Source organism: Acidisphaera sp. S103 (genome assembly GCF_009765975.1).
GTDB lineage: Bacteria > Pseudomonadota > Alphaproteobacteria > Acetobacterales > Acetobacteraceae > Rhodopila.
The window spans coordinates 79,283-136,606 of record NZ_LMUJ01000092.1; the positions used below are offsets into that span (position 1 = coordinate 79,283).

A 57,324-nucleotide genomic window follows, 5' to 3' on the forward strand; every position below is an offset into this window, starting at 1 on the left:
TCTGCCAGATCGCCAGCATGGTTTCCTGGGCCAGTTCCTCGGCCGCGGTGGGGTTGGATCCCGCCCGCAGCATCCAAGCCTTCACCCGTGGGCCGAACCAGGCGAACAGGTCGGCGAAGGCCGCCCGATCGCGATGCAGGGCAATGGCCTGGATCAGGGCGGCATGGTCGGGTCCGGCGGATGTTGAGGGAGTCTCGGTCATTCCTCCCATTGCCGTTCGGCGACGAAATGGCAGCACCCGCCCCCAGTCTCCGGTTCGATCACGGCTCTGACGGCTGCGGGGCCTGGTGGCTGTTGCATTCATGGACCCTCTTACGGGAGACAGGCGCGACTGGATCACATCGGTGGTGGGCGATCCAGACGCCGGACTGCCGCGTGTCAGGACGAGAGTGTAACCAAGAATCGCGGCGAAATAACCGGGTCGCTTGGTGCGCACCGCCATCAGCCTTTCACCGTCATGTCGGATGCGGCGTCCAGCGGTGAGCATGGTTGGGACGGAGACGGTCTCGGTGATTGGCGGAACGGTCAAAGCACAGCATTTTACGCCACGGGACGATGCCGATCTGGACACCTTCCATGAGCTGACGCCAAGGTGGATCGGATCGCGATTCACCACCAAAGATGGGTCCGAGATTCGCTGCTTCCGGGCCTGAGCCCGACTTGGGGGACACTATGAAGACCGAACAGATGCCAGAGGGCTGGCCGAAGGGCCGGCCGCTGGCTGTTTCCGTCAGCGTGATGCTGGAAGGGTGGGCCGCGCCCGATGCACCAGGCATGGGGCCGATGGGCAATCTGTTGAAACCCGGCACGATCGATCTACAAGGCCGGTCATGGGCCGATTACGGCGCCAAGGTCGGTGCGTGGCGGTTGCTCGATCTGCTGGACCAGGAGGATACGAAGGCGGTCTTCTATACCTCCGGCGTGGTGGCCGAGCAGTTTCCGGCGCTGCCGGGGGCGATTGCCGGACGGGGACACACTGTCGCGGCGCATGGCTGGAGCCAGGGCACCCTGCCCCCGTATCTGACGCCGGAGCAGGAAGCGGCCGATATCGCCCGGTGTGTTGCAATTCTGACGGCGACTGTTGGAGCGGCTCCGGCGGGCTGGCTGAGTCCGCGATGCACCCCGAGCGCTGCGACGTCGGGTCTGTTGGCGGCGCAGGGGTTCGCGTTCCATGCAGAGATGTTCGATTCCGATCTGCCGTATCGGATCGAGACTGCATCCGGTTCTTTGATCGGCGTGCCGTTCACGATGGAGGTGAACGACATGCCGCTTTATGTGCGTTACGGCAATGAGCCGGACGCGTTTACCCGGACGCTGACCCGGATCGTGGAAGGCTGGTCTCGGCTGGGCAGCCCGCATGCGTGTCTGGATATCACGGTGCATGCCCATGTGTTCGGGCGTCCCTATGGGGCGCTGGCATTGCTGGATTCACTGGCAGTGGTGAAGCAAAGCCCGCATTGCTGGCTGACGAACCATGCCGAACTGGCCCGGCTGTGGGCGAGCAATATTCAGAGCATGATAGCTTCAGATTGAAGCTATCATGCTCTGATCTGTATGTTTGAGAGGGCGATTCAGGTTTGAGGTTGAAGTCAACCTCAAACGATCGCGCTCTAATCGTCTCCATCGTCGGGGTCTTGTTTCGCGAGCCATATCGCGGCCGCGCGCTCCGCACCGGATGGCAGTGCCACCTGGGGATCGCGGATCCATGCCAGTATGTCGCCCATCGGTGTCGCCCGGTCCTTGTCACGCAACATCAGGTGATAGCCGTTGGGGTAGAACGCCTGGATTGGGCCGGGCGGCAACGCTTGCCATATCGCGGCCGTGGCCTGGGGCGGGACGAGTTCATCGTGTCCGCCATACAGGAACAACGCGGGCGCGTGGAAATTCGGGGCGGCCGCCGATGCCTTGTCCATCAGGTCGACAAGGCCCTTGATGGCGTCCACGCGGGTTTCGTAGATCGTCAACGGATCGGTCGACAGGCGGATCAGTGCCTGGCGATTGTCGGTGGCGGTCACCTTGACGATCCCGCCGCCGGCCACGTGCAGTCCGGGCACAATCCTGTTCGCCAGCCACAGGACGGCGCGCGTCGGCAGGTTCATCTCCTCCCGGCTCCACACCGCCGGCGCCACCAGCACGTAGCCGCTCACTTGCGGCGGATCTGGCTGGGTGGCCAGGACTATCAGGGCTGCCGCACCCATGCTTTCGCCCATCAGGAAAAGTTTGATGTGCGGGTAGCGTTGCCGGACCAATCGGATCATGACCCGAATATCGGACGTCAGGCCATCGGTTCCCGGCCACAGGCCGCGGGTTCGGGTTGCACCAAAGCCTCGGAGATCGGGCGCGATGACCGCGATCCCCGCCGCGGTGAAGTACGGCGCGGGATATTCCCAGGCGTCGCGGCTGTCGTTCATGCCATGCAGGGCCAGGACCACGGCGGTGGGGACACCATCCGGCAACCACTCCCGATACGGCAGTGCGGTGCCGTCCGGCATGACGAACACATCGGACGTGACTGTCGGCTGCTCCACCCTGGGGCCGGGCGGCGCGATGTGGGCGACGCATCCGGCGACCAAGTTCACGGCCAGCATGGCGCCGATCAGGCGCCGGTTCACACGCGGCAGGCGCATTCCAATGTCCCGAATGTTCGGCGCGTTGGTGCGTAGCAGACGGGGCGCGTCCAGGACAGCAGGTGGCGATAGTTGACCATCGCAGGGTTGCTTGGTCCTTCGCTGACCGGACAGATCATAATACGATTAAGAAATAACAAAACATCGAGAAAGACGAACCCGCCCGCGTAGCCCGCACAATCCTGTTCAATCCATCGCCGCGTGCGCTTCGATGGGCGCCGAAGTCAGCTTCGGGCGGCGCAGCAGAAGCAACAGCAGCAACGACGGCAGGGTCGAGATGATCATCATCCAGTAATCATCGATATAGGCGATGATCTGCGCCTGCTGGTTGACGATCTGATCTATTACCGCGGCGCCATGCACATGCATCGGGTTCCACGCGCGACTCACCGCTCCGCCGCCCTGAAGTGCCCGGTTGAACGGCGTCACCGAGGCGCCGATCGATTCGTGCAGCACCTGTGTGTTATGCGCGAGCATGGCGGAGGTCACCGAGACACCGACCGCCGCACCGATATTGCGGAACAGGCTGAACAGCGAGGCGCCGTCGGTGCGGTACTGCGGCGGCAGGGTGGCGAAGGCCAGGACCTGAAGCGGCAGGAAGACGAACCCGAGGCCGGCACCCTGCACGATGATCGTCATCACGATCGTCCACTGAGCAATGTCGGGGGTCCAGGTCGTCATCTCCCACATCGACCAGGACAGCATCAGGATGCCTGCGGCCATCAGCTTGCGCGGGTCCATCTTGTTCGACAGCCGGCCGCCGGTCATCATCGCCGTCATTGTGCCGATGCCGCGCGGCGCCATGATCAGGCCGGCCATCTCCACCGGGTAGTTGGCCAGGTTCTGCAGCCACGGCGCCATCAGGGACGAACTGGACACCAGGATGGTCCCCGTCGCGGCCATCAGCACCAACCCGGCGGTGAAATTACGGTCTTTGAACAGAAGAACCGGAATGAATGGTTTCTTCGCCGTGATCATGTGGACGACGAACAGGTAAACGCCGAGCCCGCCCAACACGGCCTCGGCGATCACTTCGGTGGAGGTAAACCAGTCCTGGTCCTGTCCACGGTCCAGCATCATCTGCAGGCCGCCGATTCCCAGCGACAGCACGCCGAAGCCGATCCAGTCGAAGCGCAGATTGAAGTTGCCGAACGACCGCGGCATGAAGAACGCCAATCCCAGCGTCGCCAGGATGCCGAACGGCAGGTTGATGTAGAAGACATAGCGCCAGTTGTACATCTCGGTCAGGTAGCCGCCGAGAGTCGGCCCGAGGATCGGCCCGACCATCACGCCGACGCCCCAGATCGCCATCGCCTTGCCGCGCTGTTCGGGCGGATAGATGTCCATCATCGTCGATTGCGACAACGGCACCAGTGCGGCGCCGAACATGCCCTGCAACAGGCGGAACGCCACCATCTGCGACAGTGACTGCGCGGCACCGCACATCATCGACGTGCCGGTGAAGCCGATCAGGCAGGTGATGAACAGGTATTTCCGGCCGAACCGCGACGCCAGCCAGCCGACGGGGGCCGTCATGATCGCCGCGGCGGTGATGTAGGAGGTCAGGACCCAGGTGATCTCATCATACGTCGCCGACAGGCTGCCCTGCATGTAAGGCAGCGCCACGTTGGCGATCGTCTGATCCAGCGCCTGCATCAGCGTCGCACCGACGGTACAGAGCGTGATGATCAGGCGATGCGGCACGCGTTCCTGCGGCGCGGATATCATCCTTTAGAACAGGTCGCGCCAGCTTCGGACATGACCAGTGTCGATGTCGGTCACGACACTCATGCCCGCCCGCAATTCCGGGTCGCCGTCCTGATGCTCGACCTTGATGCGGACCGGGATGCGCTGGACTACCTTGACCCAGTTGCCGGAGGTGTTCTGCGCCGGGAGCACGGAGAATTCCGATCCACTGTTCGGCGCGATCGCCTCCACTTCGCCCTTCCAGGTGCGGCCGGGATAGGTGTCGACCGTTACGTCGACCGAATCGCCCGGTTTCACATAGGTCAGCTCAGTTTCCTTCGGATTGGCCTCGATCCAGACGTTGTCGGTCGAGACCAGCCCGAACGCCGCCGTCGCGGCGGACAGATACATGCCAGGCTGCACCGTTTCCACCTGGGTGACGATGCCGCTGAACGGCGCGTAGATCACGGTGTGGTCCAATTCACGCTTCGCCTCATCCACTTTGGCCTGCGCCTGCAGGTAGTCATTCATGGTTTTGACATCGACTTCGGGGTCGCCACCCAAACGGGCCAGTTGCACGGAGGCTGCAACCTTGAGGGCCGCCACCGCCTGCTTGTCCGCCATCAGCTTGAAGCGGGCGTTGTCGTAATCGGCCCGCGTCACGCCGCCGTTTTTGACCAGTCCGGCATAGCGATCGTAATTGGCCTGGTCGGAATCCACCTCCGCCTGCCGCACATCGACATCGCGCAGCATCCGCTTGTAGTCGAGCTTCATGGCATTCAGGGTGGAGACCATGCCATCGCGATTGGCGGTCGCGCCGGCCAGCGCGATTTCGAACGGGCGGGGGTCGAGGCGCAGCAGCACATCGCCCTTTTTCACGCGCTGCCCTTCACGCACCGGCACCGACTGGACGATACCGGAGACGTCTGTGGCGATCGTCTCCTTCGCGGCGCGGACATAGGCGTCGTCGATCGACACCACGCGTCCGCCGGTCAGCCAATAGAAGCCCACACCGACGATCACCACGGCGATGCCGCCCAGCATCAGGATCGGCCGTATGATCGATCCGGCGATCCGCCGCCGGACAGGTGCCTCGGTGACGCGATCGGACACACGGGGCGCCGATCCGGGGATCGCTCCTTGGGTCATCGCCCCTTGAGAAGGCAGCGTGGCCTCGGACATCAGACGGCCTCCCGAGCGTCGGTTTCGACGGGGTCGGTGCCCCGCCGGGACGCGTGACTGTCGTGGGTCAGGATCGCTTTCATCCGAATTAATGCCTCAGTCATGATTTCTATGGACGCTTCGTCAATTCCCACCGTCACGATTCGAGTCATGTCGGCACGTTGGCGGTCGATCTCATGCAAGACGTCCCGCGCCGGTTCCAGCAGATGCAGCCGCCATATCCGCCGATCCCGTGGGTCCGGACGCCGTTCGACCATGCCGCGTGCTTCAAGACGGTCGATCAGACGGGCCACCGAGATGGGCTCGACTTCCAGTATTTCGGACAATTCTTTCTGGGAAATGCCCGGCTGGCGTTCCAGCCAGATCAGGATAGCCCATTGCGCCCGGGTCATGCCATGCTGGCGCGCACGCTTATCCGCGTCCACGCGGAGAAGACGGGCGACGTCGTTCATCAGAAACAGCAGATCGCGATGAAATTCATCCAATGACGCATCCTTTGGTTGCGCTGATCATAAGTGGCGTTATCATATATATGCCAGTTTTGTTGCCATGCGTCGAGCGCAAGGCCGCTATCCACCGGCAGAGCAACGTTAAGGTTTGAGTATGGGCGCATGGATCGCGGTCGCTGTCGGCGGCGCAATGGGCAGTGTGGCGCGGTTTTGGCTGACTGGCGCGATGACCGCGTTGACCGGGCCTCGGTTCCCCTGGGGCACGCTGCTAATCAACGTGCTGGGGTCGTTGGTCATCGGATTGGTCGCCGGGCTTACACTGACTCCGGCGCGCGTTGCGATGCATCCGGACATCCGCATCTTCCTGATGACCGGCGTATGCGGCGGATTCACCACGTTTTCCGCATTCAGTCTGCAAACGCTGGACCTGCTGCAAACCGGCGATGTCGGCCCGGCCTTTGGCTATGCCATCAGTTCCGTCGTGCTGTGTGTCATCGCCACCTATTGCGGCTGGATGCTTGGACGCCTCTGACGCTTTACAGCCGCGACGCGCTGCTGGCACCGTGGCGGTGCAACATAGGGGGACGGCATGGACCTGATCATACGCGATGCGCGCCTGTTCGATGGGTCCGCGGTCGATATCGGCGTCGCTGGCGGAAAAATCGTGGCCATCGAGGCGGGATTGGCCGCTTCCGCACCGGCGTATGATGCAGCCGGTCACCTGGCCTGTGCCGGGCTCGTCGAGACCCATATCCACCTCGACAAAAGCCGCATCATCGACCGCTGTCCGCCGGAAGACGGGCGCAATGCCAACGCCGTCCCGCGCGTCGCCGCCGTCAAGCAAAGCTTCACCGAGGAAGACGTCTATCGGCGCGCCAGCACCACGCTGGAGAACTGTATCAAGTTCGGCACGACGCGGATGCGGACGCATGTCGAACTCGACGGCGGTGTTGAAATGCGCAGTTTCGATGCTTTGGAGAAACTGCGTCATGACTATGCCTGGGCGATCGATCTCGAGTTGTGCGTGTTCCCGCAGGAGGGGCTGACCAACAACAAGCGGTCTGACGAATTGCTGGTGGAGGCGTTGAAGCGTGGTGCGCGCGTCATCGGCGCGGCGCCCAACTACGATCCCGACAAAAGCGGGCAGATCCATCGGATATTTGAGTTGGCCCGGGAATATGACGCCGACATCGACATGCATCTGGACTCGGGCAACAGTTCGGCGGACATGGATATCCATCTGGTTTGCGAACTGACCAAGAAATACGGCCTGGGCGGGCGGGTCGCCGTCGGGCATGGGTGCAAGTATTCGACTTTGCCGCCGCGCGATTTGCGGGTGTTAGCCGCGGAGATCGCTGACGCGGGCGTGGCCGTCACCGTGCTGCCGGCCACCGATCTTTACATGATGGGGCGCGACCAGGACCACAGTGTCCGTCGAGGTGTCGCCGATGCCAATGTGCTGGTGGAGAATGGCGTCAACTGCTCGATCTCATCGAATAACATTTTGAATCCGTTCACGCCGTTGGGTGACGGAAACCTGATCCGCATCGCCAACATGCAGGCCAATGTCTGCCAGATCGGCGAGGCGGCCCGGTTGCGCGAATGTTTCGCCATGTTGACGGAGCGGTCGGCCAGGTTGATGCGGCTGAAGGATTACGGCATCGCCGTCGGCAATCCAGCCGACATCGTGGTGTTTGATGCGGCGACTCCGGAGCAAGCGATCGCCGAAATCCGCGGTCCGCTGGTCGCGTTCAAGCGTGGCGTGCGGACGGTAACGCGGCCGCGGGCGGAGCTGCACCGGCCATGAAACTCTCCGACATCGCGCAGGTGATCCGCAGCAAGAACGCGGGGCCTCGGCGGCTGACGCTGGATATCATGTTCGGTTCGGACGCGGATTATCAGCGAGTCGTGCAGTCGCCGGCGCTGGGGGCCGCCAATATCGGGCGGCTGTATCGGGTGCCGGCGGAGGCGGTGAAGATCATTCCCTATCCGGTCGGACGGGCGATCAAGATCGTGATGGCGCGCAGCATCATGGCGGGCGATCCGGGAGATTATGACGTTTACGGTGCGCAACAGCACGCACCGCTGCTGGGGATCGAGATATGAGTGCCTCGGGCCGGGTAATCGCCGAATTCCGGCGGGCTGGGCGGCCGATGCGGCTGCTGGGGGCGTCCGGGCAGCTTGGGTACGGCATCCCTGCCGCGTCGTTCAAAGCCGGGATCGAGCGCAAGCCCGACCTGATCGGCTGCGACATGGGATCGATCGATATCGGACCGACCTATCTGGGCAAGGGGGAGATGGCGACGTCGCCGGCGTCCACGCGGCGTGATCTGCGCCGGGTGCTGAACGCCGCCCGCGGGCTGGATGTGCCGCTGGTGATCGGGACCGCCGGGTCGGCGGGTGCCGGACCGCACCTGGACGCGACACTGGCGATGCTGCGTGACATCGCTCGGGCAGATGGGCTGCGGTTTCGGATGGCGGTGATGCGGGCGGATGTGCCTCGGCCGGCGTTGCTGGAAGCGGTTCGTTCCGGTCGGGTTTCCAGCTTTGATGGAATGCCCGCCCTGACCGAGGAAGACGTCACCGAAGCCGCCCATATCGTTGGGCAGATGGGGATGGGGCCATTTCGAAAAGCGCTCGAGGCCGATGTCGATGTCATCGTGGCGGGACGCGCCTGCGATACGGCGATTTTCGCGTCGCTGCCGGCGTTGCTGGGATTTCCGGTTGGGCTGGCCATGCACATGGCCAAGATCATCGAGTGCGGGTCGTTGTGCTGCGTGCCGGGCGGGCGTGATCCGATCCTGGCGGAACTGGACCATGACGGGTTCGTGTTGGAAAGCATGAATCCGGAGCGACGGGCGACCCCGACCTCGGTTGCGGCGCATAGTCTGTATGAACAGTCCGATCCGTTCATGATGCAAGAGCCGGACGGCACGCTGGACCTGACGCATGCGCGTTATGAGGCTGTGGACGACCGCCGAGCTCGGGTCGGCGGCGCGACATGGCAGGATACGACGCGGCCGACGATCAAGCTGGAAGGGGCTCGCAAGATCGGGGAACGGGCGATGCTGCTGTGCGGGTCGGCCGATCCTCGGTTCATCGAACAGTGTAAGGCGCTGCTGCCGAAGGTCGCCGACCTGGTGCAAAGCCTGGTCTGCGAGGAACAGCCGATGGACTACACGCTGCGGTTCCGCGTGTACGGCATCGACGGCGTGCGCATGGTGGTGCCGGAGAATGAGCCGCCGCCGGGCGAGGTGTTCATCATGGGCGAATGCATCGCCCCCACCGCCGAACGCGCCGCCGAGGTGGTGCGCACCTGCAAGCAGTTCCTGCTGCATTTTGGCTATCCCGGCCGGTTGTCCACCGCCGGCAACGTGGCGTTTCCGTTCACGCCCCCTGAGGTTTCCCTAGGTCCTGCCTACCGGTTCAACGTGTATCACCTGCTGCACGTGGACGACGCGGACGCGTTGTTCCCGGTGGAGATCGAAACGGTCTGAACCGACCTTACGGCCCGACGAACGCCCCGCCGTTCACATCCAGGATGGCACCGGACAGGTAGCTCGCGGCCGAGGTGCAGAGGAAGGCGATTGGCCAGGCCAGTTCCTCGGGCCGTCCAAGCCGCCCCATCGGCAGGGTGGGACCGAGGTTGAATCCGCGGGTCATCGGCGTTTCCACCGGCCCGGGGGCGACCGCGTTCACCAGCACGCCGCGCCCCACCGCGTTGCGCGACAGCCATTTCACCAGCGCATGCACGGCACCCTTGGACGCGACGTAATCCGGCGGCGTGGTGGGCGACGTGCCGCCAGTCTTGCCGGCCACCGATCCGACCAGCGCGATATTCCCGCCGCCATGCGCCGCCATGTGGTCGATCGCCACGGTGGCGAGTTGCAGCGGCACCCGCACGTTCACGTCCATCAGTTGATGAAACCGTTCGTTCCAGGCTGCATCTTCCCGCCATGGCCGGCCATTCAGGATGCCGGCGCAATGGGCCACCGCATGCACCCGGTCACCGGCGAACAGCGAGGCGAGGAACGCGTCGTCGGTCAGATCCCCCTGCGCCAGCGAACACGCGCCGCCGGCGGCCTGGATTTCATCGCGCGTAGCGTCCACCGGCGCTCGGTCGTTGATCACGACATGGCCGCCAAGTTGGGCAAGCACCAGGGCAGTTGCCTTGCCGATTCCGCTGGCGGCGCCGGTCACCACGACACGCTTGCCTTGCATGGACAGGGGCGTGGGCAAAGGAAATGCGGTCATCAAGGCGTCCCTCCGGTCTGTTTTACCGGATCATCCCGCCCTGATGCGCATCTGTCCAATGCGGCTGGGTCAGCGCGTGTCGGTATGGAACGTTTTCGAGACGATCTTCCAGCCGTCCGCCAGCTTCACGAATGTCAGATAGTCGGTGAAATACCGGGGCGGAATCTGGCATTGCACCTTGACGAAGGCCGTCGTCGGGCTCGATCGGTCGATGTGCACGATGAAGTCGTTGCGTGGCAGATCCTGGCTTTGGGCGGATTTGCGAGACCGCACGAACGCGAACCATTTTTCGCGCGGTAGGTCCGCCAGAGTCCCGTCCGTAACGCTGAACAGATGGGACACGTCGTGGAACACCACCCCGAGCTTGGCCGTGTCGCCTTCATAGAGTCCATCGAAATAGGTCTGGACTGCATGTTCCAGGTCGTTCAGATCGGATGCCATTGCTTCCTCCGTAAATGCCTCAGCCTTCCAGCCGGGACAGCACCACCGCCGCCCGCCTCGCGGCTGCTTCATCGGCCGACCGCAGGGGCGGCCGCACCCGATGCCAGATGGGTTCGTCGGTCATTTCCGCAAGCGCCGCCTTCATAATGGGAATCCCATCAATGCAATCACAGGCTTCTTGCATGTCCGGTTCGGCTTCGGTGCCGTCGAACATCCGGCGCACCAGGCTGGGCACTAAATTCGCCATGCCACAAATCGTCCCCGCGCCGCCTTGTGCCAATGCCCTGGCGATCAGCACTTCCGCACCGACCAGCACCGCCGTATCGGGTGCCTCCCGCCGGAACGCCAGGAAGCTTTCGAAATCGCCTGTGCTGTCCTTGACCCCTGCCACGACCGAACCGTACCGAGTGCGTAACCGTCCCAGGACGGCAGCCGGCACGGCGACGCCGCTGACCTGCGGGATGTGGTACAGGCAGGCGGACAGACGGTCATCGGCGACGCCGTCGATCACCTCGGCGAAGGCGTCCTCGATCCCAGCTTCCGGCGCGCCGGCAAAGTAGAACGGCGGCAGGATCATCGCCTGCGTAATGCCCAGGCTCAGCGATGCCTTTGTCATGGCGATCGTATCTATGACCGCCGGGCAGCCGGTTCCCAGCGCCAGCTTCGCCGCGGGTACGCCGGCGCGCAGCACCGCCTCACTGGCCACCAGCCGTTGGGTGATGGAGAACGACGGTCCCTCACCCGAGGTTCCGAACAGCACCAGCCCGTCGCAGCCGCGTTGGATCAGCCGATTCGCATGATCCGCCAAGGCTGTGTGATCGACGGACCCATCCGGTGCGACCGGAGTCGCCGAGGCAGCCCACAATCCAGAAATCATCAGCGCCTCACTTCATCCGGATGAACCGGTAGGGAAAGAAATTGTCCGCCAGTTGCGCCACATCGACATTCGTCTTCGCCGCCCACACGATCACCTGCTGGTGCAGCGGAACTGTCGCCACATCCTTCTGCACGATCTCGGTCGCCTGGTTGATCATCGCCATCCGCTTCGCTTGATCGGTCTCGACACCGATCTTCTCGATCAGGTCGTCCAGCGCGGGATTGGAATAGCCGCCGTCGTTGACTTCACCGCGCTTGCCGTTACGCGTTCCCAACAGCGTGTAGAGCGGATTGTGTGCGTCGTAGGTCGCCGGCGTCCAACCCAGCATGTAGAAGTCGGTGTTGTAGTCGGGCTCACCGATCTTGGTGAAGAACTTCGATTTCGTTTGGGCGTTCAGGTCGACCTTGATGCCGATGCGGGCCAGCATCGGCACGATCGCGGTGCAAATCTGCTCATCCATCACGTAGCGATCATTCGGGCAGTCCAGCCCCACGCGAAAGCCGTTCGGATAGCCGGCCTCGGTCAACAGTTCCTTCGATTTCGCCGGATCGACCTTCGGCCGCACGTCCAAGGCCGCGTTGTAGCCGTTGATGCCCGGCCCCCACATCTCCCATGTCGGGTGGCCCAGGCCCAGCATGACCTTGCTGGCGATGGCTTTCTCATCGATCGCCAATGCCACCGCTTCGCGCACCCTGACATCCTTGAACGGGTTCTTGCCTTTCACGTCGGAGCTTGGCAGTTCGGGGCGGCTCTGATCGAAGCCCAGGTAGATCGTCCGCAGTTCGGGGGTCTGCAATATCTTCAATCCCTCGCTCTGCTTGATGCGGGCGATGTCCTGCGGCGGCACGGAGTAGATCATGTCCACCTCACCCGACAGCAGCGCGGCGACCCGGGTCGGCGCGGAGGAGATCACATTGAACTCCACCCGGTCCGGGGCGTCCCCGAACTTGTCCCACCACAGCGGGTTCTTCTCCACCACCGTCTTACGGTCCGGCTCACGTGAAACCAGCTTGTAGGGTCCTGTCCCCATCGCGTTATGCAGTGCGTAATTGTCGGCCTTGCCGATCGTCACCGGCTCTGTCGAATTATGGGCCTCGCACCAGGCTTTCGACATGATCAGCAGGTTGGTCTGTTCCTGCAGGAAGATCGGATCGGGCTGGAACGTCTCGAAATCCACCGTCAGGTCGTCGATCTTGCGCGCTTCCTTCACCACCGACATCGGTGCCCGCATCTGCGAATCCTGGGCCAGGACCCGCTTCAGCGTGAACACCACATCGTCGGCGGTAAACGGGGACCCATCCTGCCATTTTACGCCCGGCCGCAGATGGAAGCGCCAGACGGTGGGCGATGTCTGCTCCCACGACGTCGCCAGCGCCGGTTCCAACGCGAGATCGCGATTGCGCCTGACCAAAGGCTCGTAAATATTCGCCAGGAAGCTGAGCTGAACGGTTTCCTGCCGCGTCGCCGGGTCCATCGCATTGACGTCGCCGTCATTCGCCCAGCGGAAGGTGGCAGCTTCCGCGATTACGGGGGTCACCGTCAATGCGGCCAGGAGGAGCGTCGCGGATAGCGGAATGCGCAGCATCAATTTTGTCCCCAGAGTTCTTGTTTGCTCAGCCTTACCGAACGAAACTAAACCGAATACGGCGTTCGTGAACAGAGAAAGTGCCGATGCGAACCGATATCCTTGGACTGATTGATATCCAGCCGACGTTCATGCCCGGCGGCGAACTGCCGGTCGCGGACGGCGACGCGATCGTTCCGATCGTCAACCAACTGCTGGCGCGCTTCGACCACGCGTTCGCAACCCAGGATTGGCACCCGGCCGGCCACGCGTCCTTCGCCAGTGCGCATCCGGGCCGGCAGCCATACGATGCGATCGACATGCCGTATGGCACCCAGGTGCTGTGGCCCGACCACGGAATCGCCGGCACGCCGAACGCCGCGATCCATCCGGCCATCGACCAGACGCGGATCGAGGCGGTCATCCGCAAGGGATTCCGGCCGGCCCTCGACAGCTACTCGGCGTTTTTCGAGAATGACCGCCGGACACCGACCGGCCTGGAGGGGTGGCTGCGCCAACGCGGGTTTTCGCGATTGTTCCTGTGCGGCCTTGCCACCGATTTCTGCGTGGCGTGGTCGGCGGAGGATGCGGTTCGGCTGGGTTTCACCGTGACCATCATCGAGAATGCATGCCGCGGGATCGGGTTGCCCACCCCGGACGGAAGAACAACAATGCACGCCGCGCGTGACAGATTGACCGAATTGGGCGTGTGTTTTGTCGGAAGCGACGCCATTTAGCGTTTCATGCTCCGATTTCTTGCCCTCGTCAGCGCACTGCTGTTGTCCGCCATCTCCGCCCGAGCCGCCCCGGGATTGACCGGTTTGTGGCTCACGCAGGATCGCAATGGCGTCATTGAGGTCTCGCACTGCGGCGACAGGCTATGCGCCCGCATCGTCGGGGTTGTGCTGGACCACCGGGACGACAAGATGCCGGTCGACTATCAGGGCACGTCGCAGTGCGGCCTGCCGCTGATCAGCGATGCCGCGGAAATCCGGCCGAATTTTTGGAAAGGCCATCTGACCGATCCGCGCAACGGCAGCGTCTACGGGGCGGAGATCCATCTCGATCCGGATGGCAACCTGGCCCTGCGCGGTTACCTGGGATTCACCTTGTTGGGGCGCACCCAGACCTGGACCCGGTATCCCGGGACGCTGCCGGCCGATTGCCGCCTGGAAGCCGGTGCCGGATCGAATGAGGCCAGCCGCTGAAGCGGGTCAGGCCAGTGCCATGAGCAGCCCCGCCATCAGCTTGCCGCGATAGGCCAGGCTGTCGACCTGGATGTGTTCGTCCAGCGTGTGCGCTCCGGCGCCGGCCACGCCCAACCCATCCAGGGTCGGTATGCCCATCGCCCCGGTGAAATTGCCATCCGACCCGCCGCCCGAACTTTGCGGGTTGATCGTGTAGCCGAGGCCTTGGGCGATGCCGTTCGCCGTCTCATACAGCGCCATCCCCCGAACGTCCGGTTCCCAGACCGGCCGGGTGACGCCGCGGGTCACCTTGAACTGAACCTCGTTCGACGACCCGCGCAGGCCCAGCATCGCGGCGACGCCGCGGTCGAGGTCCTCCTGCCGCTTCGCCATCGACAGCGCTTCGCCCGTGCACGTGGTGGTGACGCAGTTGACCCACGCGCCGCCGTGGATCACGCCGACGCTGAAGGTGCAGCTTTCGGTGGTCATGTCCTCGATTTCGATCAGTTTGCGGGCCATTTCCCGGATCGCCGACCGGCCCTCACCCAGGCGGGCACCGGCGTGGCTCGGCCGACCGGTGGCCTCCAGGTTGAAGCGGGCGATGGCGTAGCGGCCGGTGACGACGCCGCCGTCGGGACGCGCTGGTTCGGGGACTAGGACGTATTTGTGGCGGGACGCTTCGGCCTCGATCAGGTCGCGGGTGGAGGGGCTGCCGATTTCCTCGTCGCTGGTGAACAGCACGGTGATCGGCAGTTTCGTGCGCTGGCCAGCGCGTTGCAACTGGCGGATGGCCTCCAGCGACAGGTAATTGCCGCCCTTCATGTCCAGGATGCCCGGTCCCCAGGCTCGGTTGCCCTCGCGCCGGAACGGCAGTTTTTCCAGGGTTCCGATCGGATGCACGGTGTCGAGGTGGCCCATCACCAGGATGCCCGGAACATCAGGGGCGGCGTGCGGAAAGGTGGCGCGAACGCAGTCGCCGCAGCCCATGCGGCCGGCGACCCGCTCGATGCGGGCACCCGCCAGGACAAGGGCACGAGAGGCGAGGTCCATCATGCGGTTGACCGAGGCGGCGTCGAAGGTCGGGCTTTCGCATTCGACCCACTCACGCAGGCCGGTCAGCATGGTGTCGGCATCGAAAGGCAGGGCATCGGGGTTCATGGGTAGACCTTTGTCATGCGGAACGGCGTGGCATCAGCCGGGAGTGTCGAAGCCATCCGGCGTCTCGGTCAACCGGTCGTCCTGGGTGTAGTCGGTGATCGATACCGTCTCGACCACGCTTGCGTGGATGCCGGCGACCCGCAGCATGTCCCATTGCGTGATCCAGCCGCGGATGTGGTGGCGCATCGTCCGGTTCGCCTGCCGGGCGGCGATTTCCGCCGGGGGCGCCGGCCAGCCATAGGCTTCGGTATAGGCGGCCCGGAGTGCTGCTTCGTGCCGGCGCAAATCCTCGTCGTCCGGTGTCGGCAGTTTCATCGCCGCCTGGATCGCACGCATCGCGAGGCCAGCCAGTTCGGCATGCCGCGGCACGTTGCGCAACCGCAGCCGTTCGGTCAGTTTCTCGGCGTCCTGCTTCGCATTGATCACGGCATCGGCGAAGTCGTCGGTGATCGCGCAGACGGCGAAGATGCCCGGGATGCGGCTGGTTTCATCCAAGCCGATCCATTGCCCGAGTTCGGCATAGGCAAGCGCACGCTGCAGCGGCCCATAGCGACCGATCAGTTCCACCTCATCCAACAGCACCACCCACCCGGCGAACCCGGCGGCACAGAACAGTTGCGGCATGAAGCGCATCCGCTGGCGAACCAGTTCGGCGGGTGCGACGGGCCCAATGTCGAACAACGACCGGACGTGCTTGTCTTTCAGCGCTCGGCGCACCGACGGTCCCGGCGGCCTGCCGTCGGTCAGAAAAGCCTCGATGCCATGGCGCAATTCCGCATCCATGCCGCGGCCGATAATGTGGAGCACGGCGCTGAACATCGGCGACATCGCGGCCTGCGGCGTGCTGGCCCACAGTTCGAGGCTCTGCATCGCGCCTTCCAGGCGCTCGACGTTGGCCAGCGCCCGGGTGACCGCATCGTCGTTGACGCCACGCATCGTGGCGTTGCGCATGGCCGCCGCGTAGGTCACGCCCGGCATCGACAGCGGGGTTTCCTTGCTGACCGTGACGGTGCTGACGACGAAGTTGCGCTGCAACGCCGCCTCGCGCAGGTAACCGAGGAGGTGGGATTTGCCGGTGCCGAAGCCGCCGGCAACGGCGAACCCCGATGTTGGCGCATCGGCGGCATCGTCGAGCGCGGCCTCGAAGCGTGCCTCGATCTGGTCGTCGGGACAACCGAGCCGCTTGATCGCCTCGCTGTTGGGCACGCCGGCACGGAGTGCCTCGATCGCTTGCCTCGCCGGCACTCGGTCGCGCAGCATCATAGCACCTGCACCAACGGTGCCAGCGGGTTGTCGCCGTGCTGCGGCCGCACATCGTCCCAAACGCGCATCTTCAAGGCGGTGTACTGGTTCAGCGAGCGGCGCAGATCATCGGCCAGCAGCAGAGGATCGGCGAGGACAGCCAGAAAAAAGCCCTCCAGATGACCGGCGTCGTCGATCATCTGCCGCAGCACCTCATAGCAATCCATCACCGCCGCCGGGGAGTAGGCGTGGCCGTCCTGCACGTCTCGCCGATCCCGCAGCAGGCGGCGAACGTCGATCATCAGCAGGATGCCGGTTCCGCCGCACAGGCGCAGCCAGTGGCACAGTGATTTCAGCATGGCGCGGGCATTGTTGCGGCCGATTTTGGCACCGATCTGTGCGGTCCTCGCTGCCCCGAGGCGTCCGGGCGCGCCTTGCAGCCAGTCCAGGATCGCGTCGCGTAGGGCGTCCCGATCGTCGGCCAACCGCGTCGCGAGCAGAGCGATCATGGCATTGCGGAAATCCTGCGCGAGATTGGCATCCTGCCACACCGTGCGGGTGATTTCCTGGTTGATCTGCATGCGCATCAGCGCCGGAGCGACCTCATTCGCCTCGGCGAGGACGGCGAGCGTCGTACGCCGGCCGGGATCTGGCCAGCGATATCCGCTGTCGATCACCACACGCTCCAACTGGGTTTGGGTCAGCGCGTCCCAGTCGATCGACCTGGCGATGGCGAAGAACAGATTCTGCAACAAATGCAGTTTGGTCGTCGCGGTGTCGATGGCGATCACCGTCAAACGGCACGCCCGTCCCAGGTGGGTCAGGCGCATCGATACGTTGTCGGTCTGGTCGGCGTTCGCGGCGATCACGAAGCGAACGGCGCTGCCGCCGTCCGGGATGAAGGACGCGAGGTACTCCTCACGCATCAGATCCAGCCAGGCCTCAAGCGGGATCGCCATGCGAAATCCCTCCCATTCACGCCGGCGGCAGGAAGCGAATGCCGACGAAAATATGCTCGCCGCCGCGTTCGTCGTACACGGTCAGCCGATCCGCCCCCTTGCTGCCGGTGGAGGCTGGCAGGGTAAAGCCAAGGCCGGCTCTCGTCCGCGTGTCGGGCTCGCGGTTGAGCCGCAACAGATCGCAGACGAAGGCCTCGCGCGGATAGTCCGCCGCGGCGGCCGGCAAGAGGGTGAGCAAGCCATGGATGCGGGATAGCGACACGATCGGGCCGTCCGAACCGTCCTGCGGCTTCCAGCCGGGCGGCACCAGATGCTGATAGGCGCGCCATAGCTGTTCGAGGAAGCCCGCCGCGTTGAAACGGCCGGCCTGCTGGGCGGCCTTCAACGATTTTACCAACGCAGAGGGGCGGATCGCACGCACCATTTTCCGTCCGACGCGCACGCCCGGGGTTTTCGCGTCAAGTTTGAGCACCAGGGGAAAGGCGCTCAGTCGGCCGTCGCGCTCGATGATGGTGACACCCTGGCGGGCGGCTTCGGCCATCAGTTCGGCTAAATACGTCCCGCCGGCGAAGGCGTCCTCGGCATCATATATGAACGATCCATCCAGGGATTTGAACGCCATGACAAGACGGTCCACCGCGTCCGGTGCCGGCTCAAGTTGCGTGGTCACGCCGTTGATGTCGCCGGTCGCCGCCATGCGGCGGGCGCGCTTGAGGCGGCCAAGCAAGCCGTTGGCCTGACGCTCCGCTTCCGCCAGCCTCGTTTCAAGTTCAGATAGCGCTGATTCCAGCTCAATTGTCATTCGTTGGTGCCCCGGATGAACGTTTAGCCTAGATTCGCGCGTTGGCCATCCCGAACATGACGCATGGATCGCGTCTTCCTGGCGGCGTTGCAATGTTGCGGGCGGATCCGGACGGCCGATCGTATCGAGCATGTCGTGACGACACGCGATCACGGCAGCAGCGTGAGCCTTTCGCCCAGCAGCGCGAACAAACCGTCCGCATCGACAGTTTCAAGCACCTTGGCATTCACTGGATCGCCCGTGCGCCCCCAGCGATCGATCACCGTCCGGCCGCGGCTGGGTCCTGGCCCCAAATCCATCCGTACCGCGCAATCCCGCGCAGTGAACAGGTCCGGACGGATCAGCCATGCAACGGCGCAGGGATCGTGCAGCGGCGCCCCGATCCCCCCCAGCCGGCGCGACGGCGACACCGTTGCCTGGATATCACACGCGGCATTGAGGCTTCGACCGTTGCCGAGGCGACGCCATGCCGCGAGCCTGGCCGGTGTGGCTAGTGCCTGCGCCGTCAATTCCAAAGTCGTGAACACCACCGGGCGGCCGCTTGCCAGCAGGATGGCCAGTGCCTCCGGGTCGCTCCAGGCGTTGAATTCCGCGGCAGGCGTGACGTTGCCCTCGGCCCAGGCGCCGCTCATCAGCACGATCTGCCGCACGCGGGCGGCCAGCGCCGGTTCGGTGGCCAGGGCAAGGGCCAGGTTGGTGGCCGGCCCGATGCCGATCAGTGTCACCGGTTCGGCGCTGTCGCGTAAAATGCCCCGAATAACATCGGCCGCCAGTCCGGGGGCGGCGGTTCCGCCGCGCGGCAGGACGACACCACCCAGCCCATCCTCGCCGTGGACACCGGTCTCACTGACAAACGCTCCCAGCAGTGGGCGGTCGGCCCCGGCATGGACCGGCACCTCGGACCCTGCCAGGGCGGTCAAAGCGAGCGCGTTGGGCAGCGTATGTACCAGCCCGACATTGCCACCCGCCACCGTGACGGCGAGTACTGACAGTTCGGGCGAGGCCAGCGCCAGCAACAGCGCGATCGCATCATCGGTGCCGGGGTCACAATCGAGAATCACGGGGATCGCCACGTTTTGTCTCCCTTGTTGAATTACGGTTCGGAGGCAAACCGCCGCATCGCCTCTACCGTGGTGTGGTCGGCCGGAAAGAAGCACTCCAGCGCCAGTTCGGACAGGGTGATGTCGACCGGCGTGCCGAACACCGTCGTGGTGCTGAAGAAGGACAGCACTCCGGCATCGGTGGCCAAACGGAACGGCACCGCCACGTTGCCGAACGACCGACCCGCCGCCGGTGGGGCCTCGCCGTGCGGTACCGGATAGGACCGCAGTTCCGCCAGCAGGTCGACCAGTACCGGGTCGCCGGAGGCATCGATCTGCTGGCGCAGTCGGACCAGCAGGTGCGCCCGCCATTCCGGCAGGTTGACGGTGCGCGGTGCCAGCCCGGACGGATGCAACCCCAGCCGCAGCACGTTCACCGGTGGCCGCAGCAGCGCCGGATCGACGCCCACGATCAGTGGTGCGATCGCCCGGTTGGCCGCCACCATGCACCAGTGACGATCGATCGCGAGCGCCGGATGCGGCTCATGCCCCCTCAGCACCAGATCGACCGCCTGCCGCACCGCACCCAGTGTCGCGTCGTCGAGCGGCCGTTCCGGAAACACCGGGGCGTAGCCCGCGGCGTGCAGCAGCACATTCCTGGCGCGCAACGGGACATTCAGGCGCTCTGCCAGGTGCAGCACCATGTCGCGGCTCGGCACCGACCGCCCGGTTTCCAGAAAGCTGAGATGTTTGGTCGAGATGTCGGCTTCACAGGCGAGGTCGAGTTGGCTCAGGCGCCGCCGCTGCCGCCACTCGCGCAGCAGGGCGCCGACGGGACGGGACGACGGGGCAGTCACGGTGATCAACGTCATATGCAACGCTACCGCGGGCCGTGGCGCAATTCCATTACCTGGCGGTTAATGGGTGAGCAGATCAGACCGTGGCATACTTAGGTGGGAACAAGGGAGCACATCATGGACGACCTTCAGCGCCTGCGCCAATCGCCGCTGCCCTTCGCCGCCCTGCTCGGTATCCAGTTCACCAGCGCGGCGCCGGACCGGGTGACCGCCGAACTTGTGGTCCGCGATGATCTGTGCACAGGGCCGGCTATCCTGCATGGCGGTGCGATCATGGCCTTTGCCGACACGCTGGGGGCCGCTGCGACCGTCATCAACCTGCCCGCCGGCACCGGCACCACGACCATCGAATCGAAAACCAATTTCCTCGCGCCGGCACCGGTCGGTACCAAGGTCCTTGCCGAGACCACACCCGTCCATCGCGGCCGGCGCACCATGGTCTGGCAGACACGCATCACGACTGAGGCCGGCCGCACCATCGCGCTGGTCACGCAGACGCAACTGGTGATCGAGCCGCGGGCGCCGTAACGCGACCAGCGGGGTTGGCGTCCGATCCGGCCGCGGCATTTCCCTTACTGGCCAGCAACGTGATATCCATTCGGCGGGCCGGAACCGCCGGTCAGCGCAGGAGTCGCCTCATGCCGGGTTTGTCAGGTCTTGCCGCGTTTTCACTGATTACGGTCGGACTGGTGCTGACGCCGGGTCCGAACATGATGTATCTGATTTCGCGATCGATCTCCCAGGGACGCATGGCCGGGCTGGTTTCCCTGGGCGGGGTCGCGCTGGGGTTCGTGTTCTATATGCTGAGCGCGGCCTTCGGCATTACCGCCCTGCTGCTGGCGGTGCCGTATGGCTACGACGCGCTGCGTTTCGGTGGTGCGGTGTATCTGCTGTATCTCGCATGGCAGGTGCTGAAGCCGGGCGGCCGGTCGCCATTCCAGGTCCGGACGCTCCCCAAGGATAGCCGGGGACGGCTGTTCATCATGGGGCTGGTGACGAACCTGCTGAACCCGAAAGTCGCCATGCTGTTCCTGTCGCTGCTGCCGCAATTCGTCGATCCGGCGCGCGGCAGCATCCTGGCGCAGTCGCTAGTGCTGGGAACCGCCTATATCGTCATCAGCGTCAGCGTGAACGCCTTGATCGCGATGACCGCCGGGTCCATCGCGGCGTTCCTCGCCGACCGGCCGCTCTGGCTGGTGGTCCAACGCTGGGTGATGGGCACGGTTCTCGCCGGGATGGCGCTGCGATTGGCGACGGACTCGCGTCGCTGACGCCCCGGAATGGCCGGTTCTAAGTGATGGCGCGGATGTTCTTCGGCTGGAAAGTGGTTTCGGCGGCGTTCATCGTCGCCATTTTCACCTGGGGGATTGGCTTCTATGGGCCGCCGATCTTCCTCAACGCGATCCATCAGAACCGAGGCTGGTCCATCCCGCTGATCTCGGCCGCATTCACCTGCAACCTGCTGATCGGCGCCGTCGTCATGACCAACCTCGCGTGGCTGCACGCGCGGTTCGGCGTCGCCGCAGTGACCCGAGCGGGGGCGGTGCTGACGGCGTTGGGGCTGGTTGGCTGGGCGCTCGCCGCCGAACCGTGGCAGCTTTTCGCCATCACGCCGATCAGTGCCTCGGGCTGGGCGATGACCAGCGGCCCGGCGCTTAACGCGATGGTCGCGCCTTGGTTCGATCGGCGCCGGCCCGCCGCGCTGTCGATGGCCTATAATGGCGCCAGTTTCGGCGGCATCGTCTTTTCACCGCTGTGGGTCGCGCTGATCGGTCATTTCGGTTTCCTGGAGGCGATGGCGCTGGTCGGCGGCGCGATGGTCGCCATCGTATGGTGGCTAGCCGGGCATTATTTCGTGCCGACGCCGGAGGAGATGGGTCTGCGGGTTGACGACGGCCCTTCGGTGGCCACGCCCGTGCGACGTGTATCGGCGGCGAGTCAGCCGATCGGACCCGCCGGTCCGTGGCGAGACCGCCGGTTGCTTACCCAGGCGGCGGCCGCTGCCCTGTCGCTGTTCGCCCAGGTCGGGCTGATGATGCAGTTGTTCTCCCTGCTGGTCCCGGCACTCGGCCAGGGCGCCGCCGGTGTCGTCCTGGGGTTCGCGCCTGCCGCGGCTCTGGCTGGCCGTTCCATTACGGCTCGACTTATGCGCCCCGGGATCAACCGCCGCCTGGTCGGGATGGCGAATAGCATCGTGCAGATCGTTGGATCGGTCGCATTGTTGCTCGCCGCGGGGCGGAATGTGCCGCTTCTGGTGACCGGATCGCTGCTGTTCGGTCTGGGGATCGGCACCACCGCGTCCATGCCGCCGCTGATCGCCCAGGGTGAGTTTACGCCATCCGACCTGCCGCGCGCCGTGGCACTGGTGATGGGTATCAGCCAGGGATGCTTCGCCTTCGCCCCGCTGGCCTTCGGCACTTTGCGCATAACAGGCAGCGACGGTCACGCTCCCCTGGTCTTTGCCGCCTCGGCGGCCTTGCAGATGGCCGCGGTAGTCGCCCTGTGGCTGGGTATGCCCCGGGCGGCCGTCGGCTTGGCGGAAGACCTGTCGTAACCACGTGATCCATGATGGTTTGACCTTTGCATGTTCCACGGAAGCGGTCAGACTGCCCCGGTCTGGAGCAACAAAAAGGGGAGGTTCCGATGGCACGCATCGCACTGGTTACAGGCGGAACTCGGGGTATCGGCGCGGCGATCAGCCTGACGCTGAAGGCCCAGGGCCGTACCGTCGTCGCTAACTACGGATCGAACGATGCGGCCGCCGAAGCGTTTCAAGCGGAAACCGGCATCGCCATCGTCAAATTCAACGTTTGCGAGTTTGAGGCATGCGAGGCCGGCATCGCCAAAGTCACCGCGGAGCACGGTCCGATCGATATCCTGGTGAACAACGCCGGCATCACGCGCGACGGTACCCTGCTGCGCATGCGGCGGGACATGTGGGACGCGGTTCTGGATACCAACCTTGGCTCCTGCTTCAACATGTGCAAGCTGACGTTCGAGGGCATGCGCGAGCGCAAGTTTGGCCGTGTCGTGAACATCGGCAGCATCAACGGGCAGGCCGGACAATATGGCCAGGTGAACTATGCCGCCGCCAAATCAGGCATTCACGGTTTCACCAAGGCGCTGGCACAGGAAGGCGCGCGCTATGGTATCACCGTCAATGCGATCGCCCCTGGTTATGTCGATACAGAGATGGTGCGCGCGGTCCCCGGCGAGGTGCTGCGCAAGATCGTCGCGAAAATTCCCGTCGGACGCCTGGGCCATGCCGAAGATATCGCTCGCGGCGTGGCGTTCCTGACCGCCGAGGATGCAGATTTCGTTACTGGATCGACGCTGTCGATCAACGGCGGGATGCACATGTATTGAGCGGCGTGGGCGGGCTCTGACCCGCCTGCCGGCTTGCCATCGGTTGGAAAGCGGAGTCATCATTCCGGCAAGGAAGGAGGGCTTCAGCCCATGAACGCGCCACGCAACACGCAATACCGTCATCTGGACGTCCAGAAGATCGCCGGATCACTCGGTGCCGAGGTTCGCGGGGTCGATCTGTCGCAAGATGTGTCCGAGGAAGTGCTGGCGGAAATCCGAGCCGCGCTGCTGGACAATCTGGTGATCGCGATCCGCGGCCAGAACATCACACCGGACCAGCAACTGGCCTTCGCACGCCGCTGGGGCGAGATCCATCTGCATCCGTTCATGCAAGGGATGGAGGACTATCCGGAGATCCTGAAGATCGTCAAACGACCCACCGACAAGAAGAATTTCGGCGGGTCGTGGCACACCGACCAGATGTTCTCACCCAGCCCTGCCATGGGTACGATGCTGTATGCGCTGGAGGTGCCCTCCGCCGGCGGTGACACGCTGTTCACCAATCAATATCTTGCCTACGAAAGCCTGTCAGATGCGATGAAGGACATCGCCGGGCAGCTTCGCACCGTCTGCGTCGGCGACAACTTCAAGGCGGCCAACGGCCTGTCGCGCAAGGAACGCTACGACCGGCAAATGAGCGAGATGAAGGTCAAGGACCCTGGCGACGTCATCACCACCAGCATCCATCCGCTGGTGCGGACCCACCCGGAGACCGGCCGCAAATCCATTTACATCGGTGGCCACGTGCAGAACTTCGATGGCATGACCGACGAGGAAAGCCAGCCGCTGATGGACTTCTTCATGAAACAGTCCACCAGGCCGGAACATACCTGCCGGGTCCGCTGGGAAGCCGGCACGCTGACCTTCTGGGACAACCGCTGCACCCAGCATTTCGCGATCAACGACTACCCGTCCGAAACACGCCTCATGCACCGCATCACGATCCGCGGAGATCAGCCGTTTTAGGGGATGAGGAGCGGGGTGCCGCCGCGCACCCCGCCAAGGGCCGTTGATCCTGAGTCTTGGTTGCGTGCCGGCGTCGCGAGGCCGCTGGCATCGCGGGAATTCGCCGCAACGCACTGCCAGGCCAAACCAAGCCTCGACCGGGAACGGCGAAACACTTACCCGGCGGTCAATCTATTACAGCGCCAACGGGCGCAATGGATGACAAAACCAAAACGAAGATGACGATTGTTTTGCGGGCTCCGGTGAAACCCACTCTCCAAAAAAACGGCGTCCGAAGACGCCGCTTAAGTTTGGGGGGGAAACGTCACGCGGATGAGGCCTAGCCGTCATCCGCACTACCGAAATTGGGTGGCACATCGTCATGTCAAGTTCACGGTCGCGCGCGTTTTCCGATACATCGCCATAACCCTCCTTAATATCGGTATCATCGAGTGGCCAGGGGCTGGCCGGGCGCCTGGGTTCCATCCTATATCGCGGCCTTCCGTCCATTTTATCCTCCCCATCAGAAGGTAATCCGCATGGATTATGTCGAGTCAGCTGGTATCCGCATCGCCAAGCCGCTTTACGACTTTGTTGACAGTGAGGCCCTGCCGGGAACCGCCATCGGCAGCGATGCTTTCTGGAGCGGGTTCGCCGGGCTGCTCGCCGAACTGGCGCCACGTTGCAAGGCGTTGCTCGATAAGCGCGACAACATTCAGCAGCAACTGGACACATGGCATCAGGCCAACAAGGGCAAGCCGGCGGACATCGATGGCTATCTAATTTTCCTGCGCAGCATCGGCTACCTCGTGGGGGAACCGGCCAACGTTGCAGTCAGTACCTCGAATGTTGATGCGGAGATCGCCACGCTCGCGGGTCCGCAATTGGTCGTTCCGGTCACCAACGCCCGGTACGCATTGAATGCCGCCAACGCCCGCTGGGGCAGTCTGTACGACGCGCTGTATGGCACCGACGCGATTCCGGAAGACGACGGCGCGACCCGCGGGCCGGGATTCAACAAGGTCCGCGGCGGCAAAGTCGTGGCGAAGGCGCGTGAAATCCTGGACGGCGCGGCGCCGCTCACGACCGGCGGCCACGCCGACGCGGTCCTCTACACGGTGAAGGACGGGGCACTCTCGGTCAGCCTGAGGAGTGGCGGCACCACCGGGTTGAAGGACCCATCGCAGTTCGCCGGTTACCGGGGCGAGGCTTCGGCGCCGTCGATCGTGTTGCTCAAACATAACGGCATTCATCTCGAAATTGTGATCGATCGGACGAACATGATCGGCAAGGACGACCCTGCTGGTGTCGCCGACGTGGTGATGGAAGCTGCCCTGACGACCATCCAGGATTGCGAGGATTCCATCGCCGCCGTCGACGCCGATGACAAGGTTGTTGCCTACCGCAACTGGCTGGGTCTGATGAACGGCTCGCTGGAGGACACGTTCGAGAAAGCCAGCCAGACGATGACCCGCCGGCTGAACCCAGACCGGCAATACACCAAACCGGCGGGCGGCACGCTGTGGCTGTCAGGCCGCAGCCTGATGCTGATCCGCAATGTTGGCCATCACATGTACACCGACGCGGTTCTGGATGCCTCGAGCGCGGAAATCCCGGAAGGCTTCCTGGATGCGGCGGTGACCTCGCTGATCGCGGTGCATGACCTGACCAGCAAAGGATCGATCAAAAACAGCCGGGCCGGATCGATCTACATCGTCAAGCCGAAGATGCATGGGCCGGAGGAAGTGGCGCTGACCGCCGACCTATTCGGGCGTGTTGAAACCATCCTCGGACTGGTCGCGAACACGTTGAAGATGGGCATCATGGATGAGGAACGGCGGACCTCCGCCAACCTCAAGGCCTGCATCGCGGCGGCGGCGCACCGGGTTGTGTTCATCAATACCGGCTTCCTGGACCGGACGGGTGACGAGATCCACACCTCCATCGAAGCCGGGCCGATGATCCGCAAGAACGATATGCGCGGCACCGCCTGGATCAAGGCGTATGAAGACCAGAACGTCGAGATCGGCCTGGAATGCGGGCTGCGGGGCAAGGCGCAGATCGGCAAAGGCATGTGGGCCGCACCCGACCGGATGGCGGACATGCTGGTGCAGAAGATCGGCCACCCGATGGCGGGTGCCAACACCGCCTGGGTGCCCTCACCCACTGCCGCGACGCTGCACGCGCTGCATTATCATCAGGTCGATGTCGCCGCGCGGCAGACCGAACTGGCGTCTCGCCCCCGGGCGCCCCTGAAGAACCTGCTGACCATCCCGCTGGCCGAGGGCCAGAACTGGTCCCAGGACGATCTGCGGCAGGAATTGGATAACAACTGCCAGGGCATCCTCGGCTACGTGGTTCGCTGGATCGACCAGGGGATCGGCTGCTCCAAGGTGCCGGACATCCACGATGTCGGCCTGATGGAGGACCGGGCGACGCTGCGGATTTCCTCGCAACACATCGCCAACTGGCTGCTGCATGGCGTGGTGACCAAAACGCAGGTGACCGAGGCGCTGCAGCGCATGGCGGTGGTGGTCGATCGGCAGAACGCGGGCGATCCCCTGTATAAGCCGATGGCGCCCGCGTTTGACGGGGTGGCTTACAAGGCTGCCTCCGACCTGATCTTCGATGGGCGCACGCAGCCGAACGGCTATACCGAGTTCATCCTGCATCGCCGCCGGCGGGAGGCGAAGGGTGGGGCCTAAGACCGATAGGCGAGAGCGGATTAGATTCACGCGATGAAAGGATGAAAATTAGACAAAATTGGTCTTGATATCCCAACGATCACGCCTTAAACCGGTCGTACCGTATCGTTAATTGATGAAAGTCGCTTAATCGGCGGCGGGTTGGTCAAACGGTGCGGGACGTGACTCATCGCGGGCAACGGGCGCGCTCTGACGGACAGGCCAAGAAGACCATGAACCAAAATACGAAAACGGGCGGTTTCATTGCACTGGCGATGCTTGGCGGGGCCGCCTTACTGCCGGCACCGGCATTCGCCAACCTCGTGCTGGATGTGACCTACGACTTTTCCTACGATCCGGGTATCACCCTGGCGCAGGAAAACCAGGTCGAAACCGCCTTCAACGGCGTTGCCCAGCAGTTCGAGGCCGCGATCACCAATCCCATCACGGTCAATGTGCAAGTCTCGGTTGGGACCATCAACGGAACAACGCAGACATTGCCCAGCGGCAACGATAGCGGAAATGAGGTCCACCTCATCCAGATGGGGCCGACCGCGGCAACATCGTTGGCCGCCACCGAGGCCGCCCTGGCAAGCACCGGGGCAACGCTTCCCGCCGCCCCTGCGACTGGTGGGGCCACTTTCTATATGCCACAGGCGGAATTCAAGGCCTTGGGATTGTCTCCGGCCAACTTTTCGCCGTTGAACCCCATCGACGGCTATATCGGCTTCAGCAGCAATTTGGCCCTGTTCAGCTTCTTGGGCACGCCCAGCGGCGGCGCGGTTTCGTTTCAAGCGGTGGCGGAACATGAAATAGAGGAGGTGCTCGGGCGACTATCTAGCCTGAACGACGGAGGCGTCACCTCCAGTTATGAGGCCCTTCCATTTGACTTGTTCCGCTACAGCAGCCCCGGCGTGTCCAGCTATAGTGAGAATGCCGCTGCCTATGCTTCCACCGATGGCGGGGTAACGGACCTGGGTACATTCGAGTATGTCGACCCCAACGCCGATCGCAGCGATTGGTTGAATTTGCCCAATCCAACCTCGACCGACGCACAGAATTCCGGGTTCACTCAGAACGTGAACGAAGGCCTTTCAATCTCCGACGAAGACGTGCTGAAGGGCCTCGGTTATACGATCGCTGCCAACAACGGAGGCAACTTGTTCGACGGCAGCAATGCCCCGGTCGGGGCCACACCCAGCGTGAACAACCCGCGGCCCGTGCCGGAACCGGGAACCTTGTCATTGCTCGCGGTGGGGGCTGGCTTTGCCGGGCTGATGCGTCGCCGCGGGCGGCGATCCGTTCTCGCCTGACCTGACAAAGAGATCCGTCGCGTATTTTCCCGGGGCGACACATTGCCGAACGAGTGTATGAACGACCGCATGTGGATCGCCATGCAGGCCACCCGATGTTCGTAGTGACGACAGCCAAACTGGCCGGAGCGCGTTAGGCCATGTCGTGGGGCGGTAGCGGCGGCTTTTTTGGCCCCCCGGCCAACACGCGGCCACGGGTGGGTTCGGCCATCATGGCTGATCCGCGGCGTGACGGCTCTTCCGCCACATCGCCGCCCGCCAAACTCGACGATCTGCGTGCCGTCGCCCGCGATGCGTATGCGAAAGGACGTTTAGCGGATGCGGCCGAAGCCCAATCCGCCGTTCTGGCCATGGCCCGAGCAACCGGCACCCAAGTGGCCGACGACTTCCTGTTCGCGGGCCTGATCCACCACGCCGATCATCGTATCGCCGATAGTGTCGAGGTACTGCGGGATGCAATCCGCCTATATCCGGACAACGCCTCATTACATGAGAATCTGGCTGTCCTTCTGTTGGCCGGGTTCGATATCGCCGGCTCGATCGCGGCTTGCGAGGCCGCCCTTGCCTTGGGATCCGACAGCGCCAACGTGCATGACTGCCTGTGCGAAGCCCATCAGCGCACCGGGCGCACGGACCTTGCGGTGGCGGCCGGACGCCTGGCGCTGGAGAACAAGGACCGCCGCTTCGGCGTCGCGACGCCCTTGGTGGCGATACCGACCGGCCTGCCGCCAGCGTTCAATCCCGGCCGTCCGGAGCAAAACATCATCGCCTACACGCTATGGGGCAACCTGCCGCGCTATCAGGTGCCGTTGCTGGAGAACGCCCGTATCCGGCCGCATCTGTTTCCCGAATGGACCATCCGGGTTTACCATGACCTTTCAGTCGATTCCGGTTACCTTGCGCAATTGTCTGCTCACGGTGTGCAGCTCCGACCGATGCGGCTGCCGTCCGGCGTTCCCACACATCGCGGCCTGCTGTGGCGATTCGAGGCGATCGCCGACCCGGCCGTACAACGTTTTCTGATTCGCGACGCCGACTCGCTGCTGACGGTGAAGGAACGGGTCGCCGTCGATGTCTGGCTGCGTTCGGACTTCCACTTCCACGCCATGCGCGATTGGTACACCCACACCGACCTTCTGCTGGCCGGCATGTGGGGCGGAGTGGGCGGCATCCTGCCGCCGCCGGCGACGCTGCTGCGCGCCTACACGGCCTGGCGCGTGGAAAACGACCACGTCGATCAGGATTTACTGACCGAAACGGTTTGGCCGACAGTCCGCCACAACGTGCTGATCCACGACAGTATTTTCCAACCCTGCTTGGGCAGCGTGCCGTTTCCGCCGTTCGGGGACCTGCCGGTGGGGCATCATATCGGGCAAAATGCCTTCCTCCATTTCAGCAAGCCCGGCTAAGCTGCCAGCATGTTCCGGCGGCCGATACTCTTCTGTGCGTCCCTGGTCCTGGTAAGTGGAATTGCCGGCGCCGCCTGGTGGCGAAGCGCGCCCCAACCCAAGTGGGAAGACACTTCGGCTGACCTGCCAATTCCCCCATTCCCTCCGCGTATCGCCGAAGGCAGTACCTATGAAACCTGCCTCGACACGTTGGCCAGCGATCCGACGGGCGCGGTCGCACTGGCCGCGACCTGGCAGGCTGACGGCGGAGGCGATGGCGCGGTGCATTGCCACGGGCTGGCGCTGATCGCTTCGGGCCAACCAGCGTCCGGAGCCGAGGTGCTGGAGCAACTCGCGCGGCAAAGCAGCGCCCCGGCGATGGCTCGTGCCTCCGTCCTCAGCCAGGCGACGCAGGCACGTATGATGGTCGCGCAGGCGGACAAAGCGGTGGAGGACGCCACGCAGGCGCTCAGCCTGTCGCCAGACGATACCGAGCTGTTCATCATGCGGGCGACGGCCGAGGGCGTGCTTGGCCGATTCCAGGACGCCGTCGACGATGTGAGCCAGGCCCTGCGGCAGGACGCCCAGCGACCCGATGCGTTGGTCCTGCGGGCGATGATGCGGCGGAAATTGAACCAGCTCGATCTGGCGCAGGCGGATGTTTCCCGGGCACTGACATTGGACCCTGACGATCCGGACGCGTTGCTGGAGCGGGGTATCCTGCGCCAGCGGCTGGGCGACCCGGCGGGTGCCCGAGCCGATTGGGAACGCGCGCGCGGGGTTGATCCGAACAGCACGACCGCCGATCTGGCGCAGCAGGACCTGTCGCTGCTGGAGGCTGGGCCGACAGCACAGTAGGTGACGAGGTGAGTGGCTCGCATGCCTTCGTACCGGCACGCCGCCCGCGCAACGACGAGAGACGTTCCGTTGCCAGCGGGCCGAAACCGCGCTCAGATACCGGTCCAACAGCGTTCAAAGTCCAAGGAACAATCGTCGAATGATCGATAAATTCGTGCCCGATGTGGCGGCCGCGCTGGCCGACATCGCGGACGGTGCCGTCATCTTGCTGCCAGGCTTCGGCAATGGCATGCCGGAAACCCTGGTGAAGGGCCTCATCGCGCAAGGCGCGCGGGATTTGACCCTGGTGGTGAACTCCGGTGGGCGGGATACGGGGCCGACAGCCGATATCCTTGCGTCCGGTCAGTGCCGGAAACTGATCTGCAGTTTTGTCCGAGCCGACAGCGTTGCCGGGCGTTTGTTCGCCGCCGGCAAGCTGGAATTGGAGATCGTCCCCCAAGGCACGCTGGCGGAACGGCTGCGCGCGGCAGGTGCCGGGGTGCAGGCGTTCTATACCCCGACAGGTGCCGACACGCTGCTGGCCGAGGGCCGTGAGACTCGGGTCATCAACGGCCGCAACTGCCTGCTGGAATATCCGCTGCCGGGCGATGTCGCGCTGGTGGACGCGTGGGAAGCTGATCGCTGGGGCAATCTGACGCACCGCGAAAGTGCCAGGAATTTCAACCCGGTGATGGCGATGGCGGCTGCATTAACCGTCGTCCAGACCCGCCACGTCGTTGCGCTCGGCGATATTCCGCCCGCCAATGTCCATACGCCCGGTGTCTTTGTGCACCGCGTCGTGCATGTTCCAGCGTGAAAGAAGCCACCATGACATTCCGTCCACTGGATCGCGCCGGCATTGCCGCCCGTATCGCGCGGGACATTCCCGAAGGCTGGTTCGTCAACCTGGGCATCGGCATCCCGACCGGCGTGTCGGATCACGTGCCAAACGACCGCGAGGTGATTTTTCATTCGGAGAACGGTGTGATCGGTGCGGGCCCGGCCCCTGCCCCGGACAAGATCAATCCATTCCTGGTCAATGCCGGCACGCAACACATCACGCTGCGCACCGGCGGTTCGTTCGTCCATCACGCCGATAGTTTCGCCATCGCGCGCGGCGGGCATCTCGATCTTTGCGTGCTGGGCGCATTCGAGGTGGCCGAGAACGGTGATATCGCCAACTGGGCACGTTCCCTCGACGAGCCGGTGAAGCAGGTCGGCGGTGCGATGGACCTGGCGATCGGCGCGAAACGTCTGTGGGTCGCGATGGAGCACATCACCAAGGGCCACGGCGGGTCCCGCATCCGGCGGGTGTGCTCCTATCCGCTAACAGCGAAGGGTGTGGTGCGGCGTGTCTATACGGACCTCGCTGTGCTGGAGATCACGCCGCGCGGTTTCGGCGTGCTGGACATGATTCCGGGCATGACACGGGAAGAATTGCAAGAACGTAGCGAAGCGGAGTTGCACTGGACATGATCACCGACATCGAAATCAAGACGCGCGCGCCGTTCGTTGGTGGTGCGACATTTGGGGCCGTGGGCACGTATGAACGGATCGATGGGGTTGCCAGCGGTGCGTTGGATCCGTCGCATCCGCGCAACCGGGGGATCGCCCTGCTGGACAGCGCGCCTCGGAACGCCGCAGGCCTGGTCGAATATCGTAGCGGATTCGTGCTGCTGCGTCCGGTGGATGCGGCGAAGGGCAACGGGCGGCTGTTGTACGAGGTGAACAACCGCGGCCGGATCATGTTGTTCGCCAATTTGTGTGCGGGGGCGGCCGGCAATCAGCCGGCGACGGCGGAAGATTTGGGCAACGCGCTGCCCTTGCGGCTGGGGTTTTCCCTATTGTGGACAGGGTGGGATCCTGGTGCGCCCAAGGCGACCGGATTGTCGCTGGATGTGCCGGCGATCGATGGGATGACGAAGGCCATCCGGGAGGAGTTCGTTTCGGGCACGCGGCTTGGCGTGCATGAGGCTTTCAAGCTTGCGTACGAGGCGGTCGGGCCGGCGAGCGTGACAGTGCGGCGCACGCAGACGGCGCCACGTGTTTCAGTCCCGTCCGAGATGGTCGACCAGAGGACGGTGCGCCCAACAGGGGTGATCGAGACGGGATCGATCTACGAAGTCCGCTATCAGGCGACGAAGCCTCGGGTGCTGGGAATCGGCCATGCGGCGACGCGAGATATCATCAGCCATCTGCGGCACCATGGTTCGGGGCTGGTGGGGCGGCCGGTCGAGCATACGCTGGCCTTTGGGATTTCCCAGGCAGGTCGTTACTTACGAGACCATATCGCGCAGGGCTTCAACGGCGACGAGGACGGACGCCGCGTGTTCGATGGTGTTTTCACGCACGTGGCGGGCATCGGGCGGGTGTTTCACAATACGCCGTTCGGTCAACCGTTCCGCACGCGGACGTGGCACGAAGATCATGACTTCCCCGAAGTGCAGTTCCCGCACGCGGCCGCGGCGATGGACGATCCGGTCACCGGCGGCAGCGGTGCTCTGCTGCGCGGCGACGCCACCGATCCGTTGCTGATCGAAACCAATACCGCCACCGAGTACTGGCAGAAGGGTGCATCGCTGTTGCACACCGATCCGCTGGGGACTCGGGATGTCGCGCTACCGGCGAATGTGCGGACCTATCTGCTGCCGGGCACGCAGCATGGCGGCAAGGCGGGGATGCCGCGCGACAACGGGCCCTGCGTCAATCCGCGCAACTGGCATGACCCGATGCCGGCCATTCGAGCGCTGCTGGTAGCACTGGATGCGTGGGTGACGACGGGGCAGACTCCGCCGGACAGCCGGATACCCCGGATCGCCGATGGAACGTTGGTGAAGGCGGAAAACGTAGCATTTCCCGCGGTTTCGGGGCTGGAACGGCCGCGCGCGGCGAACGATGCGGCGCCGTTGGCGGACTGGGCCGACCCGAAGCCGCCGGTGCGGACCTATGGGTCGCTGGTGCCGCAGGTGGATGCCGATGGCAATGAGATCGCCGGAATCCGGCTGCCGGACATCGCCGTGCCACGCGGCACGTTCACCGGTTGGAATCTCTACAAAGCCCCCTACCCCACCGGCGAGCTTGCCGACCGTGAAGGCACGTTCCTGGCGTTCGCGGCGACCGAGGCAGAACGGCGGAACGATCCGCGAGCGTCACTGGCGGTTCGCTATCCCGGAACGGCCTATGCCGATGCGGTGCGCGCGGTCGCTCAGAAGCTGCAACATGACAGATTCCTGCTACCGGAGGACGTCGAGCGCTATCTGACAAGGTGACATCAGCAAGACAAAAAACGTTATCTTATTGTCCCGATCATAATCGTGTGCTAGTCGAAAGGACAGCGAACACAGAGGATTGTTATGACGACCGAAACGACGATCCTCCAGACCCAGACGGTCGCCAATTCGGCCGCCGGCTGGTCGGTTCCGCTTAGCTTCAATCAGTTCGATCCCGTGCTGGGTACGCTGTCCGGCATCGATGTGGGCGTTGTCGGTACCGTCACCGGCACCGCGGCGATCCAGAACCTGGGCGCGACCGCGGCCAACCTGCAAATCGACCTGCCGAGCACCATTGATGTCGCTGAGTCCGATGGCACGGTGCTGGCCTCGGTCAACCCGGAAGCAAGCACGACGCTCAATCTGGGGGCTTACAACGGGACGACTGGCTTTGCCGGTTCCTCGGGCACCGTGGTGTCGGGTTTCTCCAGCGTGGCGACGGCCGTTGCGGACTACATCCCCAGCCCGGGCACCGGCTCGCCGGTCGTGGGGACCGGGACGATCGATCTGACTGCCAGCAGCCAGGTCAGTTCCGTCCTTCATGCCGACGGCAACCTGCTGAGCCTGACCCAGGGGCAGGCCGGGGCCTCGGTCAGCATACAGTACGATTATCAACCCGCCGCAAGTGGATCCGACGGCAGTTCTTACACCAGCGGCTTGTCTGATGTGGGCATCACGACCAGCCTCCTGCCTGGCGGTCCCGTCACGATACGGACGACCGCGCTGCAGACGCTGGCTGTCAGCGACCGGACGACCGACTGGAACACCATTGTCTCGGCCAACCAGTTCAATCCCGACCTTGGCGCGCTTCTATCGGTCAACCTGACGATCGTGGGCGACATCAATGCCGGGCTTGCGGTGGAGAATCTGGGGGCGACATCAGCATCGATCGGCCTGACCGAGACCGCCGACATCACGTTGACCCTGCCGAACGGCCTCGGTGCCGCCACGGCCGATCCATCCATCGCCAGCACCACGAACCTGGCCGCGTTTGACGGGACGATCGATTTCGCCGGTGCTTCGGGCGAGAACCTGACCGGCCTGACGGGCACAGGGTTCACATCGTCAGAGGTGACCGGCGACCTGTCGGCGTTTGTCGGGACTGGTACGATAGCACTGCCGATCGCCGCCGACAGCCCGTCAACCCTGACCGGCCCAGGCGATCTGGCGGCGGAGTTGCTGACCGAGGCCGGTGCCACAGTAACAATCAGCTATACCTATGCTGTCCCAAATGGTTCTGGACCGTCCTCGCCGCAAATTACCTTCCTCACACCGAACGCCACGATGGCGACTATCGAGGGCGCCAAAGCCGATCAGGGGGTGACCGATCAAGCGACTGTCACGCCGCTCTCCACCGTCGTGATCTCGGATGCCAACGTCAGCCAGAACGAGTCGGTGACGGTAACACTGTCCGCGGCGGCGAACGGCACCCTGACCAACCTCGGCAGCGGCAGCTATGACGCGGCGACCGGTGTGTATACCGACAGTGGTTCCGCCGCCGCGGTCACCACCGCTCTGGATGACCTGGTGTTCAACCCGACGCCGGGTCAGGTTGCACCCGGGCAGACCGTGACGACCGAATTCACCATCGCCGACACGAGTGGTGGCGGCACCGCCACCAATACCACCACATCGGTCATCGCCACGGCCCTGGCGGAGCCGCTGGTCATCGGCGGCACGGAAGCCGGCCAGGGAGTCACCGACCAGACGACGGTTGCACCCTTTGCCAATGTGCTGATCACCGATCCCAACGGCATGCAGACGGAGACTGTGACGGTAGCGCTGTCGGTCGCCGGGAACGGCACGCTGACTCCGCTTGATGGCGGCAGCTACGACGCGGCGACCGGCGTCTTTACCGACACCGGTTCGACCACCGCTGTTACGGCCGCGCTGGACAAGCTGGTTTTCACGCCGGCTCAGGTCGCACCCGGCCAGACCGTCACCACTGGCTTCACCATCACCGACACCGATACTCTCGGGCTGACCGTCACCGATACCACCACGTCGGTTGCCGCCACGGCCGGCGTCTATATCGATACGGCAGCGGCTGCAGCGGCGATCGTGGCGGAACTGGACGGATTGGCGAACCCGCCGACGATCGATGGCACCAAAGCGGGCCAGGCGGTGACCGATCGGACGACAATCGCGCCGTTCTCCGGCGTCACCATTAGCGATACCAATTCCAACCAGACCGAGACGGTGACAGTCGCGTTGTCATCGACCGCGAACGGGACACTGACCAACCTTGGCGGCGGTCACTACGACATCACGACCGGTGTCTATACCGACTCCGGATCCGCCGCCGCGGTGACCACAGCGTTGGATGGACTGGTCTTTACCCCGACGACGGGTCAGGTCGCGCCGAGTCAGACGGTCACGACGAGTTTCACCATCGCCGACATCGATACGGCGGGTGCGAAAGCGGCCGATACGGCGTCGTCCGTCATCTCTACCGCGACCATCGGCATCGTCGCGACAGGACCGAGCGGCTTTATTCACGGCGGGGGCGGCATATCACTGCCGTTCGCCGTCAATACACAGAACACGACATTAGCCATTTTCTCCGCCCCGTGGTCACAGTCGGGCGCCGGCGCAAATCTACCTGGGATCATACCCAGCGACTTCATCCTGGGTGTGGGCAACAACCAGGGATCGGACTTCTCGGCCGCATTCCCGAGGCATCAGGGGGCTAACCCAATCATGTCCCTGTTCACAGACACCGGCTTGATCAGCGGCCATCCACTCTTTTCATAGCCGTCCACGGCGGGCGGGAACGCTGGTCGGTTTTCATTGACCCAAAGGATCGATCCGCTTTCCCGTCCCGGCATCGAACACGTGCGCCTGATCGGCTTGAACGCCGACCGTAACGGTCTCGGTCGCCGTTACCGCACCCGCGACCTTCACCGTGATCGCGTCGGCTTCGCGACCAGCCACCCGCCCGTGCAGCAATGTCTCCGATCCCAAAGGCTCGACCAGATCAACCGTCAAGGTCAAATCGGAACCACCCAGGGTCAAATGCTCCGGCCGGATGCCCAGCGTGACGGCATCGCCTGACCGCCGTCCCTGAAGCGGGATCAGCGGCCCGGCGTCCAGTTGCACCGCGGTTCCGTCACGCGCCAGACGCCCCGGCAGGAAATTCATTGTCGGAGAACCGACAAATCCCGCGACATAGGTATCGGCGGGGCGCTCGAACACCTCCATCGGCGTGGCCAGTTGCGCCGGTGTGCCTTCATGCAGGATCAGCAACCGGTCGCCCAGGGTCATCGCCTCCACCTGGTCGTGCGTCACGTACAGGCTGGTGACACCCAGGCGTCGTTGCAGGCGGCGGATTTCGGCGCGCATCTGGACGCGTAGTTTCGCATCGAGGTTCGATAGAGGTTCATCGAACAGGAATAGTTTTGGATCGCGAACGATTGCGCGCCCCATCGCCACGCGTTGCCGCTGGCCGCCGGACAGTTGCCTGGGCTTACGGGACAACAGCGCTTCCAGACCGAGCAGGGCGGCGGCGTCTTCGACCTTTCGGGTGATGTCGCCGCGCGATAGGCCGCGGATGCGCAGGCCGTACGCCATGTTGTCGAACACCGACATATGTGGATACAAGGCGTAGTTCTGGAACACCATGGCGATGTCCCGTTCGCTGGGGTCCAGTCCTGTAACATCACGGCCACCGATGGTGATACGGCCGGCGGTGGGAGTCTCCAGCCCTGCCACCAGCCGCAGCAGCGTCGATTTGCCGCAACCCGAGGCGCCGACGATCACCAGCATTTCCCCATCGGCGAGGGCAATATCGATCTGCCGCAACACCTGCGTCGCGGCGAAACTCTTGCGCAGGCCTTGCAGTTCCAACGTCGCCATCTATTTCTCGCCTTCCGTCAGGCCGGCAACGAACCAGCGTTGCATCAGCACGACCACCAGCACCGGCGGCACCAGGGCCAAGACTGCGGTGGCCATCACCGCGCCCCAGTCGGTCTGCGTCTCCTCACCAATCATCTTGACGATGCCGATCACGATCGTATCCAGCCCCTGATTGGTCGCCACCAGCAACGGCCAGAGATATTGGTTCCAGCCATAGACGAACAGGATGACGAACAACGCCGCGATATTGGCGCGAGACACCGGCAGCACGATGTCCCATAGGAAACGCAGCGGCCCGGCGCCATCGATACGCGCCGCCTCTACCAGTTCATCGGGGATCGCGGTGAAGACCTGGCGGAACAGCAGCGTCGCGGTAGCCGACGCGATCAGCGGTACCCACAGGCCGGTGAACGTGTTGATCAGCCCGAAATCCGCCATCACGGCGTAGGTGGGGATGATGCGGACCTCGACGGGCAGCATCAGCGTCACGAAGATCAGCCAGAACGCGACCTGGCGGAACGGAAACCGGAAGAACACCACGGCGTAGGCCGACAGGATGGATATGACGATCTTCCCGCAGGCGATCGCCATCGCCATACCGAACGAGATCATCAGCATGTGCCAGACAGGTTCGGTTCCCATCGTGCCGTGCAGCAGGACGCGCTTGTAGACCGACAGGTTGGACAAATGCGGGATCAGCGACAGGTCGCCTCGCATGATCGCGTCGGAATCCTGGGTGGACCCGGCGAACACCAGCCACACGGGCAGTGCGAACAACACGACGCCGAGGATCAGGACCGCATGGGCGAGATAGTCGGGACGGTCCTTCATGACACTGTCTTCCGCCCCATGAACCGGAACTGCACCGCGGTGATGGCGATCACCCCGAACATCAGCACCACGGATTGAGCCGACGACGACCCGATATCCTGGTTGATCACGCCGTCGCGGAACACTTTCAGCACCAGGGTTTCGGTGTCCTGCCCCGGGCCGCCCTGGGTCAGCGCGAAAATCGTGCCGAATGTGTCGAACGCGGCGTAAACCACGTTGACCACCAGCAGAAAGAACGTCGTGGGCGCCAGCAAGGGAAAGGTAATGGTGCGGAACCGGTGCCAGCCTTTGGCACCGTCCATCCTGGCAGCCTCGGTCACCGCGCGCGGGATCGATTGCAGGCCGGCCAGGAAGAAGATGAAGTTGTAGCTGACCTGTTTCCAGGCGCTGGCGGAGATGACCATCAGCATCGCCTGCGTGCCGTTCAGCGTGTAGTCCCAGGCGATGCCGTGATCGTTCAGCCAGCGGCCCAGCAGGCCGACCCTGGGGTTCAGCACGAACAGGAACAGCACCGCCGACATCGCGGGCGCGATCGCGTACGGCCAGATCAGCAGCGTGCGGTAGATGCCTCGCCCGGCGATGGACCGGTCGGCAAACACCGCCAATACAAGCGCGATGCCCATCGCCGCCACGCTGACGGCCAGACAGAAGAACACCGTCCGGACGATGGACGCCACGTATAGGGGGTCAGTGAACAGGTCGACGAAATTGTCCAACCCGACGAACACCGAACCTTGGCCGAACGCATCCTGGGTGATCAGGCTGGACCACACCGCCTGTCCAGCCGGCCAGTAGAAGAAGAAAAACGTCAGCAGAAGCTGCGGCAGCAGCAGCGCCACCGGCAGCAGGCGGCCATTGAAGATCGTGCGGCGGTCCACCGGACCGTTACGCCTTAGCGGCCTTGGCGAATTCCTTCAGCACCCGGTTGCCGCGGGTCACCGCGACGTCCATAGCCTGTTGCGCGGTCTGCCCGCCTTGCAGCGCCTTTTCCAGCTCTTCCTGGATGATGTTGCGGATTTCCGGGAGACGCCCGAGCCGCAGGCCCTTGGTGTTGGCGGTTACGGTGCCGCGGGTGAGTTGCTCGACAGGAAGGTCGGCGCCCACGTTCTTGGTGTAATAACCCTGCTGCTTGGACAGTTCGTAACCGGCGAACGTCACCGGGACATAGCCAGTGTTTTGCGCCCAGGTCGCATCCACGTCGGGCTTGCCGATGTATTTCAGGAATTCGGCCACCGCCTTGTATTCCGCCGGGGTCCGGCCGGGCGCCGTCATGGGCCACAGGCTGGCGCCGCCGATGATCGAGTTCATCGGGGTCTTGATGATCTCCGGGTCGTACGGAAGATACGCCTCCGCCCATTCGTATTTCGCCGATTTGACCAGGTTGCCGCGAGACGACGACGACCCGAACGAGATCGCCGCCTCACCGGAGATGATCAGCGGGTCTGGCGCAGTGTCGCGGCCGGCGTATTTGAAGGTGCCGTCCTTCGACATCTCCAGCAGCCGTTCGATGTGCTTCACATGCGCCTTGCTGTTGAAGGTCAGTTCGGCGTCCAGCCCGTCGAAGCCGTCGGATTTCGTGGCGAACGGCAGGTTGTGCAGCGCGCTGTACTGCTCCAGCTGAATCCAGGTCGGCCAGGACGTTGTCATCGACACCGGGGCGGCGTTCTTTGCCTTGATCGCTTCGGCCGCCTTGCGAACGTCCTGCCACGTCGCCGGCGCCTTGTCCGGATCGAGCCCCGCCTTGCGGAACGCATCTTTGTTGTACCACATCACCGCGGTGGAGGAATTGAACGGCATCGCCGCCATGCGACCATCGCTGAGGCTGTAATAGCCGCGAACGGCGGGGATATAGGCCTTCGGGTCAATCGCCAGTCCGGTTTCCTGCGCCAGTTCCCACACCGGCTTCACTGCCTTGCGGGCGGCTAGCATGGTGCCGGTCCCGACCTCGAACACTTGCACCAGATGCGGCGCCTGTCCTGCTCGGGAAGCCGCGATCACCGCTGTCAGCGTGTCGGCGTAACCGCCTTTGTAGACCGCCTCGATCTCTACGTCGCTCTGGCTGGCATTGAAGCCGTTGGCGATGCGGGTGACCTCATCGGCCAGGGCCGCGGTCATCGCGTGCCACCACAGGATCTTCGTCTTCTCCGCCGCCCGGGTCCGGGTGGCTGCGAGGGCGATCGGGGCGGCAAGCAGCGTGCGGCGCTTCATTGACGGTTTCCTCACCTGAGTTGGTTCGCAGCCGTTACCAACGCTGCGTTGCCAATCGATTACCTTTTTATGACGGTTGCGTGAAGGGGACATTCGGGGCACGCATGTTCGACCGTGGCGCTGGCCGTGGCGGATTTTTTTTTGCGGACGGGGGCCCGTGTCACAGCGAAACCCCAGGCAAGCAGTGTACCGGACATGAAGCAGTCTTCCGACCCGACGTTGTTCGGCGTGCTGAGCCATGAAGGCGTGGAGCCGATCGACATCGGCGGCACCGTCGGTGTCATATCGATGGCGCGCCGTGTGTTGCCAAACGTCGCGGCAACCGTCGTCGCTCCGCGAGCCGGTCCCGTGCGTTTGGCCGGCGGCGTGACGGTTTGCGCCGATCACGGGATCGATACGGCACCCGCGTGCGATGTGGTGATCGTTTGCGGCGGTACGGGTTGGCCGGCTGCGGCGGCGGATGCGACAATCCTTGCCTATCTACGAGGACTACGGCCGGAGGGGATCGCCTCGGTCTGCACAGGCGCCATGATCCTGGGCGCATCCGGGGTGCTGGACGGGCGCCGCGCCACGACTCGGCGCCATGCGGTCGGGACGGAGGTTGTGGCACCGCTGGAACGGCTCGGACGCACCGGTTCGGCTCGAACCGCGGTGGCACAGGTGGTCGATGCGGGCGTGGTGACCGACGGCGGCGTGTCGTTGGCGATCGACACAACACTGTACCTGCTGGGACGGCTCTACGGACACGACGCCATGGCCGAGATCGCGCGGGCGATCGAATATGACCGAGCCTATGCGGCAAACGGTGCGGCTTTGGGGACGGTGATCGACGTGGCCCCCGGGTAGCGGCACCGAAGGCCCGCCGGCCCGGTCACCGACCAAGCCGCCGAGATTTACGCCGCGGCATTTGATACCGGCATTCTTGGCTCGCTTTTCAGCCTTCGTGTTTCTCGTTTCCGGCAAGGTTACGTTACCCGTCGGGATCGCGGCGGCACCTGATCACCGGCATGCACTAAGCCGGATCGTACGTGAACTGATCGTTGAAATCGTCAAACGTCAGGTTCGGGTAGACCGGCACCGCCGGGGAGGTTCCGAACTCATTCGTCACCCGGATATCGACCGTTCCGACGCCCCGGGGGGACTTGGCGGTGATGCTGGATCCATCATGTGCGACGCTCCACGACGCGGCCGGAATGATACCAAAGTCGACGACGCTGTCCTGGGAGAACGACAGGCCTGGGGGCGGCGTGATAGTGACCGATGTGCCACCGGCGGTGGGTCCGCTGGCCGGCGTGACAGACGCGACGACGGGAGCCGTTGCGGGCAGCGTCGGTGCGCCAAGCAGGTTGAGATAAGTGTTGTTGGCGTGTTGGAAGCCCACCTGGACCTCGAACATGTCCGTCGTCGACTGGACGTTGATGGGATAGACCTGGAACAGAAGTGTAGCGCCGTCATTGAGTGGCGGCTGCTGCGTCGGCTGGACATATTTGTTGCCGTTTCTGCCCTTGGCGATGTTTTTGATCAGGATACCCGGGGCGTCCGCGGGCGTCGCGATCGGCCCGGGCCCTGACGGGCTCGAATCCGGTCCGGGGTAAAACGGATGGTTTTTGTGGTCGTCGACGAGCGAATCCAAAGTTGCCCACGCATTGGGAACCAGGTCGTATTTGTTGATGACGCACTTTGCCCACGGGTACCGGGCGTCGAACCAGGCCGCGAAATCGGCATCACCCGCGGTAGGTGCGGCGAACGTGTACGGCAGAACTTGCTCATACGGCATCAAATTCGCGGCGGCCAAAAACAGGCTGATCGTGGTGACCATAGCGCCGCCAAGGCTGTGGCCAACCACGTACAGCAACGCGGGTGTAGGATTTTGGAGGGCCGACAACAGATCGGTGCCCATCACGATGTCGGTGAATGCTTCCATGGCACCCTGGGAAATCTTGCCGATCTTGCCTTTATTCGGCGTGCCCCCGGCCGCGAAGTCGAGCATCAGGCCGACCTGCATGTCCTCCGATGTGTCGATCGGCGAGCCGCCCATGGTTCCACGCAGGACCAGCGCGTAGACCGGGTTGACGGTGCCGCTTGTCCCAAAGTTCGGGTTGTAGGCGAGATAAGCGAGGTTGGCCCTGCTCGAGGTGAGGCCAACCCATGTTGCCGTCCACTCATTGTTGGTGGCGAGGCCCGGCATCGCGAGTTGCGCCTTGATGCCCTTGAGGATTCGGGTTTCCTGCTCCAGGCGGGTCTCACCGGAAGGTCGCTCCGTCGCGCCGGTCGCCGCCAGCGCAGCCAGTGTCATCATCACTTGTGTCTCAGTGTATGTCGTGGCCATTTGACGCTCCTGGCGAATGATCGCTATTTGTTGCTGTTTGTTTATGGTTGGAGACGGAGCCCCCGGCGAGACAGGTAAAGCATGGATCGGATGACATTGGTGAAGTCAATCAATGGAATCACGGCCCACGGAGCCGGATCGGTTCGAACGCCCGAAGCATGGAAATCGCTGGCTTGGGTCCCGTTCAACAGACGTTACTGAACGAGTAAATTAGGCTAGCGCGTACGATGCGAAAATCCAAGTGCCACCATCAATAATTTTGCTTAATATGAATGCTCCGATAACATGGATAAGTCTGGAAATTACATCGCAGCAATCCTAAAATTTATTCTCTATGGAAAATGCTTCGATCGCTACATCTTCGTATGAGCAACAACGGCTTGCTTTCTCACAAAACGTTAGTATCCAGCGTGCGGAGATTCAACGCGGTAAAATTCTCAAATATAGTTCAGACGTCCCCATTGTCGTGACCTTTCCTTACTATCGCCTCCCCGGCCAGCGCACCCAACCGCCGCAACCCGGTCTCCATCCGCTCATCCCAGCTCTGCCCGCAACTCAGCCGCATGCAGTTACCGTAACGATCACTGGCCGAGAACACATCGCCCGGCGCGAAGCAAACGCCTTGTTCCAGCGCCTGGTGAAACAGCGCCCGCGTCGAGACGGCCGCAGGCAGTTCCACCCACAGCACGAAGCCGCCCGCGGGCTGGGACACCAGCGTGCCCTTTGGAAACGCCCGATCGATCGTGCGGATCATCTGGTGCAGACTGTCTTCAAACGTCCCCCTGACCCGCCGCAGATGGCTGTCGTACCCACCTGACGACAGAAAATCCGCCAAGGCCGCCTGCGGCAGTCCGGGTCCGCACAGCGTCGAGGCGAGCTTGTTCCCCAGCAACCGCTGCATATGCCGTCCGCTCGCCACCCAGCCGATCCGGTACCCCGGCGCAATGGTCTTGGAGAACGAACTGCAATAGATCGTATTGTCGTGCCGATCCAATGCCGTGAACGGCACGGGCCGTTCCTTGCCGAAATAGATATCGCCGTAGATATCGTCCTCGATCAACGGCACCTTTTGCTGTGCCAGCAGGTCCAGGACCGCGATCTTCTTCTCCTCCGGCATGGTGCAACCCAACGGATTGTTGAAGCTGGAGGACAACAGGCACGCCTTGATCGCGCCGCCTCGCACGGCCCGCCCCAGCGCCGACAGATCGACCCCCGTTCGCACATCGGTCGGCAGTTCCAGCACCTTCAGGTCAAGGGCCTCGATAACCTGCAGCATCCCGAAATAGGTTGGCGATTCGACCGCGATCGTATCCCCCGCCCTGGCGACGGTTCGCAACGCCAGCGCCAACGCCTCGGTGCAGCCGCAGGTGATCGCGATGTCCTCCGGCGGCAAAACCTGTCCCCATCGCAGCGCCCGCCGGGAAATCTCCTGCCGCAGCCGCAGATCGCCCTTGGGGACGGTATAGGTGTTGTATTCGCTTCCCTTGACCCGGGCGGCGCGTGCCAGGAACCGGTCGAGCTTCCCGGCCGCCAGCAACGCGGCACTGGGGATCGCGCAGCCCAGCGGCACCAGCCTGGGATCGCCCGCATGCTCCAACAGCTTCGCCATGATGCTGGACACGGCCACGTTCACCGGCTTTCCCGGTGGCGCGGACAGCTCCGGGGCCGCCAACGCGATCGGTCCACCTTTGGTGACGACATAGCCGGAGCGAGGCCGAGCCTCGATGACCCCCCGGTCTTCCAGCAGGCGGTAGGCGTGAAGAGCGGTCGAAAGACTGGCACGCCGCTGGCGTCCGATCTCCCGCAGAGACGGCACACGCCCACCCGGCCGCAATGTGCCGTTGTCGATCAGCGCTGTGACGTAGCCCGCCAATTCCTCGTACCGATGGACCGGGTCTGCCCGCATGGATCGCGCCTTCATCATCAAGCCCGCCTCTTACAACTGTTATGGGTACAATTCCAGTTATCTGTATCTGTTATCTTCGGAGTTGGCACGTTAAACAGTCGCCCATGGCCCATTTCCCAACCAACGACATCATGACCCTGGTCGGTCCCGCACCCCGGTTCGACCTCGCGGAGAGCTTCGGACCGGACCTGCATCTGCACGATGTGCTGGGTCCGGACGACATCCCCCTCGGCTACGGTTCCACGGCGGGAGATCCCGGACTGCGGGCGATAATCGCCGAACGTAACGGCGTTGCTCCGGACAACGTCGTCGTCACCATGGGCGGCATGCACGCGCTGTTTCTGGTTGCGTTCATCCTGTGCGATCCTGGCGACGAAGCGATCACGACCGCACCGGTGTTTCCCCTCGCCCGCGCCGCACTGGAAACCGTCGGTGCCGAAATCCGCACTGTGCGGCTGAACTTCGATCACCGCTACCAGCCGGACCCGGCGGACATCCGCGCCGCCCTGTCGGTTCGGACGAAGCTGGTCAGCCTGGCATCGCCGCAAAACCCGTCTGGTTCGGCTATTCCGCCGGAGACCGTCCGAGCCATCCTCGACGCGATGCGGGAAGTATGCCCCGACGCCTATCTCCTAGCGGACGAAACGTACCGTGAGGCCGTGTACGGCGACGATCCCGCCGCCCCCAGTCTCGTCGATCTTGGTCCAAAAGTCGTTTCCGTCGCGTCCCTGTCCAAATGCCACGGTGCGCCCGGTTTACGCATTGGCTGGGCAATCACCCGCGATCCCGTCCTGCGCCAGCAACTGATCCTGGGAAAATTCAGCACCGTGATCTCCTGTTCCGCCGTGGACGAGGCACTGGCCTGCCGCGTGCTGCGGCACAGCCATCGATCCCGGCACGACCACTTCGCGGCCTGCCTGGCAAGCACCGCCGCCTGGATCCGGCAGAATGCGGACCGCGTCGAATGGGTCCGCCCGGATGCCGGGGCAATCTGCTGCGTGCGGTTGCATTCGGACAGATTCGACGATGCCGCTGTCAGCCGTTTCTATGATGAATTGGCCAGCCACGGCATCCGCGTCGCCAACGGCACCTGGTTCGGCGACGAAGCCCGGGTTTTCCGGCTCGGTTTTGGCTTACTTCCCCTGCAAGACCTCGAAGCAGCTCTCGCCGGCGTTTCGGCGGCCCTCGACAAGGAATCCATGGCATGACGCGCCGCTTCCATACCCTCGATGTCTTCACCGGACGGGCGCTGACAGGCAATCCACTCGCCGTCGTGCTGGACGCGGAAGGCCTCGACGATCAGCGCATGCAGGCGATCGCCCGGGAGTTTAACCTGTCGGAGACGGTGTTTGTCGGCGCTTCCGCTCATCCGGACAACCTTGCCAGCCTGCGCATTTTCACCCCCGGCCGTGAAATTCCCTTCGCCGGCCATCCAACCGTCGGCACCGCCGTGCTGTTGGGCCTGCTGAACCCGAACGGTGCCCGGGAATTCATTCTGGAAGAAAAAATCGGCGTGGTGTCATGCGACGTCCAGGTCCTGGGCCCCGACCACGGACACGCCACCTTCACCCTGCCTCGCCTGCCCGAATGTATCGGCGCCCTGCCCGACAACACCACCCTCGCGGCCGGCCTTGGCCTTCAGGAAGGCGATATCGGCTTCGGCACGTATAAACCGGGGCTTTACTCGGCCGGCAATCCGTTCCGTTGCGTCCCGTTGCGGAGCCGCGACGCCGTGAGCCGGGCGTGCCCACAAGGTGAAGCGTTCGCCCGCGCGTTCGATGTGGGGACCGACGGGTTCACCAATGCGTTCGTCTACTGCGCCGACCCAATCGATCCAGCGCACGCCTTCCACGCGCGGATGTTCGCCCCGAGCGTGGGCGTGCCGGAAGACCCCGCGACGGGGGCGGCGGCGGCCGCCTTCGCCGGGGCGTTCATGGACGCCGAAAAACCCGCCGACGGCCACCACACCTTCGTCATCGAGCAAGGCGATGCCATGGGACGCCCCTCACGTATCACAGTGTCGATCGATGTCGTTGATGGCCGGCTGCGGGAGGCCCAGATCGGCGGTCAGGCCGTGATCGTCAGCGAAGGACGGCTGCGAGCCTGACTATTGTCCAACCCGAGGCGCCGGAACGGGCGTAGGCGTGGGAGCCTCCACCGCATGCCGGCCTGTCAGGTCGTCCCCCGCACTGACCGGCATCAGGAACGCAATCGGGGCCGCGGCCAACGTCATCAACCCAACCACGACGAATGCGGCGCTGAAGTCTGAATTCTCCGGCGTCAGGTGATGCGACATCGTGCGCGCCATCTCCAGCGCCAGTGCGCCGACAGACACCCCGACGGTCGCCGCAAGCTGCTGTCCGGCGGTGTAGAGACTGGTCGCCGCGCTCATTTGCGAGCGTGGCACATCGCCGTAAGCCAATGTGTTGTAGGCGGTGAACTGCAAGGACCGCAGGAAGCCGCCGACCAGCAGCACGAAATATATCGCCGCCGCCGGCCATGTGGGACGGAACAGCGCGCACATCGTCAGCATGATGCCCGACAGCACGCCGTTCCAGATCAGCGTGTCGCGAAAGCCGAATATCCGCAGGGCATATTGTGCCGCCGGCTTCATCACCAGTGCGCCCGCCGAACTGGCAAAGGTGATCATCCCGCTCTCCACCGCGGCATCGCCGAAACCGACCTGCAACATCATCGGCAGCAGGAACGGAATCGCCCCGATCCCGGTGCGGAACAGCATCATGGCGCTGAACGACAGGCCGAAGCAGGGCAGCCGCATCAGGGTGAAATCCAGCAGTGGCGCCGCCGTCCGCCTGGCATGCAGATAATACAGGAATGCGACCGCCAGGCCGGCGGCGATCATACCCTGAGTTAGTTCCGGCGAGACCAACCCGCGGCCGACGGTTTCCAGCCCGAACATGATGCAGATCAGCGCCATGCCGGTCAGCACCAGGCCGCGCAGATCGAAGGCGCCCTTGGGAGGTTCACGAAAATCCTGGATGAACAGAGTCACCGCGACGATGCCGATCAGGCCGACGGGGATGTTGATGAAGAACGTCCAGCGCCAGTTGAAATAGGTGACGATGAAGCCCCCCAGCGGCGGCCCGACCACCGGACCCAGCAGGGCCGGCATGGTCAGCCAGGCCATGGCGGCGACCAATTCCGACTTCGCCGCGGTCCGCAACAGCAGCAACCGCCCGACCGGCACCATCATCGCCCCGCCGATCCCTTGCAGCACGCGGGCCGCCACCAGCGCCGGCAGCCCGTTCGACAGGCCGCACAAGATCGAGCCGATGGTGAATACCACGATCGCCGCGCGAAACACGTTGCGCGTGCCGTAGCGGTCGGCCACCCATCCACTGGCAGGGATGAACACGGTCAGGCTGAGCAGGTACGACGTCAGCGCCACGTTCATCCGCACCGGATCGTAGCCGAACGACCGGGCCATCGTGGGTAGCGCCGTGGCGATGATCGTCGAATCGAGGTTCTGCATGAACAGCGCGGACGCGACGATCACTGCTGTGAGACGGGTTTCCTTGGAGACTCGGGGCGGACGGAGGGAGGGCTGTGCGGGCATGCCGCCAATGTCGCGCGGGACGCGCCACGGGGAAAGCCCCACGGCCTGGATGGGTCACACTGGCGGCCGGGTCTGGTCCCATTAGACGCCCATTAGCGGTCGCGGGAGGCCCCCCGCCCATTCATACATTGTTCATTAAATCGGTGGCACACTGGATGTCGGCTATCTCTGGCACGATCGAGACTTACGCCATGGCACACCCGACCGACGACGTAAAAAACTGGATGAACATGTTCCGCTGGATCGTGAAACTCATCCGTGACGAGTACGATGTGGACGAAGCCATCCTGACGCGTTCGGCCGTGCTGGAAACCGACTGCGGCCTGATGATCGAGCAAGTGGAGGTCGTGCTGGCAATCATCGCCGAGAGTTTCTCGCTACGATTTCCGGCCGGGACACTCGATGAAGTCGTCAAGCTGGATGAACTTTGCATGGTCGCAAGCTGGATGAAGGGCCTCTACAAGCGGCCGGAGTTCGTATCGGAGGGGTTCGCGGCAAAATGCCGGGCGGCCAACCCAACCTGCACCTGAGCGACCCGTCCTGGACTGGATATTTTCTCTCCCGCCCGATTGCGGGATAGCCCTCCGACCGCGGGACCGACGGCAAAGAACGGAAACGTCTTCCGCTCCGCCAGCATTCCACTCAATGAAGGAAATTCATCGCGAATTTTACATATCTGCACGAGTCTCGCCACCGGCTCGGCGCTGCGCTGCACAACGTCTTCGCCAGTTGCAACAATTTAGGTTTGTTTGTACACGAATCGAGCGCAACCTGCGTCAATGCCGGGTAACCAATAATAGATCAGGGAGTTTTGGCTAATGAGCAAAACGAACGTCCTCGACACAGCCGTGGTGCAGCGCCGCGATCTGATGCGCGGTGGCCTCGGGATCGCCGGCGCCCTGGCGACCGGTGCCGCTTTGTCCCGCCCGGTCTTTGCCGACGAAGCGCCACTCGGCAACTACCCGGCCGGCACCACCGGCTCCTCGATTTTCGTCGGCCTGTGCACCCCGTTGACCGGAACCTATGCCGCCGCCGGCGTGGATGAGCGCAAGGGCTTCGAACTGGCGATGGCCCACCTGAACAGCGGACATGAACTGATCCGCAAGATCTCGCCGCTGACCAAAACCGGCGTCCTTGGCAAGAAAGTCGAATTTGACGTCGCCGACTCCGAAGCCAAGCCGAACGTCGCGGTGCAGGCGCAATCGCGCTTCATCAGCGAGAAAAAGGCGATCATGATCGCCGGGTCCGTCAGCAGCGCCGTCGCGGTCGCAAGCAACAAGTTGGCGCAGCGGGAGCATGTGATCTACCTGCCGCTGGTCAGCGGTTCCAATGACACCACCGGCAAGGATTGCGTGCGCTACGGCTTCCGTGCCTGCCATTATGCCTATACGGCGGCCGCCGCCATCGCACCGGAACTAATCAAGGCGTTCGGCAAGAACAAGAAAGTCGCCTACCTGACGCCGGACTATACGTATGGCCACTCGGTGACCGGCTCGATGCAGGAATTCCTCAAGCCGGCTGGCTGGACCACAATTACCGATCAGGTCTGCCCGCTGGGCGCGCCCGACTACAGTTCCTTCCTGCTGAACATCGCCAACAGCGGCGCCGAGGTGCTGATCAACGTCAACTTCGGCAATGACGCTGTCGGGTCCATCAAGCAGGCTAAACAGTTCGGCATCCTCGACAAGATGGCACTGGTGATGCCTTACCTGTCGCCTTTCCTCAGCAAGGAAGTCGGAGCCGATTTGATGCAGGGCGTCTATGGCACTACCGAATTCTGGTGGACTCTGGGCGATACCAATCCGATGGCCAAGATGTTCGTCGATACGTTCAACGCCAAATACGGCTACAAGCCTGAGTGGGCCGCGCATGTCGCCTATATGCAGGTGGGCCTCTGGGCGGACGCGGTGGAACACGCCAAGACCTTCTATCCCGGCGACGTCATCGCGTCCTATGAATCGGGACGCACGATCCAGACCGACCTGGGCCCGGTGAAGTGGCGCGCCGCCGATCACCAGCTTATCCGCCCGGTGGTCGTCACCCGCGGCAAGAAGCCGTCAGCGATGAAAACGCCCGACGACTACTTCGACATCGTCGCGTTGGTGCCCGGCGAAGGGCTGATGCAGGCGCCGGATGCCTTTGGCTGCAAGCTTGGTTCCGTGACCTGATACCCATGAACATCCGTCCCGTGCACGACACGACATGCTGAGCTGGCCGAACTTCATTTCTCAACTGTTCAACGGGTTGGCGCTTGGCGCCCTTCTCGCCCTGATCAGTTCAGGACTGACCGTCATCTACGGCACGCTCGGGGTGCTCAATCTCGCACACGGCGCGATGTTCATGATGGGTGGCTATGGCGGCTTCGTCACCTATCAGTACACCCACTCTTTCGCTCTCGCGCTGGTCGGCGGCACGCTGTGCGTGCTGGTGATCGGCGTGGTGACGGAGCAGGTGCTGATCCGCCATTTCTACCGCCGCCCGCCGGAGGACCAGTTGCTGGTCACCTTCGGATTGGGCATCGTCTTCGTCGAGCTGGTGCGGCTAGGCTTCGGCAGCCTGTCACTGCAGGTCTCGCCACCCGAGTGGGCCAGCGGCATCACCCGGATGGGATTCCTGATCTATCCCACCTACCGGCTCTATGTGATGGGCATCATCGCCGTCGCCCTGGCGGTGCTGTATCTAATCCTGTACCGCACCCGCATCGGCATGATCGTTCGTGCCGGCATCGAGGATTCCGGCATGGTCGACATGCTGGGTATCAACGTCTTCCGGGTGTTCATGCTGGTGTTCGGGATCGGTGCCGCCGCCGCCGGTTTCGCCGGCATCGTCGATGCTCCGGTGTTGCCGCTGACGCCCGATATGGGCGACCAGATCCTGGTGGAAACCTTTGTCGTCGTCGTGATCGGCGGTGTCGGGTCCTTCCCCGGTGCCATCCTGGGCGGGCTGATCGCCGGTGAAATCCTCAGCATTACCTCGATGTTCAACCCGAGCTACTCGCAGGTCATGCTGTTCGTGGTGATGACGCTGGTGCTGTTGTTGCGGCCGCAAGGGTTGCTAGGGCAGTCGTCGCGCACATGAGAAACCGGGATACGATGACTGTCTGGCGGGCGTTCCTGCCGGATCTGTTGACCGCCTGCGGCCTGATCGCCGCCCCGTTCATCCTGCCTTCGCTCGGTTTTGCCGCCGACACGGTGAACCGTATCCTGGTGCTTGGGCTGTTCGGCATCGGCTTCGACATCCTGTTCGGCTTCACCGGCCTGCTGTCGTTCGGCCAATCGGCGTTCTTCGGCACCGGCGGCTTCGTCGCCGCCTATCTCACCATCAACGGGATCATCCCCAACGTCATGCTGGCACTGGTGATCGGCACCATCGTCGGGGCCGCGACCGGCGTCCTGGTCGGGCTGATCGCGCTGCGCCGCACCGGCATCTATTTCGCCATGATCACGGTGGCGATCGCCGAGACGTTCTTCTTCGTCGAGAACTCCCCGCTGGCCGCCTATACCGGCGGGGAGAACGGGCTGTCCGGTGTACCAAGCCCGGTCTTCAATCTGGGATTTGTAACGTGGCGGGTGGGCACCGGATACTCGATGTACACCTTCCTGGCGATCTGCTTCCTGGTCGGCATGATCATCGCCCGGCGCATCATCCACTCACCGGTCGGCGCCATCTTCATGGCGATCCGCGACAACCCGATCCGCGCCCGCGCCGTTGGCCATGCGGTGGAGCGCTACAAGCTTCTCGCGTTCACCATCGCCGCCGCTTATGCGGGGTTGGCGGGCGGTCTGCTGGGTGTTCTGCAGGGCTATATGCCACCGGATGCCTTTACCTTCGACACCTCCGGCGAGTTGATCATGCAGACCATGATCGGCGGCACCGGCTTTCTGTTCGGCCCGCTGGCCGGTGCCGCCGTGTGGCTGTACCTGCGTGATTTCCTGCAGTCGGGCCTTGGTCTCGGTGCGGCGTGGAAGTTGGTGCTGGGCATCATTTTCGTTCTGCTGATCTGCTTCCTGCGTCGCGGCGTGATCGGTGGCGTGATCGACCTGGTCGGCTTGGCGCGACCCCGTCGGTCCTCCGCCCCGACGGATGAAGAACCGCTGCCGGCGGATGCCCCACCCAAGAAACGGCCTGCGCCGCCGCCCGGTCCGGTACTCGAAGTGCGCGGACTGAGCCGCCGCTTCGGTGGCCTGGTCGCCAACAACGATATCGATTTCACTGTCGAAGCGGGCGAGCTACGTGGAGTCATTGGCCCGAACGGTGCCGGCAAAAGCACCTTCTTCAAGATGATCACCTGCGAAATGGCGCCCACCGCCGGCACCATCCGCTTCCAGGGACGCGACATAACGGGCTGGGATGTCACCGACGTGTGCCAGATCGGCCTGACCAAAAGCTATCAGGTCAATCAGCTTTTCACCAAACTGACGGTACGCCAGAACCTCGCCATCTCGGCGCTGGCGGCAGCCCGCGGCCGCTTCCGTCTCGATGTGCTGCGTCGCGCGACCCATGTCCCTGGCGTGACGGCACAAATCGCTCACACCCTGGCGTTGATCGGCCTGACCGGACGGGCGGACGTCGCCGTCAGCGATCTTGCCTATGGAGAAAAGCGGCGGGTCGAGATCGGCCTGGCGCTGGCCAGCGAACCCACCCTGCTGCTGCTCGACGAGCCGCTCGCCGGCATGAGCCCGCAGGAACGGGCCGAGACCGTGCAGCTTCTGAGGCGTATCCGCGTCGGCCGCACCCTGATCGTGGTGGAGCATGATATGGACGCCATTTTCGGGCTGGCGGAGCGGATCACCGTGCTGTGCGAAGGCCGCGTCCTGGCCGATGGCACGCCGCTCGAAATCCAGGCCAGCAAAGCGGTGCAGGATGCCTATCTCGGCGGCGAGGTTGTGGAATGAGCCTGCTGGAAGTCGAGGGCCTGAACAGTTATTACGGCGACAGTCACATTCTGTTCGATATCGCCATGCGGGTCGAACAGCATGAGGTCGTTGCCCTGTTGGGCCGCAACGGGGCGGGCAAGAGCACGACACTGAAAAGCCTGATGGGCGCGGTGCGTCCCCACAGCGGCCGGGTCGTGCTGGATGGCGTGTCCATCGCCGGCAAGGCCGCCCACACGATCGCCAGGCGCGGCATGCAACTGGTCCCCGAGGATCGCCGGGTCTTCGGCAGCCTGAATGTCGAGGACAACATCGTGCTGGCCGGTCTGACCGCGCCGAAACGTTGGCCGTTGGACCGCATCTACGAAATGTTCCCGCGGCTGAAGGAGCGTCGTTCCAGCCGCGGCACCGATCTGTCCGGTGGCGAGCAGCAGATGCTGGCGATCGCCCGCGCACTGGTTCGCGACCCCAAGATCGTTCTTCTGGACGAACCGTTCGAGGGGCTCGCACCGATCATCGTGCATGATCTGGTCAGGGTTTGCCGTGATCTCGCGGCAACCGGCCTGACCATTATCGTCGTGGAGCAGAATATCGCGGCGGCGCTGAACCTGGCAAACCGAGCGTATATACTGAATAATGGACATGTGGTGCATGAGGGGGTAACGGAAGAGCTACGTCGCGACCCGAGCATCCTACGCCGCCACCTGGGCGTCTGACGGGGCTGTCGGTGGGACCGGGTCATCGGGATGTCCGGACACCCTTTCACTCGCCATCGAAACAGCGCTACGCTTCCGCGAAACAAAACGTCCTTGGGGGAACATCCATGTCGTGGGCCGCACGTCTCGCCTGCCGATTGCTACCGCTCGCCATCATGGCGGGTGGCGCCGTCCACGCCGCCGAACCGCTGACCATCGGCCTGAACCTTGGCCAGACCGGCTCCCTGGCCCCGAACGGCAAAGCCGCTCTGCTTGCCATGCAGATCTGGGTGGAAGACACCAACGCCAAGGGTGGCCTGCTTGGCCGGCCGGTCAAGCTAATCACCTATGACGACCAGTCGAATCCCGCGCTTGTGCCTGGCATCATCTCCAAGCTGCTGGACGTGGACCACGTCGATATCCTAATCGCCGGCAACGGCACCAACATGGTCGCCCCCGCCCTGCCCATCGCGATGCAGCGCCATCTGACCCTGGTCGGTCTGTTCGGCCTCGATGTGAACAGTGAGTTCCACTACCCGAATTATTTCTCCATCATTCCCGCGGGCGGTGAACATCCGAAAGAAGCTTTTTCGGCGGGATTTTTTGCCATGGCTGCCTCCGCCAATCCTAAACCCAAGACCATCGCACTAGTCGGCGCCGATGCCGAGTTCGCAAAGAACGCCATCGACGGCGCCCGTGCCCAGGCGAAACGCGCCGGCTACAAGATCGTCTATGACAATACCTACCCGCCGACGACGGCGGATTACTCGCCGATCATCCGAGCGATCCAGGCGACCAACCCCGACCTGGTTTTCGTCGGGTCCTATCCGCCCGACACCGTCGGCATGATTCGTGCGGCCAATGAAGTCGGGTTGAACGTGAAAATGTTCGGCGGCGGTATGGTCGGGCTGCAGGCCACCTCGATCAAAACCCAGCTTGGCCCACTGCTGAACGGCATCGTCAACTACGATTTCTGGCTACCGGTCCCCGCCTACAACACGCCCGAGGCCCAGTCCTTCCTGAAGAAATACCAATCCCGCGTCGGCACCAGCGGGGTCGATGCCCTAGGCTACTACCTGCCACCGTTCGCGTACGCCGACCTTCAGGTCGTCGGTCAGGCGGTGGAGGGTACGCACAGCACCGATCAGGCGAAACTGGCTGAGTACCTGCACGCCCACACGTTTCACACCTTGGTGGGCGACATCAAGTTTGGCCCCACCGGCGAATGGGCCGAACCGCGTGTGATGGAGGTCCAGTTCCACGGCATCAAGGGCCACGACGTCGAGCAGTTCCGTGACATGAGCATGCAAACGGTTCTGTTTCCACCCGCGCTGAAGACGGGTGACCTGCTGTATCCCTACACGGATGCCCGCCACTGATCCGGCTTACGCGCTGGATCCCATAGCCGCCCGCAGATCCGCCTCTATCCTGCCTTGCACACCAGCAAGGCAGCGTGGATCGCGGGCAGCGTCAGATCGAAGCGTTCTCGCCAACCCGGCGTCGGCGTCGTCATGATTCCGAATGCGATCTGATTGGATTTTTGATGTACAACGTATCGAGGGTCAGGTGATAACTGACTAGACCGCCTCGCCAGCGCTCCACCCACTTGCCCATGCCCACTGGAAATTATACCCACCGAGCCACCCGGTCACGTCCACTGCCTCGCCAATCACGAACAACCCGGGCACCTCGCGCGCCGCCATCGTCGCGGATGACAGGTCGCGCGTATCCACCCCACCGCAGGTTACTTCGGCTTTCGCATAGCCCTCGGTCCCCGACGGACTCACCGTCCACCGCAACAACTGGTCCGCCACCGCCAACAGCGTTCGATCCGGCAAATCCGCCATCCGCCGCCCAGCCACAGGTTCGGCCAGGGCCGCCGCCAACCTGGCCGGCAAAACCTCGGCCAGAACGCTGCCCAGCCCGGCCTTCGGCCTATCCCGCTTCCGCGCCAACAGAAACGCCGCCGCATCGACCCCCGGCAGCAGATCCAGCGCAATCGCCCCATGCCGCCAATAGGACGAAATCTGCAACACCGCTGGCCCCGATAACCCGCGATGCGTGAACAGCAGGGCCTCCCGGAACGCCAACCGCCCGAACGCCACCGAACATGGCAACGAAACCCCACTCAACGGCCGCATCAACGCCAACAGATCGCCATCGAACGTCAAAGGCACCAGCCCCGGCCGGGTCTCCGTCAACCGCAACCCAAACCGGACCGCCCAATCGTGCGAGAACCCGGTTGCCCCCATTTTCGGGATCGACAACCCCCCGGTCGCCAGCACCAGGCTACCTGCCGAGAACACCCCCCGGTCCGTCTCCACCCGGAACGCGTCCGCCCGGCTGACATCCATAACTCGATGCGCCACCCGCACATCAACCCGCACGGAGGCACATTCCGCCAACAGCATGGCGACAATCTCCCTCGCCGACCCGTCGCAGAACAATTGCCCCAGTGTCTTCTCGTGAAACGCGATCCCGTGCTTGCGGACCATCGCGATGAAATCCGCCGGCGAGAACCGGCTCAGCGCCGACCGGCAGAAATGCGGATTATCCGACAGGAACCGGTCGGGCGCCGTGCCGGTATTGGTGAAATTGCACCGGCCGCCGCCGCTGATCAGGATCTTGGCACCCACCGCCGGCGCATGATCCAGCAACAGCACCCGCCGTCCGCGCTGTCCGGCTCGTATCGCACACATCAGCCCCGCGGCGCCGGCGCCCAGGATAATCACGTCATGTTGGGTCATCGGCCATGGCTATAGCAGGCCGCCACCGCCGCACACATCTGAAGCCACGCGGAACGGCTTACCGCGACCGGAGCCGCTCATCATGACCCTCGAATGATCGCCCCCATCCTGGCACGGCGAAACGCAGCCGGGTTCTGGCTCGCTGTGGTGTTGACCGGCGCCGGCACCGGCCTTG

The 57,324-nt window shown here is 63.7% G+C and carries 52 protein-coding genes and 1 pseudogene (1 of these 53 running past the window's edge); 30 read left to right on the forward strand and 23 right to left on the reverse strand.

Annotation, left to right across the window (positions count from 1 at the left end; translation table 11 throughout):
* Positions 1-202: pseudogene (locus GSQ89_RS30060) on the reverse strand (RNA polymerase subunit sigma); the annotation flags it as partial.
* A 470-nt stretch (positions 203-672) separates the two neighbouring features.
* Between GSQ89_RS30060 and GSQ89_RS30065 the strand changes: the two are divergent.
* Positions 673-1,533, forward strand: coding sequence for a polysaccharide deacetylase family protein (locus GSQ89_RS30065; RefSeq protein WP_158931793.1), 861 nt, complete (start codon positions 673-675; stop codon positions 1,531-1,533).
* A gap of 77 nt (positions 1,534-1,610) precedes the next feature.
* On the opposite strand, the gene GSQ89_RS30070 is transcribed toward GSQ89_RS30065, so the two are convergent.
* The 4 genes from GSQ89_RS30070 to GSQ89_RS30085 form a co-directional block, all read right to left on the reverse strand.
* Positions 1,611-2,627, reverse strand: coding sequence for an alpha/beta fold hydrolase (locus GSQ89_RS30070; protein WP_158931794.1), 1,017 nt, complete (start codon positions 2,625-2,627; stop codon positions 1,611-1,613).
* A gap of 186 nt (positions 2,628-2,813) precedes the next feature.
* Positions 2,814-4,331 (reverse strand): DHA2 family efflux MFS transporter permease subunit, encoded by a 1,518-nt coding sequence (locus GSQ89_RS30075; protein WP_254073430.1) that lies wholly within the window; start codon positions 4,329-4,331, stop codon positions 2,814-2,816.
* A gap of 27 nt (positions 4,332-4,358) precedes the next feature.
* The gene (locus GSQ89_RS30080) at positions 4,359-5,495 is read right to left on the reverse strand and encodes an HlyD family secretion protein (RefSeq protein ID WP_158931796.1); all 1,137 of its coding nucleotides are present in this window, start codon (positions 5,493-5,495) and stop codon (positions 4,359-4,361) included.
* On the reverse strand, positions 5,495-5,980 hold the full coding sequence (locus GSQ89_RS30085) for a MarR family winged helix-turn-helix transcriptional regulator (protein ID WP_216856483.1): 486 nt from the start codon (positions 5,978-5,980) through the stop codon (positions 5,495-5,497). The genes GSQ89_RS30080 and GSQ89_RS30085 overlap by 1 nt, the downstream gene beginning before the upstream one ends.
* A gap of 118 nt (positions 5,981-6,098) precedes the next feature.
* Between GSQ89_RS30085 and crcB the strand changes: the two genes are divergently transcribed.
* Genes crcB through GSQ89_RS30105 form a run of 4 tightly spaced genes read left to right on the forward strand, consistent with a single transcriptional unit; the run spans position 6,099 to position 9,441 of the window.
* On the forward strand, positions 6,099-6,476 hold the full coding sequence (gene crcB / locus GSQ89_RS30090; RefSeq protein WP_158931797.1) for a fluoride efflux transporter CrcB: 378 nt from the start codon (positions 6,099-6,101) through the stop codon (positions 6,474-6,476).
* Between the two features lie 57 nt (positions 6,477-6,533).
* A complete protein-coding gene (locus GSQ89_RS30095) occupies positions 6,534-7,751 on the forward strand; it encodes an amidohydrolase family protein (RefSeq protein ID WP_158931798.1) in 1,218 nt (405 codons plus the stop codon).
* Complete coding sequence (locus GSQ89_RS30100) at positions 7,748-8,050, forward strand: DUF4387 domain-containing protein (protein WP_158931799.1); 303 nt, start codon at positions 7,748-7,750, stop codon at positions 8,048-8,050. Before GSQ89_RS30095 ends, GSQ89_RS30100 begins: the two co-directional genes overlap by 4 nt.
* Positions 8,047-9,441 carry an acyclic terpene utilization AtuA family protein gene (locus tag GSQ89_RS30105; protein WP_158931800.1) on the forward strand — a complete coding sequence of 465 codons (1,395 nt, stop codon included), beginning with the start codon at positions 8,047-8,049 and terminating at the stop codon, positions 9,439-9,441. Before GSQ89_RS30100 ends, GSQ89_RS30105 begins: the two co-directional genes overlap by 4 nt.
* A 7-nt stretch (positions 9,442-9,448) precedes the next feature.
* On the opposite strand, the gene GSQ89_RS30110 is transcribed toward GSQ89_RS30105, so the two are convergent.
* The 4 genes from GSQ89_RS30110 to GSQ89_RS30125 all read right to left on the reverse strand — a co-directional run bounded on the left by GSQ89_RS30110 (position 9,449) and on the right by GSQ89_RS30125 (position 13,101).
* The gene (locus GSQ89_RS30110) at positions 9,449-10,198 is read right to left on the reverse strand and encodes an SDR family NAD(P)-dependent oxidoreductase (RefSeq protein WP_158931801.1); all 750 of its coding nucleotides are present in this window, start codon (positions 10,196-10,198) and stop codon (positions 9,449-9,451) included.
* Positions 10,199-10,267: 69 nt separating this feature from the next.
* Entirely contained in the window at positions 10,268-10,639 is a 372-nt protein-coding gene (locus tag GSQ89_RS30115; RefSeq protein ID WP_158931802.1) for a nuclear transport factor 2 family protein, read from the reverse strand.
* A 19-nt stretch (positions 10,640-10,658) separates the two neighbouring features.
* Positions 10,659-11,516, reverse strand: a complete 858-nt coding sequence (locus tag GSQ89_RS30120) for a dihydrodipicolinate synthase family protein (RefSeq protein ID WP_158931803.1) — start codon at positions 11,514-11,516, stop codon at positions 10,659-10,661.
* A gap of 7 nt (positions 11,517-11,523) precedes the next feature.
* The gene (locus GSQ89_RS30125; protein ID WP_158931804.1) at positions 11,524-13,101 is read right to left on the reverse strand and encodes an ABC transporter substrate-binding protein; all 1,578 of its coding nucleotides are present in this window, start codon (positions 13,099-13,101) and stop codon (positions 11,524-11,526) included.
* Between the two features lie 86 nt (positions 13,102-13,187).
* Between GSQ89_RS30125 and pncA the strand changes: the two genes are divergently transcribed.
* Both pncA and GSQ89_RS30135 read left to right on the forward strand, forming a co-directional pair.
* On the forward strand, positions 13,188-13,817 hold the full coding sequence (gene pncA, locus GSQ89_RS30130; RefSeq protein WP_158931805.1) for a bifunctional nicotinamidase/pyrazinamidase: 630 nt from the start codon (positions 13,188-13,190) through the stop codon (positions 13,815-13,817).
* Between the two features lie 6 nt (positions 13,818-13,823).
* Positions 13,824-14,288, forward strand: coding sequence for a DUF2147 domain-containing protein (locus GSQ89_RS30135; RefSeq protein WP_158931806.1), 465 nt, complete (start codon positions 13,824-13,826; stop codon positions 14,286-14,288).
* A 6-nt stretch (positions 14,289-14,294) separates the two neighbouring features.
* On the opposite strand, the gene GSQ89_RS30140 is transcribed toward GSQ89_RS30135, so the two are convergent.
* The 6 genes from GSQ89_RS30140 to GSQ89_RS30165 form a co-directional block, all read right to left on the reverse strand.
* A complete protein-coding gene (locus tag GSQ89_RS30140; RefSeq protein WP_158931807.1) occupies positions 14,295-15,425 on the reverse strand; it encodes a M20/M25/M40 family metallo-hydrolase in 1,131 nt (376 codons plus the stop codon).
* Positions 15,426-15,458: 33 nt separating this feature from the next.
* Positions 15,459-16,685: a BREX system ATP-binding domain-containing protein gene (locus tag GSQ89_RS30145; protein ID WP_158931808.1), complete on the reverse strand. Its 1,227-nt coding sequence runs from the start codon at positions 16,683-16,685 to the stop codon at positions 15,459-15,461.
* Positions 16,685-17,626 carry a BREX system ATP-binding domain-containing protein gene (locus GSQ89_RS30150; RefSeq protein WP_158931809.1) on the reverse strand — a complete coding sequence of 314 codons (942 nt, stop codon included), beginning with the start codon at positions 17,624-17,626 and terminating at the stop codon, positions 16,685-16,687. Before GSQ89_RS30150 ends, GSQ89_RS30145 begins: the two co-directional genes overlap by 1 nt.
* Positions 17,627-17,642: 16 nt before the next feature.
* The gene (locus GSQ89_RS30155; RefSeq protein ID WP_158931810.1) at positions 17,643-18,428 is read right to left on the reverse strand and encodes a hypothetical protein; all 786 of its coding nucleotides are present in this window, start codon (positions 18,426-18,428) and stop codon (positions 17,643-17,645) included.
* Between the two features lie 149 nt (positions 18,429-18,577).
* Entirely contained in the window at positions 18,578-19,501 is a 924-nt protein-coding gene (locus tag GSQ89_RS30160) for a nucleoside hydrolase (RefSeq protein ID WP_254073431.1), read from the reverse strand.
* Between the two features lie 20 nt (positions 19,502-19,521).
* The gene (locus tag GSQ89_RS30165) at positions 19,522-20,340 is read right to left on the reverse strand and encodes a helix-turn-helix domain-containing protein (protein ID WP_158931811.1); all 819 of its coding nucleotides are present in this window, start codon (positions 20,338-20,340) and stop codon (positions 19,522-19,524) included.
* A gap of 102 nt (positions 20,341-20,442) precedes the next feature.
* Between GSQ89_RS30165 and GSQ89_RS30170 the strand changes: the two genes are divergently transcribed.
* The 13 genes from GSQ89_RS30170 to GSQ89_RS30230 all read left to right on the forward strand — a co-directional run bounded on the left by GSQ89_RS30170 (position 20,443) and on the right by GSQ89_RS30230 (position 36,881).
* Complete coding sequence (locus GSQ89_RS30170; protein WP_158931812.1) at positions 20,443-20,853, forward strand: PaaI family thioesterase; 411 nt, start codon at positions 20,443-20,445, stop codon at positions 20,851-20,853.
* A gap of 110 nt (positions 20,854-20,963) precedes the next feature.
* On the forward strand, positions 20,964-21,596 hold the full coding sequence (locus GSQ89_RS30175; RefSeq protein ID WP_158931813.1) for a LysE family translocator: 633 nt from the start codon (positions 20,964-20,966) through the stop codon (positions 21,594-21,596).
* 26 nt (positions 21,597-21,622) lie between these two features.
* Positions 21,623-22,879, forward strand: coding sequence for an MFS transporter (locus GSQ89_RS30180; protein ID WP_158931814.1), 1,257 nt, complete (start codon positions 21,623-21,625; stop codon positions 22,877-22,879).
* Between the two features lie 89 nt (positions 22,880-22,968).
* The gene (gene phbB / locus GSQ89_RS30185) at positions 22,969-23,691 is read left to right on the forward strand and encodes an acetoacetyl-CoA reductase (RefSeq protein WP_158931815.1); all 723 of its coding nucleotides are present in this window, start codon (positions 22,969-22,971) and stop codon (positions 23,689-23,691) included.
* A gap of 90 nt (positions 23,692-23,781) precedes the next feature.
* Positions 23,782-24,657, forward strand: coding sequence for a TauD/TfdA family dioxygenase (locus tag GSQ89_RS30190; protein WP_158931816.1), 876 nt, complete (start codon positions 23,782-23,784; stop codon positions 24,655-24,657).
* Between the two features lie 518 nt (positions 24,658-25,175).
* On the forward strand, positions 25,176-27,341 hold the full coding sequence (locus tag GSQ89_RS30195) for a malate synthase G (protein WP_158931817.1): 2,166 nt from the start codon (positions 25,176-25,178) through the stop codon (positions 27,339-27,341).
* Between the two features lie 212 nt (positions 27,342-27,553).
* Positions 27,554-28,633: an NF038122 family metalloprotease gene (locus GSQ89_RS30200; protein WP_158931818.1), complete on the forward strand. Its 1,080-nt coding sequence runs from the start codon at positions 27,554-27,556 to the stop codon at positions 28,631-28,633.
* 212 nt (positions 28,634-28,845) lie between these two features.
* Positions 28,846-30,042 carry a hypothetical protein gene (locus GSQ89_RS30205; protein ID WP_158931819.1) on the forward strand — a complete coding sequence of 399 codons (1,197 nt, stop codon included), beginning with the start codon at positions 28,846-28,848 and terminating at the stop codon, positions 30,040-30,042.
* A 9-nt stretch (positions 30,043-30,051) separates the two neighbouring features.
* Positions 30,052-30,879, forward strand: coding sequence for a tetratricopeptide repeat protein (locus tag GSQ89_RS30210; RefSeq protein WP_158931820.1), 828 nt, complete (start codon positions 30,052-30,054; stop codon positions 30,877-30,879).
* 139 nt (positions 30,880-31,018) lie between these two features.
* A complete protein-coding gene (locus GSQ89_RS30215) occupies positions 31,019-31,675 on the forward strand; it encodes a 3-oxoacid CoA-transferase subunit A (protein ID WP_158931821.1) in 657 nt (218 codons plus the stop codon).
* Positions 31,676-31,686: 11 nt separating this feature from the next.
* Positions 31,687-32,334: a 3-oxoacid CoA-transferase subunit B gene (locus tag GSQ89_RS30220; RefSeq protein ID WP_158931822.1), complete on the forward strand. Its 648-nt coding sequence runs from the start codon at positions 31,687-31,689 to the stop codon at positions 32,332-32,334.
* Positions 32,331-34,127, forward strand: a complete 1,797-nt coding sequence (locus GSQ89_RS30225; RefSeq protein ID WP_158931823.1) for an alpha/beta hydrolase domain-containing protein — start codon at positions 32,331-32,333, stop codon at positions 34,125-34,127. Before GSQ89_RS30220 ends, GSQ89_RS30225 begins: the two co-directional genes overlap by 4 nt.
* Positions 34,128-34,211: 84 nt before the next feature.
* The gene (locus GSQ89_RS30230) at positions 34,212-36,881 is read left to right on the forward strand and encodes an S-layer family protein (RefSeq protein WP_158931824.1); all 2,670 of its coding nucleotides are present in this window, start codon (positions 34,212-34,214) and stop codon (positions 36,879-36,881) included.
* 33 nt (positions 36,882-36,914) lie between these two features.
* Here GSQ89_RS30230 and GSQ89_RS30235 read toward each other — a convergent pair whose 3' ends face one another.
* Genes GSQ89_RS30235 through ugpB form a run of 4 tightly spaced genes read right to left on the reverse strand, consistent with a single transcriptional unit; the run spans position 36,915 to position 41,021 of the window.
* Positions 36,915-37,982, reverse strand: a complete 1,068-nt coding sequence (locus GSQ89_RS30235; protein ID WP_158931825.1) for an ABC transporter ATP-binding protein — start codon at positions 37,980-37,982, stop codon at positions 36,915-36,917.
* A complete protein-coding gene (gene ugpE, locus GSQ89_RS30240) occupies positions 37,983-38,813 on the reverse strand; it encodes a sn-glycerol-3-phosphate ABC transporter permease UgpE (protein WP_158931826.1) in 831 nt (276 codons plus the stop codon).
* A complete protein-coding gene (locus GSQ89_RS30245; protein ID WP_158931827.1) occupies positions 38,810-39,691 on the reverse strand; it encodes an ABC transporter permease subunit in 882 nt (293 codons plus the stop codon). The genes ugpE and GSQ89_RS30245 overlap by 4 nt, the downstream gene beginning before the upstream one ends.
* Before the next feature lie 7 nt (positions 39,692-39,698).
* A complete protein-coding gene (ugpB, locus tag GSQ89_RS30250; RefSeq protein WP_158931828.1) occupies positions 39,699-41,021 on the reverse strand; it encodes a sn-glycerol-3-phosphate ABC transporter substrate-binding protein UgpB in 1,323 nt (440 codons plus the stop codon).
* A gap of 195 nt (positions 41,022-41,216) precedes the next feature.
* On the opposite strand from ugpB, the gene GSQ89_RS30255 reads away from it, so the two are divergent.
* Positions 41,217-41,867, forward strand: coding sequence for a DJ-1/PfpI family protein (locus tag GSQ89_RS30255; RefSeq protein WP_158931829.1), 651 nt, complete (start codon positions 41,217-41,219; stop codon positions 41,865-41,867).
* 166 nt (positions 41,868-42,033) lie between these two features.
* On the opposite strand, the gene GSQ89_RS30260 is transcribed toward GSQ89_RS30255, so the two are convergent.
* Together GSQ89_RS30260 and GSQ89_RS30265 are read right to left on the reverse strand one after the other, a co-directional pair.
* Positions 42,034-43,320, reverse strand: a complete 1,287-nt coding sequence (locus GSQ89_RS30260; protein ID WP_254073446.1) for a lipase family protein — start codon at positions 43,318-43,320, stop codon at positions 42,034-42,036.
* A gap of 478 nt (positions 43,321-43,798) precedes the next feature.
* Positions 43,799-45,274, reverse strand: coding sequence for a PLP-dependent aminotransferase family protein (locus GSQ89_RS30265; RefSeq protein WP_216856485.1), 1,476 nt, complete (start codon positions 45,272-45,274; stop codon positions 43,799-43,801).
* 86 nt (positions 45,275-45,360) lie between these two features.
* On the opposite strand from GSQ89_RS30265, the gene GSQ89_RS30270 reads away from it, so the two are divergent.
* Both GSQ89_RS30270 and GSQ89_RS30275 read left to right on the forward strand, forming a co-directional pair.
* Positions 45,361-46,464, forward strand: a complete 1,104-nt coding sequence (locus GSQ89_RS30270) for a pyridoxal phosphate-dependent aminotransferase (protein ID WP_158931832.1) — start codon at positions 45,361-45,363, stop codon at positions 46,462-46,464.
* On the forward strand, positions 46,461-47,363 hold the full coding sequence (locus GSQ89_RS30275; RefSeq protein WP_158931833.1) for a PhzF family phenazine biosynthesis protein: 903 nt from the start codon (positions 46,461-46,463) through the stop codon (positions 47,361-47,363). Before GSQ89_RS30270 ends, GSQ89_RS30275 begins: the two co-directional genes overlap by 4 nt.
* Here GSQ89_RS30275 and GSQ89_RS30280 read toward each other — a convergent pair whose 3' ends face one another.
* The gene (locus GSQ89_RS30280) at positions 47,364-48,833 is read right to left on the reverse strand and encodes an MFS transporter (protein ID WP_158931834.1); all 1,470 of its coding nucleotides are present in this window, start codon (positions 48,831-48,833) and stop codon (positions 47,364-47,366) included. It abuts the gene before it with no gap.
* Between the two features lie 155 nt (positions 48,834-48,988).
* On the opposite strand from GSQ89_RS30280, the gene GSQ89_RS30285 reads away from it, so the two are divergent.
* The 6 genes from GSQ89_RS30285 to GSQ89_RS30310 all read left to right on the forward strand — a co-directional run bounded on the left by GSQ89_RS30285 (position 48,989) and on the right by GSQ89_RS30310 (position 55,781).
* Entirely contained in the window at positions 48,989-49,363 is a 375-nt protein-coding gene (locus GSQ89_RS30285) for an acyl carrier protein (protein ID WP_254073432.1), read from the forward strand.
* Between the two features lie 288 nt (positions 49,364-49,651).
* A complete protein-coding gene (locus GSQ89_RS30290; RefSeq protein WP_158931835.1) occupies positions 49,652-51,001 on the forward strand; it encodes a substrate-binding protein in 1,350 nt (449 codons plus the stop codon).
* 34 nt (positions 51,002-51,035) lie between these two features.
* Entirely contained in the window at positions 51,036-51,911 is an 876-nt protein-coding gene (locus GSQ89_RS30295) for a branched-chain amino acid ABC transporter permease (protein WP_158931836.1), read from the forward strand.
* Positions 51,908-53,728 (forward strand): ABC transporter permease subunit, encoded by a 1,821-nt coding sequence (locus GSQ89_RS30300; protein WP_216856486.1) that lies wholly within the window; start codon positions 51,908-51,910, stop codon positions 53,726-53,728. Before GSQ89_RS30295 ends, GSQ89_RS30300 begins: the two co-directional genes overlap by 4 nt.
* A complete protein-coding gene (locus GSQ89_RS30305; protein ID WP_158931837.1) occupies positions 53,725-54,423 on the forward strand; it encodes an ABC transporter ATP-binding protein in 699 nt (232 codons plus the stop codon). The genes GSQ89_RS30300 and GSQ89_RS30305 overlap by 4 nt, the downstream gene beginning before the upstream one ends.
* A gap of 107 nt (positions 54,424-54,530) precedes the next feature.
* Positions 54,531-55,781 carry an amino acid ABC transporter substrate-binding protein gene (locus tag GSQ89_RS30310; RefSeq protein WP_158931838.1) on the forward strand — a complete coding sequence of 417 codons (1,251 nt, stop codon included), beginning with the start codon at positions 54,531-54,533 and terminating at the stop codon, positions 55,779-55,781.
* A 198-nt stretch (positions 55,782-55,979) separates the two neighbouring features.
* Here the strand turns inward: GSQ89_RS30310 and GSQ89_RS30315 are convergent, their stop codons facing one another.
* Positions 55,980-57,149, reverse strand: coding sequence for an NAD(P)/FAD-dependent oxidoreductase (locus GSQ89_RS30315; RefSeq protein WP_158931839.1), 1,170 nt, complete (start codon positions 57,147-57,149; stop codon positions 55,980-55,982).
* Positions 57,150-57,242: 93 nt separating this feature from the next.
* Between GSQ89_RS30315 and GSQ89_RS30320 the strand changes: the two genes are divergently transcribed.
* A protein-coding gene (locus tag GSQ89_RS30320; RefSeq protein ID WP_158931840.1) for a chloride channel protein crosses the window boundary here: on the forward strand, positions 57,243-57,324 show its start. Its footprint extends 1,256 nt past the window's final position; the window shows 82 of its 1,338 coding nt (coding positions 1-82); it begins with the start codon at positions 57,243-57,245; its stop codon lies beyond the right edge, outside the window.

Excerpts from the sequence above, each read along its gene's own strand:
- pncA (WP_158931805.1), top strand. The coding sequence starts at position 13,188 with ATGCGAACCGATATCCTTGGACTGATTGATATCCAGCCGACGTTCATG.
- GSQ89_RS30280 (WP_158931834.1), bottom strand. The coding sequence starts at position 48,833 with ATGCCCGCACAGCCCTCCCTCCGTCCGCCCCGAGTCTCCAAGGAAACC.
- GSQ89_RS30215 (WP_158931821.1), top strand. The coding sequence starts at position 31,019 with ATGATCGATAAATTCGTGCCCGATGTGGCGGCCGCGCTGGCCGACATC.
- ugpE (WP_158931826.1), bottom strand. The coding sequence starts at position 38,813 with ATGAAGGACCGTCCCGACTATCTCGCCCATGCGGTCCTGATCCTCGGC.
- GSQ89_RS30290 (WP_158931835.1), top strand. The coding sequence starts at position 49,652 with ATGAGCAAAACGAACGTCCTCGACACAGCCGTGGTGCAGCGCCGCGAT.
- GSQ89_RS30140 (WP_158931807.1), bottom strand. The coding sequence starts at position 15,425 with ATGAACCCCGATGCCCTGCCTTTCGATGCCGACACCATGCTGACCGGC.
- GSQ89_RS30220 (WP_158931822.1), top strand. The coding sequence starts at position 31,687 with ATGACATTCCGTCCACTGGATCGCGCCGGCATTGCCGCCCGTATCGCG.
- GSQ89_RS30260 (WP_254073446.1), bottom strand. The coding sequence starts at position 43,320 with ATGATGACACTGGCTGCGCTGGCGGCGACCGGCGCGACGGAGCGACCT.
- GSQ89_RS30285 (WP_254073432.1), top strand. The coding sequence starts at position 48,989 with ATGTCGGCTATCTCTGGCACGATCGAGACTTACGCCATGGCACACCCG.
- GSQ89_RS30305 (WP_158931837.1), top strand. The coding sequence starts at position 53,725 with ATGAGCCTGCTGGAAGTCGAGGGCCTGAACAGTTATTACGGCGACAGT.
- ugpB (WP_158931828.1), bottom strand. The coding sequence starts at position 41,021 with ATGAAGCGCCGCACGCTGCTTGCCGCCCCGATCGCCCTCGCAGCCACC.
- crcB (WP_158931797.1), top strand. The coding sequence starts at position 6,099 with ATGGGCGCATGGATCGCGGTCGCTGTCGGCGGCGCAATGGGCAGTGTG.
- GSQ89_RS30230 (WP_158931824.1), top strand. The coding sequence starts at position 34,212 with ATGACGACCGAAACGACGATCCTCCAGACCCAGACGGTCGCCAATTCG.
- GSQ89_RS30205 (WP_158931819.1), top strand. The coding sequence starts at position 28,846 with ATGGCTGATCCGCGGCGTGACGGCTCTTCCGCCACATCGCCGCCCGCC.
- GSQ89_RS30150 (WP_158931809.1), bottom strand. The coding sequence starts at position 17,626 with ATGGCGATCCCGCTTGAGGCCTGGCTGGATCTGATGCGTGAGGAGTAC.
- GSQ89_RS30265 (WP_216856485.1), bottom strand. The coding sequence starts at position 45,274 with ATGATGAAGGCGCGATCCATGCGGGCAGACCCGGTCCATCGGTACGAG.
- GSQ89_RS30310 (WP_158931838.1), top strand. The coding sequence starts at position 54,531 with ATGTCGTGGGCCGCACGTCTCGCCTGCCGATTGCTACCGCTCGCCATC.
- GSQ89_RS30170 (WP_158931812.1), top strand. The coding sequence starts at position 20,443 with ATGGACGACCTTCAGCGCCTGCGCCAATCGCCGCTGCCCTTCGCCGCC.
- GSQ89_RS30295 (WP_158931836.1), top strand. The coding sequence starts at position 51,036 with ATGCTGAGCTGGCCGAACTTCATTTCTCAACTGTTCAACGGGTTGGCG.
- GSQ89_RS30165 (WP_158931811.1), bottom strand. The coding sequence starts at position 20,340 with ATGACGTTGATCACCGTGACTGCCCCGTCGTCCCGTCCCGTCGGCGCC.
- GSQ89_RS30155 (WP_158931810.1), bottom strand. The coding sequence starts at position 18,428 with ATGACAATTGAGCTGGAATCAGCGCTATCTGAACTTGAAACGAGGCTG.
- GSQ89_RS30065 (WP_158931793.1), top strand. The coding sequence starts at position 673 with ATGAAGACCGAACAGATGCCAGAGGGCTGGCCGAAGGGCCGGCCGCTG.
- GSQ89_RS30315 (WP_158931839.1), bottom strand. The coding sequence starts at position 57,149 with ATGACCCAACATGACGTGATTATCCTGGGCGCCGGCGCCGCGGGGCTG.
- GSQ89_RS30210 (WP_158931820.1), top strand. The coding sequence starts at position 30,052 with ATGTTCCGGCGGCCGATACTCTTCTGTGCGTCCCTGGTCCTGGTAAGT.
- phbB (WP_158931815.1), top strand. The coding sequence starts at position 22,969 with ATGGCACGCATCGCACTGGTTACAGGCGGAACTCGGGGTATCGGCGCG.
- GSQ89_RS30275 (WP_158931833.1), top strand. The coding sequence starts at position 46,461 with ATGACGCGCCGCTTCCATACCCTCGATGTCTTCACCGGACGGGCGCTG.
- GSQ89_RS30225 (WP_158931823.1), top strand. The coding sequence starts at position 32,331 with ATGATCACCGACATCGAAATCAAGACGCGCGCGCCGTTCGTTGGTGGT.
- GSQ89_RS30100 (WP_158931799.1), top strand. The coding sequence starts at position 7,748 with ATGAAACTCTCCGACATCGCGCAGGTGATCCGCAGCAAGAACGCGGGG.
- GSQ89_RS30145 (WP_158931808.1), bottom strand. The coding sequence starts at position 16,685 with ATGCTGCGCGACCGAGTGCCGGCGAGGCAAGCGATCGAGGCACTCCGT.
- GSQ89_RS30200 (WP_158931818.1), top strand. The coding sequence starts at position 27,554 with ATGAACCAAAATACGAAAACGGGCGGTTTCATTGCACTGGCGATGCTT.
- GSQ89_RS30110 (WP_158931801.1), bottom strand. The coding sequence starts at position 10,198 with ATGACCGCATTTCCTTTGCCCACGCCCCTGTCCATGCAAGGCAAGCGT.
- GSQ89_RS30135 (WP_158931806.1), top strand. The coding sequence starts at position 13,824 with ATGCTCCGATTTCTTGCCCTCGTCAGCGCACTGCTGTTGTCCGCCATC.
- GSQ89_RS30255 (WP_158931829.1), top strand. The coding sequence starts at position 41,217 with ATGAAGCAGTCTTCCGACCCGACGTTGTTCGGCGTGCTGAGCCATGAA.
- GSQ89_RS30270 (WP_158931832.1), top strand. The coding sequence starts at position 45,361 with ATGGCCCATTTCCCAACCAACGACATCATGACCCTGGTCGGTCCCGCA.
- GSQ89_RS30105 (WP_158931800.1), top strand. The coding sequence starts at position 8,047 with ATGAGTGCCTCGGGCCGGGTAATCGCCGAATTCCGGCGGGCTGGGCGG.
- GSQ89_RS30080 (WP_158931796.1), bottom strand. The coding sequence starts at position 5,495 with ATGTCCGAGGCCACGCTGCCTTCTCAAGGGGCGATGACCCAAGGAGCG.
- GSQ89_RS30175 (WP_158931813.1), top strand. The coding sequence starts at position 20,964 with ATGCCGGGTTTGTCAGGTCTTGCCGCGTTTTCACTGATTACGGTCGGA.
- GSQ89_RS30125 (WP_158931804.1), bottom strand. The coding sequence starts at position 13,101 with ATGCTGCGCATTCCGCTATCCGCGACGCTCCTCCTGGCCGCATTGACG.
- GSQ89_RS30115 (WP_158931802.1), bottom strand. The coding sequence starts at position 10,639 with ATGGCATCCGATCTGAACGACCTGGAACATGCAGTCCAGACCTATTTC.
- GSQ89_RS30070 (WP_158931794.1), bottom strand. The coding sequence starts at position 2,627 with ATGCGCCTGCCGCGTGTGAACCGGCGCCTGATCGGCGCCATGCTGGCC.
- GSQ89_RS30300 (WP_216856486.1), top strand. The coding sequence starts at position 51,908 with ATGAGAAACCGGGATACGATGACTGTCTGGCGGGCGTTCCTGCCGGAT.
- GSQ89_RS30235 (WP_158931825.1), bottom strand. The coding sequence starts at position 37,982 with ATGGCGACGTTGGAACTGCAAGGCCTGCGCAAGAGTTTCGCCGCGACG.
- GSQ89_RS30195 (WP_158931817.1), top strand. The coding sequence starts at position 25,176 with ATGGATTATGTCGAGTCAGCTGGTATCCGCATCGCCAAGCCGCTTTAC.
- GSQ89_RS30190 (WP_158931816.1), top strand. The coding sequence starts at position 23,782 with ATGAACGCGCCACGCAACACGCAATACCGTCATCTGGACGTCCAGAAG.
- GSQ89_RS30180 (WP_158931814.1), top strand. The coding sequence starts at position 21,623 with ATGGCGCGGATGTTCTTCGGCTGGAAAGTGGTTTCGGCGGCGTTCATC.
- GSQ89_RS30095 (WP_158931798.1), top strand. The coding sequence starts at position 6,534 with ATGGACCTGATCATACGCGATGCGCGCCTGTTCGATGGGTCCGCGGTC.
- GSQ89_RS30120 (WP_158931803.1), bottom strand. The coding sequence starts at position 11,516 with ATGATTTCTGGATTGTGGGCTGCCTCGGCGACTCCGGTCGCACCGGAT.